This window comes from Novacetimonas pomaceti (genome assembly GCF_003207955.1).
Classification (GTDB): domain Bacteria; phylum Pseudomonadota; class Alphaproteobacteria; order Acetobacterales; family Acetobacteraceae; genus Novacetimonas; species Novacetimonas pomaceti.
In genome coordinates this window covers 1-57671 of the sequence record NZ_NOXG01000013.1, presented here as the reverse complement: position 1 = coordinate 57671, position 57671 = coordinate 1, and the positions used below count along the sequence as shown (strand labels likewise).

44 protein-coding genes (1 of these 44 running past the window's edge) are annotated in these 57671 nt (G+C 62.2%); 18 read left to right on the top strand and 26 right to left on the bottom strand.

Annotated features, from left to right (window positions below; translation table 11 throughout):
* The 11 genes from CFR71_RS10855 to CFR71_RS10805 form a co-directional block, all read right to left on the bottom strand.
* Positions 1–890, bottom strand: the 5' portion of a protein-coding gene (locus tag CFR71_RS10855) for an ABC transporter permease (RefSeq protein WP_110530986.1). The gene continues 127 nt to the left of window position 1, outside the view; only the first 890 of its 1017 coding nucleotides appear in the window; its start codon is at positions 888–890; its stop codon lies beyond the left edge, outside the window.
* The gene (locus tag CFR71_RS10850; protein ID WP_110530984.1) at positions 827–2332 is read right to left on the bottom strand and encodes a sugar ABC transporter ATP-binding protein; all 1506 of its coding nucleotides are present in this window, start codon (positions 2330–2332) and stop codon (positions 827–829) included. The genes CFR71_RS10855 and CFR71_RS10850 overlap by 64 nt, the downstream gene beginning before the upstream one ends.
* 6 nt (positions 2333–2338) lie before the next feature.
* Positions 2339–3304 carry an ABC transporter permease gene (locus tag CFR71_RS10845; RefSeq protein WP_110531022.1) on the bottom strand — a complete coding sequence of 322 codons (966 nt, stop codon included), beginning with the start codon at positions 3302–3304 and terminating at the stop codon, positions 2339–2341.
* An 84-nt stretch (positions 3305–3388) separates the two neighbouring features.
* Complete coding sequence (locus CFR71_RS10840) at positions 3389–4501, bottom strand: sugar ABC transporter substrate-binding protein (RefSeq protein WP_110530982.1); 1113 nt, start codon at positions 4499–4501, stop codon at positions 3389–3391.
* A gap of 202 nt (positions 4502–4703) precedes the next feature.
* A complete protein-coding gene (locus CFR71_RS10835; RefSeq protein ID WP_110530980.1) occupies positions 4704–5792 on the bottom strand; it encodes an aldo/keto reductase in 1089 nt (362 codons plus the stop codon).
* Between the two features lie 180 nt (positions 5793–5972).
* The gene (locus CFR71_RS10830; RefSeq protein WP_110530979.1) at positions 5973–6905 is read right to left on the bottom strand and encodes an electron transfer flavoprotein subunit alpha/FixB family protein; all 933 of its coding nucleotides are present in this window, start codon (positions 6903–6905) and stop codon (positions 5973–5975) included.
* Complete coding sequence (locus tag CFR71_RS10825) at positions 6905–7666, bottom strand: electron transfer flavoprotein subunit beta/FixA family protein (protein WP_110530977.1); 762 nt, start codon at positions 7664–7666, stop codon at positions 6905–6907. The genes CFR71_RS10830 and CFR71_RS10825 overlap by 1 nt, the downstream gene beginning before the upstream one ends.
* Before the next feature lie 30 nt (positions 7667–7696).
* Positions 7697–8554, bottom strand: a complete 858-nt coding sequence (locus CFR71_RS10820; protein WP_110530975.1) for a sugar phosphate isomerase/epimerase family protein — start codon at positions 8552–8554, stop codon at positions 7697–7699.
* Position 8555: 1 nt separating this feature from the next.
* Positions 8556–9704: a dihydrodipicolinate synthase family protein gene (locus CFR71_RS10815; protein WP_110530973.1), complete on the bottom strand. Its 1149-nt coding sequence runs from the start codon at positions 9702–9704 to the stop codon at positions 8556–8558.
* An 8-nt stretch (positions 9705–9712) separates the two neighbouring features.
* A complete protein-coding gene (locus CFR71_RS10810; protein WP_110530971.1) occupies positions 9713–10480 on the bottom strand; it encodes a 3-ketoacyl-ACP reductase in 768 nt (255 codons plus the stop codon).
* Entirely contained in the window at positions 10477–11619 is a 1143-nt protein-coding gene (locus CFR71_RS10805) for an acyl-CoA dehydrogenase family protein (protein ID WP_110530969.1), read from the bottom strand. The genes CFR71_RS10810 and CFR71_RS10805 overlap by 4 nt, the downstream gene beginning before the upstream one ends.
* 716 nt (positions 11620–12335) lie before the next feature.
* On the opposite strand from CFR71_RS10805, the gene CFR71_RS10800 reads away from it, so the two are divergent.
* From CFR71_RS10800 to CFR71_RS10785, 4 genes are all read left to right on the top strand, one after another.
* On the top strand, positions 12336–13835 hold the full coding sequence (locus CFR71_RS10800) for an aldehyde dehydrogenase family protein (RefSeq protein ID WP_110530967.1): 1500 nt from the start codon (positions 12336–12338) through the stop codon (positions 13833–13835).
* The gene (locus tag CFR71_RS10795) at positions 13832–15427 is read left to right on the top strand and encodes a GMC family oxidoreductase (RefSeq protein WP_165829250.1); all 1596 of its coding nucleotides are present in this window, start codon (positions 13832–13834) and stop codon (positions 15425–15427) included. Before CFR71_RS10800 ends, CFR71_RS10795 begins: the two co-directional genes overlap by 4 nt.
* Positions 15428–16076: 649 nt before the next feature.
* On the top strand, positions 16077–17600 hold the full coding sequence (locus tag CFR71_RS10790; protein WP_239020375.1) for a carbohydrate porin: 1524 nt from the start codon (positions 16077–16079) through the stop codon (positions 17598–17600).
* Positions 17601–17686: 86 nt separating this feature from the next.
* On the top strand, positions 17687–18451 hold the full coding sequence (locus CFR71_RS10785; protein WP_110531018.1) for a DUF72 domain-containing protein: 765 nt from the start codon (positions 17687–17689) through the stop codon (positions 18449–18451).
* Between the two features lie 102 nt (positions 18452–18553).
* Here the strand turns inward: CFR71_RS10785 and putA are convergent, their stop codons facing one another.
* Together putA and CFR71_RS10775 are read right to left on the bottom strand one after the other, a co-directional pair.
* Positions 18554–22177 carry a bifunctional proline dehydrogenase/L-glutamate gamma-semialdehyde dehydrogenase PutA gene (gene putA, locus CFR71_RS10780; RefSeq protein ID WP_239020374.1) on the bottom strand — a complete coding sequence of 1208 codons (3624 nt, stop codon included), beginning with the start codon at positions 22175–22177 and terminating at the stop codon, positions 18554–18556.
* Positions 22178–22568: 391 nt separating this feature from the next.
* Complete coding sequence (locus CFR71_RS10775; protein WP_110530963.1) at positions 22569–23261, bottom strand: GntR family transcriptional regulator; 693 nt, start codon at positions 23259–23261, stop codon at positions 22569–22571.
* A 398-nt stretch (positions 23262–23659) separates the two neighbouring features.
* Between CFR71_RS10775 and CFR71_RS10770 the strand changes: the two genes are divergently transcribed.
* The gene (locus CFR71_RS10770; RefSeq protein WP_110531016.1) at positions 23660–25018 is read left to right on the top strand and encodes an amino acid permease; all 1359 of its coding nucleotides are present in this window, start codon (positions 23660–23662) and stop codon (positions 25016–25018) included.
* A gap of 31 nt (positions 25019–25049) precedes the next feature.
* Here the strand turns inward: CFR71_RS10770 and CFR71_RS10765 are convergent, their stop codons facing one another.
* Together CFR71_RS10765 and CFR71_RS10760 are read right to left on the bottom strand one after the other, a co-directional pair.
* Complete coding sequence (locus tag CFR71_RS10765; protein ID WP_408891848.1) at positions 25050–26078, bottom strand: Lnb N-terminal periplasmic domain-containing protein; 1029 nt, start codon at positions 26076–26078, stop codon at positions 25050–25052.
* Positions 26075–27946, bottom strand: coding sequence for an esterase/lipase family protein (locus CFR71_RS10760; RefSeq protein WP_239020373.1), 1872 nt, complete (start codon positions 27944–27946; stop codon positions 26075–26077). Before CFR71_RS10760 ends, CFR71_RS10765 begins: the two co-directional genes overlap by 4 nt.
* 369 nt (positions 27947–28315) lie before the next feature.
* Here CFR71_RS10760 and CFR71_RS10755 point away from each other — a divergent pair, with 369 nt between their 5' ends.
* From CFR71_RS10755 to CFR71_RS10745, 3 genes are read left to right on the top strand one after another with little or no spacing between them, the layout of a single operon-like run.
* Positions 28316–28741, top strand: coding sequence for a PadR family transcriptional regulator (locus CFR71_RS10755; RefSeq protein ID WP_110530962.1), 426 nt, complete (start codon positions 28316–28318; stop codon positions 28739–28741).
* Positions 28738–29313, top strand: a complete 576-nt coding sequence (locus CFR71_RS10750; RefSeq protein WP_110530961.1) for a DUF1700 domain-containing protein — start codon at positions 28738–28740, stop codon at positions 29311–29313. The genes CFR71_RS10755 and CFR71_RS10750 overlap by 4 nt, the downstream gene beginning before the upstream one ends.
* A 12-nt stretch (positions 29314–29325) precedes the next feature.
* Complete coding sequence (locus CFR71_RS10745) at positions 29326–30117, top strand: GIN domain-containing protein (RefSeq protein ID WP_110530959.1); 792 nt, start codon at positions 29326–29328, stop codon at positions 30115–30117.
* Positions 30118–30153: 36 nt separating this feature from the next.
* On the opposite strand, the gene CFR71_RS10740 is transcribed toward CFR71_RS10745, so the two are convergent.
* Positions 30154–30384, bottom strand: a complete 231-nt coding sequence (locus CFR71_RS10740; RefSeq protein ID WP_239020372.1) for a hypothetical protein — start codon at positions 30382–30384, stop codon at positions 30154–30156.
* Between the two features lie 257 nt (positions 30385–30641).
* On the opposite strand from CFR71_RS10740, the gene CFR71_RS10735 reads away from it, so the two are divergent.
* Positions 30642–30893 (top strand): hypothetical protein, encoded by a 252-nt coding sequence (locus tag CFR71_RS10735; RefSeq protein ID WP_110530957.1) that lies wholly within the window; start codon positions 30642–30644, stop codon positions 30891–30893.
* A gap of 383 nt (positions 30894–31276) precedes the next feature.
* A complete protein-coding gene (locus tag CFR71_RS10730; RefSeq protein WP_110530954.1) occupies positions 31277–32206 on the top strand; it encodes a DMT family transporter in 930 nt (309 codons plus the stop codon).
* 3 nt (positions 32207–32209) lie between these two features.
* Here CFR71_RS10730 and CFR71_RS10725 read toward each other — a convergent pair whose 3' ends face one another.
* From CFR71_RS10725 to CFR71_RS10705, 5 genes are read right to left on the bottom strand one after another with little or no spacing between them, the layout of a single operon-like run.
* Positions 32210–32932: a copper homeostasis protein CutC gene (locus tag CFR71_RS10725; RefSeq protein WP_110530952.1), complete on the bottom strand. Its 723-nt coding sequence runs from the start codon at positions 32930–32932 to the stop codon at positions 32210–32212.
* Positions 32919–33908, bottom strand: coding sequence for an ABC transporter ATP-binding protein (locus CFR71_RS10720; protein ID WP_110530950.1), 990 nt, complete (start codon positions 33906–33908; stop codon positions 32919–32921). The genes CFR71_RS10725 and CFR71_RS10720 overlap by 14 nt, the downstream gene beginning before the upstream one ends.
* Positions 33905–34939 carry an ABC transporter ATP-binding protein gene (locus CFR71_RS10715; protein WP_110530948.1) on the bottom strand — a complete coding sequence of 345 codons (1035 nt, stop codon included), beginning with the start codon at positions 34937–34939 and terminating at the stop codon, positions 33905–33907. Before CFR71_RS10715 ends, CFR71_RS10720 begins: the two co-directional genes overlap by 4 nt.
* Positions 34940–34942: 3 nt before the next feature.
* The gene (locus CFR71_RS10710) at positions 34943–36385 is read right to left on the bottom strand and encodes a M81 family metallopeptidase (protein WP_110530946.1); all 1443 of its coding nucleotides are present in this window, start codon (positions 36383–36385) and stop codon (positions 34943–34945) included.
* A 16-nt stretch (positions 36386–36401) separates the two neighbouring features.
* Positions 36402–37523 carry an ROK family transcriptional regulator gene (locus CFR71_RS10705; RefSeq protein ID WP_133251136.1) on the bottom strand — a complete coding sequence of 374 codons (1122 nt, stop codon included), beginning with the start codon at positions 37521–37523 and terminating at the stop codon, positions 36402–36404.
* Between the two features lie 105 nt (positions 37524–37628).
* Here CFR71_RS10705 and CFR71_RS10700 point away from each other — a divergent pair, with 105 nt between their 5' ends.
* Genes CFR71_RS10700 through CFR71_RS10690 form a run of 3 tightly spaced genes read left to right on the top strand, consistent with a single transcriptional unit; the run spans position 37629 to position 41004 of the window.
* On the top strand, positions 37629–39248 hold the full coding sequence (locus tag CFR71_RS10700; RefSeq protein ID WP_110530942.1) for an ABC transporter substrate-binding protein: 1620 nt from the start codon (positions 37629–37631) through the stop codon (positions 39246–39248).
* 11 nt (positions 39249–39259) lie between these two features.
* On the top strand, positions 39260–40165 hold the full coding sequence (locus CFR71_RS10695) for an ABC transporter permease (protein ID WP_239020371.1): 906 nt from the start codon (positions 39260–39262) through the stop codon (positions 40163–40165).
* A 14-nt stretch (positions 40166–40179) separates the two neighbouring features.
* Complete coding sequence (locus CFR71_RS10690; RefSeq protein ID WP_110530938.1) at positions 40180–41004, top strand: ABC transporter permease; 825 nt, start codon at positions 40180–40182, stop codon at positions 41002–41004.
* Positions 41005–41063: 59 nt separating this feature from the next.
* Here the strand turns inward: CFR71_RS10690 and CFR71_RS10685 are convergent, their stop codons facing one another.
* The 3 genes from CFR71_RS10685 to CFR71_RS10675 all read right to left on the bottom strand — a co-directional run bounded on the left by CFR71_RS10685 (position 41064) and on the right by CFR71_RS10675 (position 47786).
* Positions 41064–42929, bottom strand: a complete 1866-nt coding sequence (locus tag CFR71_RS10685) for an alpha-galactosidase (RefSeq protein ID WP_165832094.1) — start codon at positions 42927–42929, stop codon at positions 41064–41066.
* A gap of 128 nt (positions 42930–43057) precedes the next feature.
* On the bottom strand, positions 43058–45310 hold the full coding sequence (locus tag CFR71_RS10680; RefSeq protein WP_110530934.1) for an alpha-N-acetylglucosaminidase: 2253 nt from the start codon (positions 45308–45310) through the stop codon (positions 43058–43060).
* A 4-nt stretch (positions 45311–45314) separates the two neighbouring features.
* Positions 45315–47786, bottom strand: a complete 2472-nt coding sequence (locus tag CFR71_RS10675) for a TonB-dependent receptor (protein ID WP_110530932.1) — start codon at positions 47784–47786, stop codon at positions 45315–45317.
* A 606-nt stretch (positions 47787–48392) separates the two neighbouring features.
* Between CFR71_RS10675 and gluP the strand changes: the two genes are divergently transcribed.
* On the top strand, positions 48393–49712 hold the full coding sequence (gluP, locus tag CFR71_RS10670; RefSeq protein WP_165832093.1) for a glucose/galactose MFS transporter: 1320 nt from the start codon (positions 48393–48395) through the stop codon (positions 49710–49712).
* Positions 49713–49730: 18 nt separating this feature from the next.
* Complete coding sequence (locus CFR71_RS10665) at positions 49731–50888, top strand: Gfo/Idh/MocA family protein (RefSeq protein WP_110530926.1); 1158 nt, start codon at positions 49731–49733, stop codon at positions 50886–50888.
* A 165-nt stretch (positions 50889–51053) separates the two neighbouring features.
* On the opposite strand, the gene CFR71_RS10660 is transcribed toward CFR71_RS10665, so the two are convergent.
* Both CFR71_RS10660 and CFR71_RS10655 read right to left on the bottom strand, forming a co-directional pair.
* On the bottom strand, positions 51054–51839 hold the full coding sequence (locus tag CFR71_RS10660) for a DeoR/GlpR family DNA-binding transcription regulator (RefSeq protein ID WP_239019330.1): 786 nt from the start codon (positions 51837–51839) through the stop codon (positions 51054–51056).
* Between the two features lie 193 nt (positions 51840–52032).
* A complete protein-coding gene (locus tag CFR71_RS10655) occupies positions 52033–54351 on the bottom strand; it encodes a beta-N-acetylhexosaminidase (RefSeq protein WP_110530922.1) in 2319 nt (772 codons plus the stop codon).
* A 495-nt stretch (positions 54352–54846) separates the two neighbouring features.
* Between CFR71_RS10655 and CFR71_RS10650 the strand changes: the two genes are divergently transcribed.
* Genes CFR71_RS10650 through CFR71_RS10640 form a run of 3 tightly spaced genes read left to right on the top strand, consistent with a single transcriptional unit; the run spans position 54847 to position 57619 of the window.
* A complete protein-coding gene (locus CFR71_RS10650) occupies positions 54847–55812 on the top strand; it encodes an N-acetylglucosamine kinase (protein WP_110531010.1) in 966 nt (321 codons plus the stop codon).
* 58 nt (positions 55813–55870) lie between these two features.
* Positions 55871–56824 carry an SIS domain-containing protein gene (locus CFR71_RS10645; RefSeq protein WP_110530920.1) on the top strand — a complete coding sequence of 318 codons (954 nt, stop codon included), beginning with the start codon at positions 55871–55873 and terminating at the stop codon, positions 56822–56824.
* 39 nt (positions 56825–56863) lie between these two features.
* Positions 56864–57619, top strand: a complete 756-nt coding sequence (locus tag CFR71_RS10640) for a class II D-tagatose-bisphosphate aldolase non-catalytic subunit (protein WP_239020370.1) — start codon at positions 56864–56866, stop codon at positions 57617–57619.
* The last annotated feature ends 52 nt before the right edge of the window (positions 57620–57671 follow it).

Sequence of the window (57671 nt, the reverse complement as noted above, 5' to 3'; positions counted from 1 at the left end):
GCGACAATCATGGTGCCGATCAGGGTGTTCAGCACGCCCCCCACGCCGCCCGTCAGTGGCGTTCCCCCCACCAGCACCGCGACAATCGCGGGCAGCAGGAATCCCTCAGCCAAGGTGGGCGAACCACCCGAAAGCCTGACCGAGAACATGAGCCCCGCAAGGGCTGCGAACATGCCGGACAGTGCGAAGGCAAGGATCCGGTATCGTTCCGCACGGATGCCGGATGCAACAACCACGGGCTCACCCGCGCCCAGCGCCTTGAAGATGCGCCCCGGCATCATCCGGGTCTGGATGAACCAGGCCAGTGCAACAATCGCAAGCGCCAGGATCAGGGAAACGGGAACGCCAGCCACCTGCCCCGTCATCCAGCCAAAGGCGTGCTGGCGCTGGGCGGTGTCCATGTGCAGGGCCTGCTGCCCCGAGGCATACTGCCCCACCGACAGCGCGATCCCCCCCACCGCGAGTGTGGAGATGAAGGACGGCACCTTCAGCCGCGTCGTGACCGCGCCCGACACCGTGCCCGCCACAAGCCCCGCGACGATCACAAGGATCCCCGCCCCGACGCCGAACGTCGGTAACGCGATGGTCGCGAGCACGGTGGACATATTGGCGACCGACTGTGACGACAGGTCGATGCCGCCGATATAGATGACGAAGGTCATGCCCACGGCCATGATCAGCAGCGGCACGACATCCGCCGCCAGGTTGATCAGGTTTTCGGGGCTGAGGAAATTGATATCCCGCATCCCCACCAGCAGCAGCACGCTGAGCAGCGTGATCCACGGGAAATGACGCCGCAGCCTTTCGGTCAGGGTCAGGTCGCCACTTACACCATGTACTGGATGAGATCGTAAAGGGAGGGCTTTGCCTTCGGCTGACAGCTGAACCATTTCTTGATTTCCCCGTCCTTGATGACAGCGATGGTGTGACTGAGGCCGATCGCCTCCTCCAGCGTATCGGCGACCAGGATGATCCCCACGCCGTGCGCCGACATGTCACGGATCATTGCGTAAACATCTTCCTTCGCCCCGATATCGAGGCCACGCGTGGGATGGTCGAGCAGGATGATCTCCGACCCGCTGCTGCGCCATTTCGCCAGAACGACCTTCTGCTGGTTCCCACCCGAAAGATTGCCGCAATCGGCATATTCGGATGGCACCTTGATCGACAGTTTTCCGATCCATTCCCGCGCCAGGTCACGTTCGGCCCTGATGTCGAGCACGCCTGCATGCGAATAGTTCCGCATCTGCGGCAGGGTCATGTTCTCGAACACGTTCATGCCGCTTGCGATCCCTTCGACCTTGCGCTCACGCGGCACGTACCCCACGCCGTGGGCGACACTGTGCGCGGGGCTGAAGGCATGCACCGGCTCGCCACGGATGCGCAGCGTGCCCCTGTCGGGGCGCAGCATCCCGAATATCGTACGCAGGATCGGCTCCCGCCCGGAGCCTTCGACACCGACAAGGGCCAGGACTTCGCCCGCGTGAAGCGTAAGGGAAATGTCGTTGCCCTGCCCCGCGATCTCGACATGGTCCAGTTCCAGCAGGACCCTGTCAGGGTCGTAGGGGGCCTGCCTGTCCTCGCGGTAATATTCGCCGTTGATGTCGCGGCCGACCATCTTCTTCTGGATGGCGCTGATATCCGCACCCTTCGCTTCCATGACATCCACCACCACCCCGTCCTTCAGCACGTAGATGCGGTCGGACAGCGCGACGATTTCATCAAGCCGGTGGGAGACGAAGATGAAGGACGCGCGATGGCGCAATGCCCGCACCACGCTGAACAGCAGCTCGATCTCATCACGCGACAGCACGGATGTCGGCTCGTCCAGCAGGATGACGAGCTTGCCCTCCACGCGTTCCTCAAGCGCCAGCACCTTGGCCAGTTCGACAAGCTGGCGCTGCGCAAAGGTCAGCCGCGCGGTAATGGTGCCCGGATCAATATCCAGCCTGACCTTCGCCAGTTGCCTGCGCGCGGCCTCGGCCATCTTTTTCCAGTTGATCGCGCCAAACCGGACAAAGGGTTTTTCAAAGCCGAGAAAGATGTTTTCCATCACCGTCAGGTTGGGGATCAGGGACTGTTCCTGATACACCATGCCCACCCCGCGTTTCATGGCATCGCGCGGGCTGCGGAAACTGACGGGCGCGCCATCCACCAGCAGCGTCCCGGCATCATGCTGGACGGCGCCATAGATCACCTTCATCAGCGTGGACTTGCCCGCGCCGTTTTCCCCCACCAGCCCGACGATTTCCCCATCATCGATGCGGAAATCCACGCCCTTGAGCACATGCACGCCCATATAGCGTTTTTCGACATTCACCAGTTCGAACATGGCACCTTACTTTACAAAGGAAAGGGAACGCCGGTCGGTGGAAAGATAGACCGCGGCAATAACCAGAAGGCCCAGCACGCCGTCCTGGAAATAATCAGCCAGTCCGATCACCACCATTCCGTTACCGATGACATTGACAATCAGCACGCCCACCAGCGTGTTCCACACGCCGCCCTCACCCCCGCGCAACGCGGTGCCCCCCACCACGACGGATGTGATGGACATGAACATGAAATTGCGCCCGGTTTCGGTTTCGGCAATGCCAAGCCGCGCCACGGCGAAAATCGCCCCCAGCGCATAGAACACGCCGGCCAGCACGAAGCCGATGATCCGCAGCCGCCCGACATTCAGCCCCGACGCCCGCGCCAGGTCCTCGCCCCCGCCCACGGCGTAAAAGTTGCGGCCGACCGTGGTGTGGTCCTGGATGAACCATGCCACCAGCAGGCAAGCCAGCGCCGCATAGGCCATGAGGGGAAAGCCCTCCACCCGCACCGTAAGCAGCGAGCGGAAAGGCGGATCGTCAATCAGGATCCGATCCCCCCCGGTAATCAGCAGGGACAGCCCGATCCCCACAAAGCCCAGCGACAGGCTGGCCATGAAGGATGGGATCCTGAGTTTCACATGCACGATGCCGTTGATCGCGCCCAGTGCCGCGCCAACCAGCAGCGCGGCGGGAAGCGCCACCCATCCCCGCCCGGCGATCGTGCCGCCCAGCGCATTGAGGATCAGCGCGAACACCACGGCGCAGACCGCGACGGTTCCCTCCATCGAAAGGTCGATCGACCCCATGAGGATGACAAACGTCACCCCGATGGCGACCATCAGCGCGGGCGAAGACGAAATGGCGATACGCGCGAAATTACGCAATGACAGGAAATTGGGATTGAGCGCCGTAAAAAACAGGCACAACCCCACAAGCACGAGAAGCGGCACCCATTTGCGAAGGGCATCCGTGGCCAGGAACCTGTTCATCGATCCAGCCTCTTTTTTTCCAACAATGAGGAAATCACGCGACAGGAAAATCATTGCGGATATTTCCAGTCGCGACAGTTATTCTTACCCGTACCGGATCTGCCCCCTGGCCAGCGCCCAGAAGTTCTTCCAGTCATATTGCGGGTTGGTATCGATATACCTGGCCTTGAAATCCTGCGCGTCCTTGGTCGTGACCAGTGTGGTGGGGCCATAGAATTCGCGGTGTTCATGTGGTTCCGCCGATGGCTTGAACACACCGCTCGCCGCGTAATAGGCCAGCGACGCCGTAATGCCCCCCGCCCAGTAGGGATTGGTGAAAACCGTCGCGAGGATCTTGCCCTTGGTCACCAGTTCGACCGCCTGCGGATTGCCGTCATAGGACACGACGGGCATGTCCTCGATCCCCTCGGCACGCAGGGCCTCGATCACGCCATAGGCCATGGTGTCGCTGGCGCAATGCACGCCCTTTATGGAATCGCCATACCGGGTCAGAAAGCCGGACATGACCTGATTGGCCTTCTGGGTGTCCCAGTCGGCGGCCTGCACCGCGAGAAGCTGGATGTTGGGGTATGCCTTCAGCGCGTTGCGAAACCCCGCCAGACGTTCGATGGCCGGGTTGTTGGAGGCAATGCCCCCCAGGTGCACGACGCCGCCCTTCCCCCCCATGGCATCGAACAGCACGCGCGCGGTCTGTTCGGACGGGCCGACGTCGGACCATGTCATGTGTGATACGTAATGATCGCCGAAATCCCATGGATGCAGGTCGTCGGTCTTGTTCCAGATGGTGGAAACATATGCGCCCGCCTTGTTCACCGCCTCCACCACGGGGCGGCAGTTGGGCATGTCGTTCGGATCAACCGCAAGGGCGACGCCACTGCCATAACGGGCCAGCAGGGACTGGATGTCCGACAGCGACTTTTCACTGGACCCTTCGTTTATCAGGTTGATCAGCGCGCTCTGCGGCAGGCCGAGGCTCTGGACAAAGGCATTGCCGCCCGAAACAATCGCGTTCCAGTAAGGATTTGTCCGGTCGCGATAGCTCCACGCGATCCTGGGGCCGTTCGGTGCCGCCGCCCGTGCGCGCCCCGGCCGTAGCCCTGCCGTGGCCGCCGCCCCGAACAGCCCATAGGCTGACATCAGGAGCATGGTGCGCCGATTTAATGTCTGCCGCTCTATATAGGTCTTGATGAACGACATATCTGTCTCCGGAAGGTCTGTTTTCGGGTAATGCCGTCATGACACGGCATGTTTCATGGCGTTATCTGTATCGAACCAGATAGTTACCGAATTGCTGGCGACATCCGGGCAGGATCGGGGGCCTTCCCCCGCAAAACCCGCCCCCGCCATGGCCCGAAAGGGCACATGGCACGATGCGATGTCCCATGCCTGCCGTGCGGGGCTATGGCGCGGGGCTGGCGCTGGTGCCACCAGACGCCGCCTGCGACTGAAACATCGCGGGGCCTGCCGTATCGGCAACGGGAACGGGCGCGTCTTCGCGCAATAATCCCCGTTCCTTCAGTTCATGCCAGAACCCGCCGGGAATGGGATGGCGGAACCACCGGAGATTCTGTTCAAGCTGTGCGACGGTGCGCGTGCCGGCGCAGAATGTCGGAATGGCGGGATGCGCCACGACGAACTGCAACGCCGCCGCGGGAAGCGGCACGTCATATGCGTGGCAGATTGCTTCGATCCGCGCGACACGTTCCATGACAGGGGCAGGTGCCGGGGCATAGTTGTATTTTGCGCCCTGCACCGCGCCGGTGGCGAGGATACCGGAATTAAACCCGCCGCCCACCACCACCGCGACGCCCTGTTTTTCGCAAAGCGGCAGGAACCGGTCCAGCGCGTCCTGTTCCAGCAACGTGTAACGCCCGGCCAGCAGGCAGCAGTCGAAATCACGCTGCCGTATGGCATCGTAACAGACTTCCCATTCATTCACCCCGACCCCGATCGCCCTGACCACGCCCTGATCGCGCAGGCGTTCCAGCGCGCGCCAGCATCCATCCATGGCCTGCGCAAAGACCTCGGGCTGCGCATCGCCCTGGGTAAAGCGATCGATATCATGGATGAACAGCATGTCGATCCGTTCCAGCGCGAGACGTTGCAGCGAATCCTCGAACGCGCGCATCGTCCCGTCATAACTGTAGTCGAACGCCATGGTATTGGGGGCCGCGTTGCTCCACGGCGTGAAATCGATATCGGCCCGCCTGGCGGGATGCAGGACGCGCCCCACCTTGGAGGCAAGGACGAAATCATCCCGCCTTTTCCAGCGCAGCGCCTGGCCAAGCCGCAGTTCCGCCAGCCCGTGGCCATACATGGGCGCGGTATCATAAAACCGGATGCCCGCATCCCATGCATGCCCGATCATTTCCTGCGCATCGTCCTCACCGACTTCATGCAGGAAGTTGCCAAGCGGGGCCGTGCCAAAGGCAAAGGCGGTTACCTCAAGGCCAGTGCGGCCGAATTTACGTTTTTCATCAGGGTTCATAGCCTGTCATCCTTGTTCTTGCGCCACATCATCTCTTTCGGATGTGGCTTATTTTTTACGGACGGCTGTCATTCCCATATAAATCCCGGACCCCTGCCTGCGTTTCATCCGGACAGGGGCATGGGTCCTAATTGTTTCGTGTGGTATTCCCCTGCAAGGACATCGTGGGTATCGGCACGGTTACAGCCGGGCCGTCAGTTCGGGAATGATGGTAAAAAGGTCACCCACAAGGGCATAATCGGCAATCCGGAAAATGGGCGCGTCCTCATCCTTGTTGATGGCGACGATGATTTTGGAATCCTTCATCCCCGCGAGGTGCTGGATCGCACCTGAAATGCCGACCGCCACATACAGGTCCGGGGCGACCACCTTGCCCGTCTGGCCCACCTGCCAGTCATTGGGGGCATAGCCAAGGTCAACCGCCGCCCTGCTGGCGCCGACGGCCGCCCCCATCCGGTCCGCAAGCCTGATGATCGTGTCGAACTGTTCCCTGGACCCCACGCCCCGGCCACCGGACACGACCACCCGCGCCGATGCCAGATCCGGCCGTTCGGAAACCGCCACGATATCCTCCACCCACGACGAAAGGCCGGGATCCGGCATGGCCGCAACCGTTTCAACCGGGGCGGCGGCCGTGGCTTTTTCCACGCCCTGGAATACCGAGGTCCTTATGCCCAGCACCTTGATACGGTCGGTCGATGTTACGGTCTGGACGGCATTTCCGGCATAAACCGGACGATCAAAGGTATCCGCGTCATGTATCGACGTGACATCGGAAATCACCATCACATCCAGCAGGGCCGCGACACGGGGCAGGACATTCTTGGAAAATGCCGTGGCTGGTGCTGCGATGTGCGTGTACCGCCCGGCAAGGGAGACGACAAGTGCCGCCGCAGGTTCCGCCAGGCCATGGGCCAGCGTCCCGTCCTGCGCCAGCAGCACCTGACCGACGCCGTCCAGCCACGCGGCTTCCGCCGCTGCATCCGCGCCTTCACCCGCCATGGCCAGCACGTCGATCCTTTCCCCAAGGGGGGACAGGGCGGACAGGGCCCTGGCGACGGCATCGCGCGCCAGGCGCCCGTTATTGACTTCGGCCAGCAGCAGAACAGGCATCACAGGACTCCCGCTTCGTTTTTCAGTTTGTCAATCAGTTCATCGACCGACGCCACGCGCATGCCAGCCGACCGGCGGGAGGGTTCGATCGTGCGCACCACCTTCAGCCGTGGGCTGATATCAACGTCCAGCGCGCCAAGCGGGCATTCTTCCAAGGGTTTTTTCTTGGCCTTCATGATGTTGGGAAGCGAGACGTAACGCGGTTCATTAAGCCGCAGGTCGGCGGTAATCACCGCGGGCAACGCGACACGGATGACCTGCAGGCCCCCATCGACTTCGCGCGTCACGACGGCATGTCCCTGCGCGATCTCGATGCGGGAGGCAAAGGTCGCCTGCCCCCAGCCCAGCAGGCCGGCGAGCATCTGTCCCGTCGCATTCATGTCGTTGTCGATGGCCTGCTTGCCCGCGATGACAAGATCAGGCTTCTCCCGCTCGACAAGGCGCGCAAGGATCCTTGCCACGGCAAGGGGTTCGATGTCGAAGTTCACATCCGCCGTCGCATCGACCAGGATCGCCCGGTCAGCCCCCATCGCCAGGGCCGTGCGCAGGATGTCCCTGGCCTGCGGTGTTCCGATGGATACGGCGATGATTTCAGAAGCAATGCCCTTTTCCTTCAGGCGGACCGCTTCTTCCATCGCGATCTCGTCAAAGGGATTCATGGACATCTTCACGTTCGCCAGGTCAACGCCCGATCCATCGGGGCGAACGCGGACCTTGACGTTGTAATCTATGACGCGCTTTACAGGGACAAGGATTTTCATGGTTTCCCCACAAATTCAGATACGCCGCATTCAGCACACCGTGCGAAAGCGCCCGACCATCACGTCAAGCACCTCCGCCGGATCGCGCTTCCACCAGTTGTTCGCGGAAAAGATTTCAACCTCGCAGAAACCCTGATACCCGGCCTGCTCGACCGCCGCGCGGATGGCGACAAGGTCGGCCACGCCATCGCCCATCATGCCGCGATCAAGCAGCACGTCGGCGGTATGGGCCAGCCAGTCACACAGATGAAACCCGAGGATGCGCCCACCCGCGCGCGCAAGCTGGCGCGGCAGGTCGGTATCCCACCAGACATGATAGACATCGATCGCAACACCCAGGTTATCGGCGCCGATCCGGTCACACAGGTCAAGCGCGTCGCGCGTGGTGACAAGGCAGGACCTGTCGCCACCATAAACCGGGTGCAATGGCTCCAGCGCCAGCCTCACCCCCGCCGACGCGGCACGGGCCGCGGCATCCGCCACGTATTGCCCGACAAGGCCAAGGCTTTCGCCCACGCCCTTCGTGCCCGGCTGCACGCCGCCCACAACGATGGTCAGGATGTCGCCACCCAGTTCGGCGGTCTGGTCAATCGCGCGATAAAAATCGTCGCGCACCTCCGCTTCACTACGAAATGCCAGCGGTCCCACCAGGAACGGCGCGCGGCACAGGCCCACGACCCTGACGCCAGCCGCGCGGGCATAATTACCGATTGCGACAGCCCTTGCCTCGATTTCGCGGCGCCAGAACACGATCCCGCCGATACCGCGCCGGGCGCAGGCATCTATCGTCCGTTCGGGCGACCATCCCCATCCCGCCCCTTCCATGTTATGGCCAAGGGTCGCGGTATTGAGGGCAAGGGCCGACAGGTCATGACGGAAATCACGCATGTCATGCCCCGTACATCGCCAGAAGGGTTTTCATGCGATCAACGGCAAGCGTCGGGTCACGCAGCAGCCCGCAGCCATCCGCCAGCCGGAATATTTCCGTAAAATAGGGCAGCGGCCGCATGGCCTGCGCCCCGTTGAGCATGATGAAGTGATCCTGAAACCCGTTCAGCCATGCCAGGAAGACAACGCCCGTCTTGTAATACTGGGTGGGGGCGCGAAAGATCACGCGCGCCAGCGGCACGGTGGGGTCAAGCACGGCGCGAAAGGCCGCGACATCCCCCTCCCCCAGACGGTTGACCGCATGCACGGCGGCAAGGGCCAGAGGATCGAAAATGCCAAGCAGCGCGTGGCTGAACCCCTGCGCGTCCCCTTCGATGAGTTCGGGATAATTGAAGTCATCGCCGGTATACATCCGAACGCCTGCCGGCAGCCGGCGACGCAGGATGATCTCCTTTTCCCGATCCAGAAGGGAAATCTTGATCCCGTCGATACGCGGCCGGTTTTCCTCGATGATGGTCAGGACGGTTTCCATCGCCTCGCCAAAATCGTCCGTACCCCAGTATCCCTTCAGCGCCGGATCGAACATCTCCCCCAGCCAGTGCAGGATGACGGGCTGGTCGCAACTTTCCAGCACCCTGCGATAGACCCTGCGGTAATCCTGCGCCGTGCGCGCCACCTGCACCAGCGCGCGGCTGGCCATGAGGATGATCCGCCCGCCCACGGCCTGAATGGCTTCGGCCTGCGCAAGATAGGCGCCGGTCACCTGATCGATCGAGGTGGCGTCGCGCGGGTCAAGCTGATCGGTCCCGCAGCCGTTGCCCACCAGCGCATCGGGCAGTTCGGCCTTCGTCCGGCGGATCAGTTCGAGCGAGCGCGACCAGTCAAGGCCCATGCCGCGCTGCGCCGTATCCATCGCCTCGGCGATGCCCAGGCCCAGCCCCGCCAGGTAATGGCGGAAGGCAAGCGTCCTGTCCCAGTCGATCGCGGCCTGTCCCGACGGGTCGGTCGCGGCATAGGGATCGGCCACCACGTGCGCCGCCGAATAGACAACGCGCACCGGATCGGGCGGCAGGACCGCAGGGGAAAGTGGTGTGCCGACCAGAAGGTAATCCACCTTCCGGCCGGTCTGGTCAGGCAGTGCGATTTTCATGGTTCTTCTCAGAAACGGGGCACAAGCATGCCGGCATCCGCCGAAATGACCTGCCCGGTCGTATAGGGAAGTCCGCCGCTGGCAAGGACGGCGATGATATGGCCCATGTCCTCTGGCGTGCCGACGCGCGGCAGCAGGGTCAGGCCGTCGGCGGCGCGCCTGCGGTACGTTTCGATGACCGGGGCGGTCATGTCGGTCGCGACCAGCCCGGGCTGCACGTCATAGACGGCGATGTTTTCAGACCCGAGCCTGACGGCGAACGCCTTCGACACCATGGCCGCCGCTGCCTTGGAGGCACAGTATTCCGCCCGCTGCACGGCCACCGCCATGGCGTTGGAGGACGTGACATTGATAATGGAATGGAACAGGCCGGCATTGCGTTCACGCGCCAGAAGACGGCGCGCGAACGCCTGCGAAAGGAAGAAAAGCGCACGCGCGTTGACCGCAAGGCAGCGATCCCAGCTGGCCTCAGTCACATCCAGCAGGTCACCACGCTGCAGCACCCCCACGCCGGCATTGTTGACCAGCGTCGTCAGCGGTCCCAGCCGCTCCTCTATCAGGGCCAGGTTTGCGGCATGGGAGGCGACATCGCTGACATCGAAGGCCGCCGCCATGACCGGGGCGCCAAGCGCCTGCATCTGGCCGATGGCGCCATGCAGTTCGTCATCTTCCACCGGCCCGTTGATCGCCACCCCGAAACCGGCCTGCGCCAGGGCCTGCGCCGCCGCAAGGCCGATCCCGCGCGAAGAGCCGGTCACCAGCGCCACCTGTCTCATGCGCGCGCGCCTTTTTTCATCAGTTCGCGCGCGATGATCATGCGCTGGATCTGGTTGGTGCCTTCATAGATCTGGGTAATCTTGGCATCGCGGTACAGGCGCTCCACCTCGAAACCGCGAATGTATCCCGACCCGCCAAAGACCTGCACGGCATCGGCCGTCCGGGCCACCGCCATGTCACCGGCAAAGCACTTGGCCATGGAACAGGACCGCGTGGCGTCATGCCCCCTGTCGATCTTGACCGCGGCGGAATGCACCAGCAGCCGCGCGGCCTCGATATCCTTTGCCATGTCCGCCAGCAGCCACTGCACGCCCTGGAACTCGGATATCTGCTTGCCGAACTGCTTGCGCGTGCCGGCATAATCAACGGCTGCCTCCAGCCCCGCCTGGGCGATGCCGACCGCAAGGGCGGCGATGCCGACGCGTCCCTTGTCCAGCACGCTCATCATCATATGGAACCCGCGCCCGACCTCCCCCAGCAGGGCATCGGGGCCAAGGCGCACGTCGGAAAAGGTAAGGCCACCGACCTGGCTGGCGCGCTGTCCCATCTTGTGTTCCTTGGGTCCGCGCTCCACACCGCGGGCATGAAGGTCGACAATGAAGATCGACATGCCCCGGTTGCCCGCTTCCCTGTCCGTGCGGGCAAGGACGAAGCCGGTATCGGCGACCGGCGCGTTGTGGATCCACAACTTGCCGCCATTGATGATCCAGCCATCGCCATCCCTTACCGCAGTGGTGCGGATGCCCGAGACATCCGTGCCGGCCTCCGCCTCGGTAATGCAGTAGGCGACCTTGCGCTGCATGCTTATGACTTCGGGCAGCATCTTCTGCTGGGCAGTCGTGCCATGGCGGACCAGCAATGTGGAAATCAGTTCAACCAGCCCGCACTGATCGGCGACGCTGGCATATCCGCGCGACAGTTCCTCCATCACGACGGCATAGGTCAGCGTGTCGAAACCGGGACCGCCCAGCTCTTCCGGAACGCCGATTCCGAACAGCCCGACCTTGGCCATTTCGTCATATATTTCCAAGGGGAAGCGTTCTTCGCGATCCAGCGCCTCGGCAGCCGGGCGGATGACCTCATCCGCGAAGGCCCGGGCCATGTCGCGCACCTGTTCCTGGGTGTCGTTCAGATACATTCCGGCATTTCCTGCTCTTATATGAACTAACTGGTTACATATATCTTTCACATCCGAAGGGCAAGGACAAAGAATGGCGAATTTCGTGAATGTTCTTTTATTTTACAACGATTATAATCACACGACGGTGTACTTCGCGTGCCCGGGTCTGGGAAAATATTTTCCCCAACCGACCTTTTCCGCCTTCTGCGGGCCATATTCTGGCAGATATGCCGGACCCGCCCGTTCCAAGGGTGGGATTATTTTCCTTATTCCCCCAATATATCACATAAATATGAATTAACCCTGTCGGCACGACGCTCTATCACATACGTAACCAGATGGTGCATCTGGATGATGTCGTCCCAAGAAAAAATACGTGCGGTCGCCCGGATGCGACCAGACACAAATCAAGAATAAAAAATACAGGACATCGACCAATGATCGTTTTTCCCGCTTCACGACAGGCGACATGCAGGCACGAACGCCTTCGTGTAATTCCCGGGGAAAATCCATCGCGCCGCGCCGGCATTCAGGTGTCCGCGCGCGCCTGTTCCTGAAACGGCGTCGTCCCTCCTGCGGCATTACATGAAGCACTTCATGCAACGACTGTATTTCCATTTCGTTCATGCAGTCCGGGCGCTTTTTACCCAACTTCGGGACAGGTTGTTTCAGGTCACGGATCATCCATCCGCCATGAACGGAATGGGCGGATCATAATAACAGAGAGGCCGTCAATGCACGAAACGAGACACGGGACCGCATTACCCAAAACCCCGCGCGAATTCGGTTTCTTCATCAATGGTGAATGGCGTGGGGACCGCGACCTGTTCGAGCGCAATTCCCCCAGCCATGACATACCGGTCACACGCACGTCCCGCTGCACGCCAGAAGATGTCAATGATGCCGTCGCCGCCGCGCGCGAAGCATTCGAAGACCGGCGGTGGGCCGGCCTTGCGGGTGGGGCACGTGCCGCCGTGCTGCTGCGGGCGGCCGAAGGGATACGCCAGCATCGTGAGGAAATCGCCACGTGGGAAGTGCTTGAAAACGGCAAGCCGATTTCCCAGGCACGGGGCGAAATCGACCACTGCATCGCCTGTTTCGAAACGGCGGCGGGGGCCGCGCGGCTTTTGCATGGTGAAAGCTTCAACAATCTTGGCGACAGCCTGTTCGGCATGGTTCTGCGTGAACCGGTCGGGGTCGTGGGACTGATCACGCCGTGGAATTTTCCCTTCCTGATCCTGTGCGAACGGGTGCCGTTCATCCTGGCATCAGGCTGCACGCTGGTGGTCAAGCCCTCGGAAATGACAAGTGCCACGACGCTGATCCTTGCGGACATCCTTGCCGGGGCAGGGCTGCCTGCTGGCGTCTATAACGTGGTGACCGGCACCGGAAGCAGCATCGGCCGGGCGCTGACGGAACATCCGGACGTGGACATGCTGTCATTTACCGGATCCACCGCCGTGGGGCGCTCATGCGTGCGGGCGTCAGCCGACAGCAACCTCAAGAAACTGGGACTGGAACTGGGGGGCAAGAACCCCATCATCGTGTTTGCCGACGCCAATCTTGAGGATGCGGCGGACGGGGTGGCCTTTGGCATCAGTTTCAATACCGGACAATGCTGCGTCTCCTCCAGCCGTCTGATCGTCGAACGTTCGGTTGCGGAAAGGTTCGAGCATCTTCTGGCCGAAAAGATGAAGAAAATCCGCGTCGGCGACCCCTTCGACCCGCAGACGCAGGTCGGCGCCATCACCACGGCCGCACAGAACGACACGATCCTCAACTACATCGCCAGGGGCAAGGCGGAAGGTGCCAGGGTCGTGGTCGGGGGCAGCGCCCTGCAGTGCGGCGGCGGACGCTTTATCGCGCCGACGCTGTTTTCAGGCGTAACACCGTCAATGACCATCGCGCGGGAGGAAATATTCGGTCCGGTCCTGTCATCTTTCCATTTCGACACTGTGGATGAAGCCATCGCGATGGCGAATGACACGGTCTATGGACTGGCGGCCTCGGTCTGGTCGCGCAACATCAATCACGCGTTGGGTGTTACGCGGCGCGTGCGGGCCGGGCGTTTCTGGGTCAACACCATCATGGCAGGTGGACCGGAAACGCCGACAGGTGGCTTCAAGCAGTCGGGCTGGGGCCGGGAAACCGGACTGCTGGGGGTTGAGGAATATACCCAGGCCAAATCCGTCCATATCGATACTGGCGAACGTTCGCACTGGATTTCATCATGATGCAGGGATTTGATTACATCGTCGTGGGGGGCGGATCGGCCGGATGCGTTCTCGCCACCCTTCTGTCCGACAATCCCTGCGCCCGGGTATGCCTGATCGAAGCAGGCCAGCGCGATACCAATCCCCTCATTCACATGCCCATCGGCTTTGCCAAGATGACGACAGGGCCGTTGACATGGGGACTGACGACCGTACCGCAAAAACACGCCAACAATCGCAAGATACCCTACGTGCAGGCCAAGGTTCTGGGGGGTGGATCCTCCATCAATGCCGAGGTCTATACCCGGGGCCATCCTTCCGATTACGACCGCTGGGTGGAGGAAGGCGCGGAAGGCTGGGGGTTCAAGGATGTCCAGAAATACCTGCTGCGTTCCGAAGGAAATACGTTCCTTGCGGGTTCATGGCACGGAACGGACGGGCCGCTTGGCGTTTCCAACCTGTCCACGCCCCATCCGGTCAGCCGCGCCTTCGTGCAGAGCTGCCAGGAAATGGGCATTCCGTACAATCCCGATTTCAACGGCCCGACGCAGGAAGGGGCCGGCATTTACCAGATGACGATCCGCGATAACCGTCGCTGCTCCACGGTGCGGGGGTACCTGCGCCCGGCCCTGAAGCGCAAGAACCTGCATGTCATCACCAATGCCCTGGTGCTTCGCATTCTGTTTACCGGCACCCGCGCCACGGGCGTCGAGTACGCCGTGCGGGGCCGGACGCATACCCTGCTGGCCGAACAGGAAATCATCGTGACATCCGGGGCCATCGGCACGCCCAAGCTGCTGATGCTGTCGGGCGTCGGGCCGGGATCCCACCTGCGGCAGCATAACATACGCGTGGTGCAGGACCTGCCGGGGGTGGGGGAAAACCTGCAGGACCATTTCGGGGTCGATATCATAGCGCAGCTCAAACATAACGACAGTTTCAACAAATATGACAAAAAATACTGGATGCTGTGGGCCGGTCTGCAATATGCCATGTTCAATTCCGGTCCCGTAACATCCAACGTGGTGGAAGCCGGCGCCTTCTGGTACTCGGATCACAGGGCCGCCTGCCCGGACCTGCAATTCCATTTCCTTGCCGGTGCGGGCGCGGAAGCAGGCGTCAGTTCCGTGCCCAAAGGCACGTCGGGCATTACGCTGAACAGCTATACGCTACGTCCGAAATCACGCGGCAGCGTAAAGCTGCGCTCGGCCAATCCGGCCGACAAGCCGGTTGTCGATCCGAACTTCCTTGCCGATCCGGATGACCTGCGTGTTTCATGCGAAGGCATAAAGCTCAGTCTTGATATGTTCAATCAGCATTCCCTTCGTAAATATATTGATAAAATCTGCTTTTTTAATGGAAATACCCCAACCCAGGAAACGTTGCAGGATTATGCGCGTGAACATGGCCGGACATCGTATCACCCGACCTGCACGTGCAAGATGGGGCGGGACACGATTTCCGTCGTTGATCCTGATTTACGCGTTCATGGTCTGGATGGCATCCGTATCTGCGACAGTTCGGTCATGCCCTCCCTTATCGGGTCCAATACAAATGCGCCCACCATCATGATAGCGGAACGGGCGGCGGATCTTATACGTGGGAATGCGTGATATCCTGACAGACCGCTTGAAAACAACCTGTTGATTAAAAAGGTTCTGATTCCGTAATTTTTGAAACGTCCTTTCCACAAAACGCTTTGTTATGTTCATGATGTCTCAAGTTCCATGTTTTCAGACAGCCTGTGAGACCTGCATGTTTTGTGGAAAGTATTGCCGTATTTCAATTTCTTCGTGAAATACGCACGATGCAGTAAAATCCAAATAACCATACTATAAACAGAAAAATTACTTTTTAAATACAGCTACGTTCCAAAAAATTGCAATGCGCGGCTTTCATGTCGTGCATTGCTCTATGCGGTTGCATGTATATGTTCCGTCCCCGTCTCATCAAAGCTGATCCCATATCCCACAGAACAATAATAAAAGTGGAGATAAAATGGCATACCAGAGACACCAGATCTATCAGGAAGAGAAACGGAAATTCCCTTCCCCGCAGTTCCTTTCAGGAACGAAAGCGCGCGTCATTCATGCGCATGCCCCCCTGAATGTTACGGAATATCGATGGATAAACCGTGACTACCTCCCTCCTTCCGGCATGAATGATGCAAAGCGGCCGGATGATGCAAGGACGCAGACATCCTGTCGGCCCAGGGCATCCGCCGGCAGGCGGGCACGGACCGCAGTCCTGATTTCCTCTGTCATGGCAACAGTTCTTTTCCATTCGCCCGACAGTCATGCCCAGGAACATCCCGTTACCGTTTCACAGGTCCAGACGCAGACAAATGCCCCACCTGCGATGACCACGCCGTCTTCATTAAATAACCGTCGCAGATTTTATGCCCCCAACCCGACGAAAACCATCCAGCCCACGCAGTTGCCGGTCGTCAACCTCCATGCGGGCGAGCGGGAGCCGGCCGTTGTGTCCGACACGACGGAAAACAGCCTTTTCCCAGCCAGTTTCCATGACTGGCTGACGCAGGATACCATGACCGGGAACTGGGCCGGCAGGCGGACCTGGCTGATTGACAAAGGCGTCACGATAACCGGGCACTATTTCCAGGATAGTGCTGGAAATCCGATGGGGGGCGCGTCCAAGAATGTCCGTTACGCCCATGAAGTGGGCATCAACGTGGATTTCAACCTCAAAAAGCTGACGGGACTGCAGCTGGGTCTGTTCCATTTCACCGTGACCTCCCGCGCGGGCAAAGGACTTGGCGAGAAACTTCCCGCACTGGACAGCCCGCAGGAAATCTATGGCTCGCCCACCGTGCGTCTGACGCTGCTGGCATGGGAAATGCCCTGGAACCGTTATGTCTCGACAAACGTAGGTGAAATAAATGCCGAGACTGACTTTGAGACATGGTCCATATACTGGGGCATGAACAATTACTGCCAGTTCCAGAGCAATGCGATCTGCGGCATGCCACAGTCGATTGCCTTCAACTCCGGCTACAGTTACTACCCGACGGCCCATCCGGGTGCGTGGGTGAAGTTTTATCCGGCGGGGAACAATCATTATTCCATCCAGTTTGGCGTGTATTCGGTCGATCCGACCATTGCCAATACCCATAATGGCTGGAAAATGAACCTCCATGGTGCAACCGGCACCTTCATCCCCTTCCAGCTTGTCTGGCATCGGGGTGGCAAGGACGATTATTCCGGCCCGCTCCAGACCAATATCAAGATCGGTGGTTACTGGGATACGTCAGAGGTCAAGAATGTCTATTCCCATCTGGGGACCTTCGATATCGCCGCCCGCTACCTTGCCGTCGCGCCCGTCGCCAATGTGCGGGGACGTTTTGGCGGGTGGTTCCAGTTCGACCGGATGCTGGAACGTGACAGCAATGATGCGCGCAGGGGCACATCGTTCTTCGCTTCCTTCACATGGGGCGATCCCCGCACGTCCGTTGCGCCCTATTTCGTGGATGCGGGCATCACCCGGAAGGGAACGTTCCCGGACCGTCCCAACGATACCGTCAGCTTTGGCATGAAAATGCTCTGGGTCAACCGCAAGCTGACAAACTGGGTGCGCGACATACAGGCCACTGGCGCAACCGACATATACAAACCATCCGGCGAACCCGCCATCGAGCTGAACTATGGCTGGCGGCCGACCCCATGGCTCCTGATCCGGCCGGGTGCGCAGTATATCTGGAGCACGGGGGGAACCAACCGCTACCGCAATCCGCTCATCGTTGATCTTGAGACAGGCATTACATTCTGACCGGCATGCGCGCTTTGGGTGAAAATTTGACCGTTCCTTTCGAAAATGGCGTCATTTATCAACATACGTCACAGGAGGAAGCGGTCCTGTCCATTCGCGTCGGCGTTGCCGGCTGGTCGATCCCTTCCGCGCTTGCCGGGCGTTTTCCCACGACCGGCACGCATCTTGAACGTTATGGCGCCCGGTTCCCGGCGGTTGAAATCAACAGCAGCTTTTACCGACCGCACCGGCGCGCCACCTATGAACGCTGGGCCGCAAGCGTGCCGGCCGGGTTCCGCTTTTCCGTCAAGCTGCCAAAGGCAATCACGCATGAACGCCGCCTGATCGATTGCGGCGCGCTCATTGCCCGCTTTGCCGAGGAAACCGATGGCCTGGGTGACAGACGTGGCCCCATCCTCGTCCAGCTCCCGCCAGGCTTTGCCTACCCCGGTGATGTCGCCGAACGTTTCCTTGGTGAACTGAAGGCCGCGATCCCTGGCGCTGTTGTCCTGGAACCACGGCATGCCAGCTGGTTCCAGCCGGCGGTCGATCACATGCTGCAAAGGCAGCAGGTATCGCGGGTGGCGGCAGACCCGGCCAGGCCGCCGCCAGCGGCACAGCCGGGAGGCTGGAGCGGCCTTGCCTATTTCCGGCTGCACGGATCCCCGCGCATGTATGAATCAGCGTATGGGAAGGAAGCCATCGAAGCCCATGCGCAAGTCGTCACTTCGCTTGACGCGCGCGGCGTCGATGTCTGGACGATTTATGACAACACCACCTTTGGCGCCGCCATGCGGAATGCACTTGAACTGATGGATGCGGTCGTCCGGGACAGTTCCGGAAATCAATCGTCCCGTTCCCGGCAACCGTAATCCGGGACAGGCATGGAGGTCGCAATCATCCATGCCCGCCAAAGCATCCTCTCAGAGCATCTTCTCAGGGCATCCTTTTGACCGGATGCCCTGTTTCCTGGCTTACCCGACAGACATCAGGCTGGCATTGCCGCCTGCCGCCGCCGTATTCGTGCTGCAGCACTGCTCTTCCATCAGGAACTCACGCCCCGGCCCGTCATCGTTCATGAGGAAGACAGGGGCAATCGCGCCCGTGCCCTGGGCAAGGCCACGCGTGATTTCCTGAAAATTCCCGTCATCCTGCGTCCCGATCACCACGGCACAGGTCTGCTGGTGGATATCGGGGACATGACGGACCCGCGTTGCGATCTGTGGGGGAAGTGCTGACAGCCATGCCGTCTCCGCCTGCGTTCCCGCAACGAATGCCGTATTGCCACCCGAAAGGGCCAGTGACACTGCCTTCAGCAGCGCCTCGCGCGTTCCGCCCCCCACGCACAGCACGTTGCCACGCGGCATCAGGCGATAGATATTCTCCTCCCCGACCGGGCCGGGAAGTTTCATTTCCGCACCGATCAGGGACGTTTGCATCATGCCAGCGACATGACGGGCGATATCGCCATGCCCCTGCCCCAGAAGCCAGTCATGCCATGTCTGCATGAAGGCGGGCGTTTTACCTGCTTTCATGCCCGGCAGGCTGTCGAAAGCGGGACACCGCGCCACAAGGCGACGCAGGATCAGCGGGCCACCAGCCTTCGGCCCGGTACCCGACAGGCCCCGCCCGCCAAAAGGCTGCACCCCCACCACGGCACCGATCGTATTGCGGTTGACATACAGGTTCCCCGCGTTCAGCCGCCGGGTGACATGCCGGACCGTGGAATCGATGCGGGTATGCAGTCCCCCCGTCAGGCCATAGCCCAGTGCATTGATGTCATCGATCACCCTGTCCAGTGTTTCCCGACGATAGCGCAGCACATGCAGGACGGGGCCGAATACTTCCGGCCCCAGATCCGAAATGGAATCAATCCCGATCAGGGTCGGGGGCACGAAGCTGCCCTGATCGCAGTCCCCCGGCACGGGCACGGAAAAGACCGGTGCCCCCCTGCCCCGCAGGGCGTTGATATGGCTGCGTATTCCATCGGCGGCGTCCGGCGTGATGACCGGACCGATATCGGTGGACAGCATGGCGGGATTGCCCAGCCGCAGTTCCCGCATCGCGCCACGCAGCATGGTCAGCACATGATCGGCACAGTCCTCCTGCACGCACAGGATGCGCAGGGCCGAACATCTCTGCCCCGCGCTGTCGAAGGCGGAAGCGACGACATCGGTGACGACCTGTTCGGCCAGGGCGGAGGAATCGACGATCATGGCGTTCTGGCCGCCCGTTTCGGCAATCAGCGGCACGGGCTGGCCCGCAGGGCCACGACGTCCGCAAAGCTGGCGGTTGATCGACTGCGCCACCATTGTCGAGCCGGTGAACATCACGCCCGCGACCTGCGCCGCCCCGACCAGCGCCGCCCCCACGTCGCCATCGCCGGGCAGCAGTTGCAGCACATCGACGGGCACGCCCGCCTCATGCATGATGGCGACGGCCTGTGCTGCGATCAGGGGCGTTTCCTCCGCCGGTTTGGCGATGACGCTGTTCCCGGCGGCAAGGGCCGCGGCCACCTGCCCGATGAAGATCGCCAGCGGGAAGTTCCACGGGCTGATACACGCGACCACCCCCAGCGGTACATGCGTGGCGCCGTCGAAACCATCGCGGATCTGCGCCGCGTAATAACGCAGGAAATCGACGGCCTCCCGAATTTCGGCAATCGCGTTGGGAAAGGATTTCCCCGCTTCACGCACGATCAGGCCAAGCAGCGCGTCGCGTCGCGCCTCCATCAGGTCGGCTGCCCGTTCCAGCATCTCGGCGCGCGCGGCCGCGGACCGGGCCGCCCACGTCGCAGCCCCCCTTGACGCGCTGTCCACGACGGCGGGAATGACGGCCGGGTCGGCGGGCGTCCATGTGCCCACCCTGTCACGCCGGTCGGCCGGATTGCGGATGTCGCGTGCCTGTCCCGCCGGGACCGGCACGGCAAGCATCGGCCCACACGTCCATTGCGCGGCCGACGCCGCCAGCCCCGTGCCCAGCGCCGCGAGGCTGTTTTCGTCATTGAGGTCCAGCCCGGCGGAATTGCGCCGGGCTGGCGCGAACATGTCCGGGGGGGCGGCAATCGCGGGATTGGGGCTGCCATACGGGACGATGGCGTGGGCAATCACCACCGGGTCCGCCACCAGCGTGGAGACGGGAACCCGTTCATCCCCGATCTGGTTGACAAAGGAAGAATTCGCCCCGTTTTCCAGCAGGCGCCGCACCAGGTAGGCCAGCAACGTTTCATGGGTCCCGACAGGAGCGTAGATGCGGGCGGGACGGTTCAGATGCTCCGGCCCCACGACCTCCCCATACAGGGGTTCGCCCATGCCGTGCAGGCACTGGAATTCATAGGAACCGACCTGGAATTCCTTGCCTGCCAATGTGTAAATGGTGGCAAGGGTGCGGGCATTATGGGTGGCGAACTGTGGAAAGATCACGTCGCGCGCATCCAGCAACCTGCGCGCGCACGCGACATAGCTGATGTCGGTATGCACCTTGCGGGTATAGACCGGAAAGTCCTTCACGCCGTCGATCTGGGCTTTCTTGATCTCGCTGTCCCAGTAAGCGCCCTTCACAAGGCGCACCATCAGGCGATGTCCGGTGCGGCGCGCCAGGTCGATTATGAAATCCAGCACCATTGGCGCGCGCCGGCCATAGGCCTGCACCACGAAACCGATACCGTTCCAGCCCTGCAGCGCCGGTTCCCGACACAGCCCCTCCAGCAGGTCGAGCGACAGTTCCAGACGTTCGCTTTCCTCCGCATCGATATTGAGGCCGATGTCATACTGCCGTGCCAGCACGGTCAGTTCGATCACCACGGGCAGGAGCTCCGTCATCACGCGCTCCCGCTGGGCGCGGCTGTACCGTGGGTGCAGCGCCGACAGCTTGATGGAGATGCCGGGACGTTCATAAACATTCGCCCCGCGCGCGTTCCGGCCGATGGCATGGATGGCGGTCACGTAATCCTGCCGGTAACGTTCGGCGTCGCGCGCCGTCAGCGCCGCCTCCCCCAGCATGTCATAGGAATAGCGGAAACCCCTGGCTTCCAGCTTCTCGCTGGCCTTCAGGGCGGCCCCGATCGTCTCGCCCACGACGAACTGTTCGCCCATCATCCGCATCGCCACGTCCACGGCCCTGCGGATGATGGGTTCCGCGCCACGCGCCACCAGCGCCCCGAGCGTATCCGCAAGGCCGGCGGGATCATGCCCGGCGGCCTGCGTCAGGCGCCCCGTCACCAGCATGCCCCATGCGGCGGCATTGGCGAACAGGGGACGGTCGCGCGAAATGTGCGCCATCCAGTCGCCCGACCCGATCTTGTCACGGATCAGCGCATCCCGCGTGGCGTTGTCCGGAATGCGCAGCAGCGCCTCCGCCAGACACATGAGCGCCACGCCTTCGGCCGAGGAAAGGGAGAATTCCTGCACCAGCGCCTCGACCCCGCCCGGACGGCGGTTGCGGCGCAGCCCTTCGGTCAGGCGCGTCGCAAGGGCCGTGACCTGCGTGGCTTCGTCCGGGGCCAGTGTCGCGGCCGGGGTCAGTGCGGCGATACATTCGCCTTCGGGGCGGCGAAGTGCATCGGTTATCCGTTGCCGCAGAGGGGACGCAGGCTCCACTGGGCCAGAAAAATCTTTAAAAAACAGCACGATAAAGATTCCAGACAGATGATGGGGGCAGGAATGGCGCCCGAATGATATAAGAATGTCAGGATATTATATGATTTGAAAATTCATAGCATATTTTTCGCCCCCATCATCGCGACCAGCAGATGAAAGCAGCCGGCGGATGTGAAAGGTTTTTCGATTCAGGTCTTTGATAATAATAAATATTTTCGGGGACGGCCTTCCTGCGCGACGGCGACAGTCCCTGAAGCTTTTTGCAAAAAGCTTCACCAAAAACTTCTTTACCGGATACGCAGGATGTCTGGTGAAGGTTTCGTGCGAAAACCCGATCGTGGTTTTACCGGGACGAAACGGGCATCGTTCCGTCAGGACATCCGGGAATCCTTCAGCCCTGCGCCCGTTCGCGGATGACCTTCACCGAAATATCGGCAGCCTCAAGGATATGCTGGCGCGTCAGGCGGGCGACCTCCTCAGCATCGCGCCGGCGACAGGCCTGCATGATCCCTTCATGCTCCCTGTCGGTGACGAGCTTTCGCCCCTCAAGCTCAAGGTGACTGCGGATGTAGCGATTGAGCCTTACATGCAGGTCATCAATCATCTCAAGCAGCCGCGGGCGTCGCGCCGCGACATAGATGGCGTTGTGAAAGGCCCGGTTCAGGTCGCCTGAATCATGCCTGCTGGTTGCGTTGGCCGCCCCTTCGACAAAGGCGTCATATGCGTCCTCCACCCGGGCTAGGTCCATGCGCGACATGTGGCTGACGGCATGACGCGCCGCCATTTCCTCCAGCGAGGCGCGTATTTCGGAATATTCGACGATATCCTGTTCGCTCATCCCGGTGACCATCGCACCCCGGTTGGGCATGAAGGCCACCAGTCCCTCGGCCTCCAGCCGTTTCAGCGCCTCCCTTACCGGAATGATGCTGGTGCCAAATCCACCCGCCAGTTCGGATTGCGGCAATGCCTGGCCCGCTGGCAGCTGGCCCGTCAGGATGGCGTTACGCAGCGCCTCCCCCACCACCAGGGACGCGGCGCCACGTTTCTGGTCGGTTTCCACATCAAAGATGCAGGATGGCAGCATATGCTCTTTCCCCGGCAGGCGCTGTGCCGATCATGAACCGACGCCAGCCCCGTGCCGCAAAACCCGCCGGAATCAGGGTTGGGCCGGGTTATGATGGCTGTCCAGCACGCGCACGGCACGACATCTGGGCATGGCGTATAAAATCGTGCGGATCATATTATACATCGCCACGCAGGGTCAAAGAATTTGCCACGCACGCAAGGCCCCGCACGCGACAGCGTCGCCATGCGGAAACATCAGTCGTCATCAGGGGAATTACGTTACGGTTTTGGACAGATGCCACGCAAGCTGATAGCGTTCCCGTAACGAGGACATGACACGACGCCCCTTTGCGCCATCGCGGGCGGGAAAAGGCGTGGGTCGCCTGTCATCGTCGCGTGACCCACGAAGGATGCCTGATGACGCGCGATACCGTTTCCGGCCATACGCTGAAAAACCGCCATATCGCCATGATCGCCCTGGGGGGCGTGGTCGGGGCCGGCCTGTTTGTCGGCAGCAGTTCCGCCATCGCCATCGCGGGGCCGGCCGTCCTGCTGGCCTATGTCCTGTGTGGCGGCCTTGTCATGGTGGTCATGCGGATGCTGGGCGAAATGGTGATGCGCCAGCCGGGACGGGGATCGTTCGTCGAATATATCCGCGCGGCATACGGCAACAGGTGGGGATTTGTCGCGGGCTGGATGTACTGGTTTTTCTGGGTCGTGGCGATGGGGAGCGAGGCGATTGCCGGCGGCCTGCTTGTGCAGGACTGGACCGGACTGCCGCCATACATGCTCGCCATCGGGATCATCCTCGGGCTGGTGGCGATCAACCTGTGTGCCGTCGATGTGTTCGGGGAGTGTGAATTCTGGCTTTCCCTGACGAAGGTCGCCAGCATCCTCCTGTTTGTCATACTGGGCATGGGATTTGTGCTGCACCTGTTCGGCCCGCGTCTGGCGGTCGGGGCGAACTATCTGGGGCATGGGGGGCTGGCCCCCAACGGCATTGCCGTCGTGCTGGCGGTGATCCCGACAATCATGTTCAGCATGATCGGGTCGGAGGTGGCGACGGTCGCGGCGGCGGAATCCGCGAACCCGCAGGCAGGCGTCGCCCGCGTGACGCGCAGCATCGGCGTCAGGGTCACCATCTTCTATCTGGCGTCCGTCATGCTGGTGCTCGCCATTGTGCCATGGGACCATGTGGTGCCGGGAAAATCGCCCTTCGTGGCCGCCATGACGGTCATGGGCGTGCCGGGGGCCGCCACGATCATGCAACTGGTGGTCTTCAGCGCGATCCTGTCGTGCCTCAATTCCAGCCTCTACATCACGTCGCGCATCCTTTCGGAACTGGCGCGTGGCGGGAACGCGCCCGCCGTGCTGGCCCTGCGCTCCCGGCAGGGCGCGCCACGGCTTGCCCTTGGTGCCAGCGCGCTTGCCGGACTGGTTGTGGCACTGTGTTCGGTCCTGTCGCCCAACCTGCTTTTTTCCTTCCTGCTGAGCTGTAGCGGCGGGGTAATCCTGCTGGTGTACATGATGATCGCGTTCAGCTACCTCCTGCTGATGCGCGGGGAGGATGCCGCCGGTCGCAACTGGCAGGGGTATCTGAGCATCGGCGGCATCGGCATCGTTTTCGTGGCGATGCTGCTTGACCCGACGGAGCGCATGACCGCCCTGGCAAGCCTCATGACCGGCGTGTTCTTCGTATGCCTGTTCGATGGGTGGCGGATGGTGATGCGCCGCCAGCAGCGGGCACGGGCGGGCACGCAGGCGGGATGCCTGTAACGGGGACATCTCTTCCCCGCCCCGCCCTGCGTCAGGGCTGTGCCGGACCTTCGGGGGGTGGAAGGTGCGCCCTGATGTCACGTGAATAATCCGGCCCCAGCGTGGCATCTGGCGGACGGATGATCCTGCTGGCCGCATGCAGGGCACTGAAATCGGGAAGGCGGGCGCGGTCATAAGGCCCCAGAAGGTCCATGTCATACGCCATCGCGGCGGTATGTCCGCTCAGGATCACGCGCCAGTCCAGCCGATAGCGCAGGCGCGCCCCGGCGCGGGCAAGGATGCCGGTGGTACAGTTATCCGTCAGGGTATTGTACCATTGCGGATGGCCGATCAGGTCATGGATCGCGTTTACATAGCTCAGGAACAGATGTTCCCTCACCTCCGGCGACAGGTTCAGCCGGTAGAGATAGACGCGTTCATGCCGGATATCGGTCCGCACCCCGATCAGGTCGCGCTCGTCCGCCGTGACGTAGAACAGTTCGTAATGATGGAAAAACCCGGCGATCGTGGAATAGGCAAAGCGTGCCTGACGCCGCGTTTCGATGGAAATCGCCAGATGCCGCCCATCCGAAAAGCCGAAGCTGAGGAATACGTGCGCGATCGCGTCCCCCGCCCAGTACGAGGTGACAAGATCGACGCTCTGCAACCCGTCCAGCCGATAGGTGGCGTCATACCATGCGGGGATATAGCTGGTGGGGGTATGATAGCGGAAATTGCGCACATGCCGCACATGGATGTCATTCCCCTCCCGCCAGGCATCGGCGGGGATGGCATATTCCTGCGCCCATATGCGGTCATTGCGCGGCGGGTCCGTCACGTACCATCCCGTAAGCCCAAGGACGAGGACCGCCCTGAAGGCATGTCCCCACCGGGCGGGCCGCACCCATGCCGCCGCGCACATCAGCAGCGGGAATGCGACAGACAACCCCAGCCTGAGCATATCGGGCTGGAGCGTGGAATAATACAGCGCCGCCGCCCCAAGCAGGCCAAGCATTCCCCATGCCACACGCCCGCACCATATGCCCGCCCGCCGCCAGCGCATCGCGCGCAAGCCGGTCATCGCGTGGCCATGACAGGTCGTGCCGGAGCAGGCCGGGCGACGGCAGGCCGGGCCGGGCCGGTATCCATCGGGTTTTGCGCCAGCTGGAGCAGGAGGATGCGCTGCACCTCCGCGATCGTGAAGGGATTGGATTGCGTGGAATGTTCCGAATGACGGACCACAAGTTCGGAATCCACCCCCGGAATGTGGGCGCTGGCATAGGAGACCACCCCGTCATCGGCGCGCGACAGCGGATTTCCCGTGCCACAGACCGGGATGATGGAATGGGTATGCACGCCCGGCACGATGGGAATGGTGGGCAGCGTGCGCATGAACGGGCTGCGCGGGGACATGGCATATACACTGCCCAGTCGCGGCACCCGGTTGTCGGGATGCGTGCTGTCCCCGGCGCCGGTTACGATTTCACGCGCCGTTTCGCTGACCCGCAGGGGCAGGCTCGCCATTCCCCCGACCATCTGCGCCAGCGACATTCCGGCAAGATAGCTGCCGTGCTGGGGCGTCGCGATAAAGACCACGCGCTGGATTTCCGGCATGGGTTTGGGGAACATCGTTTCCTCAATCAGCTGCCGGGTGCGCCCGTCCAGCCGGAAGGTTGAAAGGGGGCGCCCCGCCGTGCCATCCCACAGCCTGTCGCCGGGATTGATGACCAGCATGCGCGCCAGCAGGCCGCCCTGGCTATGTCCCACCAGCGTGATGTGTCCCAGCGCCGGATCCGCCCTGACCCCGCCCAAGCTGTCGACCGCCTGTGTAATCGCCCGGCGCAGTTGCCATGCCGAATACGGGATGGGATTGCTGGTGGCATAGGAAAAGAACCAGAAATCGAAGTGATCGCGGATTTTCGGGTTTTCCAGCAGGTCATTGACCATGCCGGCCCAGCGGTACGGGCTGGACGCCGTGCCGTGGATGAACACCACCGGCATGTTCCCCGGCCGGTGCGGCGTCATGGCCACCAGCCGCGGCTGCGTCCCGTCATAGGTGGTGCCGTCGAAAAAACCGCGATATTCCTTGGTCCATAACGCCGTCTCCCGCAGGCTCAGGGCACGCGCGGCGGTCTGGTCATACGCGGCGGGGGCAAGGACGCCATCCACGGTGCTGTCATCCATGACACGCAGCAGCAGCCGTCCCTGCAGATGACCGGTCAGCACCTGCCCGCGCGGGTCGTCCATTTCCAGCAGCATGCTGGCGGGAACGCGCATGCGGCTGGAAACATCGAACAGGTGGCTGCCTTCTTTCGCATCGGGCGCGCCGCCTTCGGGACGCCCGCGCGCCGTCAGGGCCTCGCCAAGTCCGGGGGTGCGATAGACATTGCCGATGCCATGGACGGCCAGCGTGGCCGTGGGACGGAACCCCTCCAGCACGCGGCCATGCCAGCGCAGCTGCGTCGGATCGGCGGTCAGCGCGATATCCCCGAACGGCAGGGCGCGGCTTTGCGTGGCAATGGCGACAGGCGCGGGAAAAGCCGCCGTCAGCCCGAGGTTGTAGAGGTCGGCGGCCTGCCGGAAGCGTGGATCATACGCGCTGGGCCCATCCCCCTGCCCCGGCTGGAGAAAGGCATAGGCGTAAATCGCGGCGGCAAGGAAATCTTCCGCCCTGTGGTGACGCAGCCCCTGCCGGTAGCTGAGTTCCGACAGCGCGAACAATATGTCGGCCAGTTCATCATCCGCCCGCGCCTGCGCACGCAGGGCGGCAATGGCGCGATCGGGGTGGTCCGTCGTCAGGCCATGCCGACGCAGGACGATCCGCGTATCGTTGCTCAGCCCATGGCCCAGCAGCGCGCTGCGCGACGTGTCGCGATAGCTTTGCACGAGAGAGACCTGCCGCACGCTGACAGGCCCGGCGCATGCCGCCAGGCCGGCCAGCATCAGCATAGGGACGCTCATTCCTGCCCTGCGCAGGCGGCGAATGGAGGAACAACCTTTGGGAACCGGTTTCATCACCGCAGATTAAGCATCTGCCCGCCCCATGGGAAAGCCCCGCATGCATCCCATGTCATGGCGCGGTGCCCTGAAGGATCAATCACGGAGCAGCCCCATCAGGGAATGGAATCGGGGTCGAACATGAATTCCGCAAAAATACCATTTTATTTCAACGAGTTGATCTGAAGGCATAAAGTTTAAAACAGCTACCTTGCAATGCATTGTTCCTATGGTTATAAGGTAGCTGTCTATGGATGCTTATGAACCGGAATCGGATACCCCTGAAAAGGGTGTGCGAACGGTCTGAAAACTGGAAAGGCCGTGGAACCAAACCTTGTCCAATTCAAGAAAGGCGTGCTGGAGCTGTGCGTGCTGGCCCTGCTGTCGCAGGCCGATTCCTACGGCTACGACATCGCAAGCCGACTGTCCGAGGCGATAGAGATGGGCGAAGGCACCATCTATCCCCTTATGCGGCGGATGCAGAAAGATGGACTTGTTTCCACGTATTTTGTGGAATCATCGTCCGGCCCGCCGCGAAAATACTATGCCCTGACGGAAAAGGGGCATGACAGCCTGCGCGCGCAGCGCACGGCATGGACCACCTTTACCCGCGCGGTGTCCGCCATCCTTGACGCGCCAACCGCATCCGGCACGACCACTGAACCGTCTTCTTCTTCTTCACCCGCAGACACGAGTGGGGCCACCTCGCTCACCGTGCAGAAAAACACCGGGAACATACGGCCATGAACAGCAGACAGATGTTCCTTGACCAGTTGCGCGCCGGCCTGAAGGGCCTGCCGCGCCATGTGGCTGATGATATTCTTTCTGAGTACGAAGCACATTTTGACGAAGGACAGGCACAGGGCCGCTCCGACAGCGACATTGCCGCCGGCCTGGGCGACCCGGTGCGACTGGCCCGTGAATTGCGGGCCGAAACGGGGCTGCGCCGATGGGAGGACGAGCGAAGCCTGACGAACGCGCTGGGCGCTATCGTGGGGGTATTCGGCCTGGCCGCCCTCGACCTTCTGATCGTGCTGCCGGTCCTGCTGGCGCTGGCCGCGCTGGACCTGGCATTCTTCCTTGTCGGGATTGCCTGCTGCCTGGTTGGCAGCCTTCTCCTGCCGCTGGCAATCATCAACATCGCCCCCTTTGGCGGCGACTGGCTCCAGAGCATGCTGGTCAGCCTGGGGACGGCAAGTGGCGGCGCGTCGCTCATGGCGATGTGTGTTCTCTTCACCATTGGGGTGGTCAATCTCCTCGTCCGCTACGGTCGCGCGCACTACCGACTGATAGCCCCCTCCCTTCCTGCCAGATCGTAAGGAATTACAGTCATGATCCGCGGTATTACAATGATCGCAGTGGGCGGGGCCGCCCTTTCACTTGCATGTTTCGGTGTCGCATCGTCCCGCGCGCCGACGGGTTTCCCGTTCCTGACGTTTGACGCGGCGGACGACGATACCACCCCGCCCGCCGCGACCCGCGTCCTGCCGTGGCAGGGCGGGCATGTGCTGGAGATCGACCTGCCGGCGCGCGTGGTCTATCAGCAGGGACCGCTCAGCAGCATCACCGTCGCGGGATCGGAACGCATGGTGCGTGCCGTCACGCTGGATGGGGACAGCCTGGGCATCAACAACAGTCTGGCCCATAATATCAATTTCGGCTGGCACAACAGGAAACTGACCGTTACCGTCACGGCGCCGGAACTCGATACCCTGAAATTCAATGGTTTTGGATCGCTTTATTTACGCGATTACCATCAGCCCACCCTTACGCTGGAGGTCAATGGCGCCGCCAGCGTCAAGGGGAACGGACGGGCCGACAATGTCAAGCTGTCACTGGATGGCGCGGGTTCCATTGACCTTACGGCCATGGAGATGACGGATCTGGATGCCTCCATCGATGGCGCGGGATCGGTCAAGGCAGGCCCGACAGGCCATGCCAGCGTTTCGATCGACGGGGCGGGTTCGGTCAAGCTGACGCGGGCGCCGGCATCGCTGAGCAAGCAGATTGACGGCATCGGTTCCGTTTCCGTCCCGCCCGCCGGCAAGCCCGCGCATGTCGACACGTCGCGTCCCCTCCCCCCACCATCCGATCAGGAAGATGACGAGAAAATCTCCATGTAGCGTGGCATCAGGCTGTTACCGGGAAATCAGGTGCCTTCATGATTTCCCGGGCGGCCTGCCTGTCGCGATCCACAGGACAAGGCACGGGACAAAGAAATACGCGACCACGCCAGCCAGCAGCCATGGCATCAGATAGGTCATGTCGGTATGCAGCACGAAACGGCAGAACAGGTTTCCCAACCCCATCATGACAATCACGCAGAAGCACACCCCGACATTCACCATCAGTGAACGATCGTCGTTGATCTGCTGGAGTTTCTGTAACACTGCATCGCCTCGTCTGTCTGCGGATCCTGACCCCGCCGTTTCTAGCGGGTTCGTCCCCTGTTATCCAGACCGTATCGCGCCTTTTCCCCATGCGGGCCACCCGGTCGCGTCCGGACCGGGGGAAAAATCCGGTCGCATCGACAGGCCATGACCGGGTGCGGGCTTCTTGAAATCCTGTCAGGGAGGACCAATATCGGAAATGACGCCCGATAAATCCACGGGCGAACCGAACGAGCAAGAACAGGATCAACTGGACCATGAGCGCTGCTGAAAACCTACGGAAACTGAGCCCGGAAGACCTTCAGGACATCACGAAGCACCTGGAAAAATCCCTCCATCAGCATAAGGCCGACCTGCACAAGCAGATTTCGGAACACCTTGCCGGACTGAAGGGCGAAGTCACGCTTCATGAAAACAAGATCCCGACGTCGTGCAAGGTTTACGGGCTGCTGATACTGGCGGCGGCCTCGGTGGCGAGTTACATTTTCGGTCGCAAGTCCGCGGACTGACCTGTCGTCAGGATATGGCCTGTCATGCCCCTGCCATCCTTTCGCGGATGGCAGGGGTTATTATTATCAGCATCCATATATCCTGATTGTCTTGAAGAGCATTTCAGAAATCGCGCACGAAATCTCCCGCGATCATGATGCGGTTTCCACTGAAGCTTTTTGAAAAAAGCCCCAAGACGCGCCGCCTTTTTGGAAACCGGCGATGGATTGGATGTTTTATTCTTTTTTATCAATATGTTGTTTGGGGAATGTTTCCCCCGGAAATCCGAAAACGGCGGATGACGTGAGGCCCCTTCCTGCATGGCAGGGATTGCATGACAGCACTGGTTCTGGAGTATGCTTCCCCGTAATTCCCGTCTGGGAATATTACGTGGGTGAAGCAGATGAAAATGGCCTTCCTCTCTTCGGGTATGATGCTGGCTTTCGCGGCATATTCGTCATTTTCAGTCAGCGATGCCTATTCAAAGCTGCTGGCCGGCCAGCTTGATCCCTTTGAGGTCGCATTTTCCGGTGGCGTCTTCGGTTTCCTGATCATTCCCTTCATTCGCAAGAAGAATGAGTCCTATCTGGACATATTCTCCCCCCAGCGTCCGGCCATGTGGCTGGTGCGGGCAATCGCCACGTTCGTCGCGACGGCCGCCAGCGTGGAGGCCTTCATGCTCCTGCCCATGCCCGAAGCCCTGTCGCTGATGTTCCTCATGCCGCTTTTTGTAACCATCCTGTCGGTCAGCCTGTTGAAGGAGAAGGTTTCGTCATGGGCATGGGCGTCGGTCATCCTGGGTTTCATCGGGGTCCTGATTGTCCTGCGCCCGGGCATGCGCGCGCTTCACCTTGGACATCTGTGCGCCCTGGTCGCGGCGGTGGCGAACGCGGTGGGGGTGATCGCCTACCGGCTGGCGGGAACGAACACCCCGCGCCTTTCCCTGTTCGGGTCCAGCCTTTTCGGCCCCCTGGTGGGCGACGGGCTGCTGATGCTGGGCCATGCCCACTGGCCCCACGGGCTGAAAACATGGTTCTTTCTGTTCGGTTACGGGTTCCTGGCGGCGCTGGGGCAGCTTCTGATGATGATGGCGACCGCGCGCGCGCCCGCCAACCGCGTCGCGCTTCCACAGTACAGCCAGATGCTGTGGGCCGTGGCCTTCAGCTATTTCCTGTTCCACCAGTCCCTTGATGGCTGGACCTTCGTGGGCATCACGGTCGTGACCTTTTCCGGCATGCTGAACTGGATGCGTCAGCGTATCAAATACGAGGAACTGGCCCTGAGGGAACGCCACGCGGCCAGATACCGCATGCAGGGCACGTCTTCGCCATAGTCTTCAGCCCCCATGCGCTGCGTTCCGCGCCGCCGCCAGCAGGGCGCGAATGGCATCGATGTCCGTTTCGGCGGGCATCGCCCCAAAACCGAAAGCATCATTGCCTGAGCGCGACCGGGGTTTCCTGCATGACGCATGCACTTCCCTTACCCCCGTTCGGCTGACAAGCTGGCGGACATTGCCCGCGTTGATCCCGCTGCCGGCCATGATGACGATGCGCCCCCCGGCCTGCCGGCGGAGGCGGGCAAGGCATTTCTCCCCCTCCGGCGCGCCGGGTTGCTGTCCGGAGGTCAGGATGCGCGTAAAACCCGCCGCGATCGCAAATTCCAGTTCCGCAAGGGGATCTTTCACCAGATCGAAAACCCGGTGCAGGGTGCGTTCCATCCCCGCGCAATGATCGGACAGACGCAACAGCAGGTCGCGGTCAAGCCCCCCGTCGGGCCGCATCGCCCCCAGCACCACCCCCGACAGGCCGGCTTCGCGTGCCGCGCGGATATCATCGACCATCACGGCGGCTTCATCATGATCGAACATGAACGTTCCCCCACGGGGACGGATCATGGCCATTGCCGGGCCCCCTCCCCGCGCGGCGCATCGCATCAGCCCAGGGCTGGGCGTCAGTCCCCCGACGTCGAGGGAGGCGCACAGTTCGATCCTGTCCGCCCCGGCGGCGTTGGCGGCGGCTATGCCCTGCGGGGTTTCGACACAGATTTCAACACGGATCATGAAATATCTCCGGCCGCAGGCACGCGACCTGACGTGTCGGCGTGACCTGACGCAAGGGTGGGGTGACAACCGCGCAGTCCGCCACCGCATATGGGCAGCGATTGCGAAAGGCGCATCCCTCGTGATGGGATTGCGTGACGGGGGTGATCGTGGGCGGATGCCGCGTGGCGGGAGAATACCTTCGCCCCAGGCCGGGAACCAGCGACATCAGGGAACGTGAATAGGGATGACAGGGCTGTTCGCGGAATTCCCGCACCGGCGCGATTTCCATGACCCGGCCAAGATACATGATGACAAGCCGGTCGCACAGGAACATGACGGTCGGCAGGTCATGCGACACGAACGCCATCGCCAGTTCCATCCGCGCGCGCAATTCGCGTAACAGGTTGATAACCTTTGCCTGAACCGAGACATCAAGCGCTGAAACAGGTTCATCCGCGACAATCAGCCGTGGCCTGAGCGCCATGGCGCGGGCGATGCCGATGCGCTGCCTCTGGCCGCCGGAAAACTCATGGGCGAACCGCGTCAGGGCATCCTCGCCCAGCCCCACCGCCGCCAGCAGTTCGACCACGGTTTTACGCCGGCTGTCGCGATTACCGATCCGGTGGATTTCCAGCCCTTCGGCGACAATATCCACGACCCGCAGGCGCGGGTTCAGGCTGGCGGCGGGATCCTGAAAGATCATCTGCACCTGCCTGCGGTACCAGTTCAGGTCCGCCCCGCTCAGGCCATGGATATCACGCCCTTCGAATTCGACCCTTCCCCCGGTCGAGCGTTGCAGGCGCACCATGCATCGCCCGATCGTGGTCTTTCCCGATCCTGACTCCCCCACGATCCCCACGATCTCGCCCGCATGGATATCGAACGACACTTTGCTCAATGCGTGAACATTGGGGGCAGGACGGCCGAACAGGGGGCGACGGGCACCAAACTCGACGCTCAGGTCCCGCACGGACATCAGGGGCACCCTGTTCATGACGCCACCACCCCCGCCATGTCGCGCCATGCGATGCAGCGCGTGACATGGTCCATCCCTTCGTCCGCCGGCTGCAGGGCGGGATGTCCGGCGCGGCACGCATCACGGGCCATGTCGCAACGTGGGGCAAAGGCACAGCCGGCGCGGGGGTGCGCCAGATCGGGCGGATGTCCCCGGATTGTCGGCAGCATCGGGGAAGGTCCGTCACCCAGCGTCGCCAGATGCCGCACCGGCAGGCAGTCCAGCAGGGCGCGGGTATAGGGATGGCGCGGCCGTCCCGTCACATCCGCCACGCGGCCATGTTCCACCACCTGTCCCGCGTACATCACCATGATCCGGTCGGCAAAGCCCTCCAGCAGCGACAGGTTGTGGGTAATGAACAGCACGGCCATCCCGGTATCGCGCCGCAACTGCCCAAGGATATCCAGAATCTGCGCCTGCGTCGCGACATCGAGGGCGGTCGTCGGTTCGTCCGCGATCAGCAGCGCGGGGCGGCAGGCGATGGCCATGGCAATCATCACGCGCTGACGCATGCCGCCCGACATCTGGTGGGGATAGCTGCCGATACGTTGCTTCGGCGCGGCGATCCCCACGGCGTCCAGCAGGTCCGCCGCGCGGGCCAGCGCCGCCCCGGCCGTCATGCCGGCATGCAGCACGAGGGCTTCGGCAATCTGCGCGCCCACCGTCATGGCGGGATTGAGGGAGGTCATGGGTTCCTGAAACACCATCCCGATCCCGCCACCGCGTATCTGGCGCAGCGTTTTTTCCGACGCCCCCGCCAGATCGACCGGCGGCTGGTCCGCTGGCCCGAACAGGATGCGGCCCCGGGTGATGCGGCCGATCCGTGGCAGCAGCCCCATGACCGACAGGCTGGTCACGCTTTTCCCCGAACCCGATTCCCCCACCAGCGCCACGATTTCACCGGGCTGGATGTCAAAGGTCACGTCATCCACCGCATGGATGACGCCGCGTCGCGCATGGAAATGGATGTGCAGCCCCTCGACAGACAGGACGGGACGGCCGGGCGTCACTGCCTAACGCCCGTTCCAGCGGGCCGAGGGATAGACAACGGGCGACCATGTGAATGACGTATCGAAAGGAAAGGTCGGCCGGACCTTGCGCAGGCGTGGCAGACGCGTGACATGCTGGTCCACCGCGCCCGGCGACAGCACCATCAGCGCCGGACTGGCGATCGGGGCCAGTTCAGGCGACAGATAGCCGGATTTGACCACGACAATGCGTGTCCGGCGTGGATCAAGGCCCAGCAGCGTGAAATCGGCGATGTTGTGATAGGGCCTGCGTCGCGCCGCCACGACGACAAGGATCCCCCCCACCGCGATGACCGCCTGACGTTCGCGTTCCTGCGCATGGTCCAGCAGGAAGCGTACCTCCCCCGAAACCCGGACCGGCTTCGTCCCGGCCGGGTCCAGCGCGCCACCGATGTCCACGGTGACCTGCCCCCCCGTTCCGGCCGCATATGCCGCGCGGGTGGCCTGCGGGTCGGCAATTCCCGCCACGATGACATCACGCGCGTCACGCTGGATCAGGGCATGCAGCACGTCGATACGATCCCCCACACCGCCGCCCGTGGGATTGTCGCCTGAATCCGCAACGATGACCGGCCCCGCCCCGCTGCCCATCGCGCGGTCGAGCGTCCGGGCAATCGTGCCGGTCCAGCATCCGAATTCAAAATGGGCGCGCGCGTCCCAGTATGCGACGGCCATTTCCCGGGCCGCGTGGCGCAGGGCGTCGATATCGGTTCCGGTCATGACCGACGCGGCCGTTGCCCGCGGTTCATCCGCCCAGACATATCCCACCATCAGGGAGGCATCCCAGATCCCCTCCCGCCCGTCGATTTCAGGCAGGCGCGCGTACAGCCCGCGCGCGGGTTCGTCCTGCGTGCTGGTCCGCTCGCCCGGCAGCACGACGGGAACCGGCGCCCATGCGACAAAAGGACGGATCCCGTGCGCAAGCGACCTGACCAGCATCGTCACCGCGCGGCGCATCGTCTGTTCCACGTCGATATGCGGCGCCGTGCGATAGGTGGAGAACATGTCGATGGCGTCGATGATGCGCTGCGTCACGTTCCCATGCAGGTCATAGCTGACGGAAATCGGCACGTCCGCGCCCACCACCGCGCGCGTGGCACCGATCCAGTCGCCTTCGGCGTCTTCCATCCCTTCGACGAACATCGCGCCATGCATCGACAGGTACACGCCATCGAGCGGTCCCGCCGCGCGCAACCTGCTGAGGAAATCGTCACGCAGTGCGCGATAGGTATCCGCCGCGACAGGGCCGCCGGGAATGGCGCGGGCATGCAGCGTCGGGATGAATTGCGCCGGAAAATCGGACAGGAATGCGAAATACGGGGCCTGCGAGAGCGCATCGCCACGCAGGACGCGAAAATCCTCCATCCGGGTCGGAACCGGGTTATAAGTGCTGCATTCGATGTGAATGCCGCCCACGGCAATACGCATGACCAGTCTTCCCTTGCTAGAATTCCCGGAACAGTGAACGGTCGGCGGCGACGCTGACCGCGCCGAACGCCCATGCGTCGGCCGTGACATCGCAGGTGATGATTTCAGGACGCGGCGCAAGCTGCGGCAGGAAATTGCCCTCTGCCGCCTGTCGCATGGCGCGTCCGTAAACCCCCGCCAGTTCCCCACCCTGCCGCGTGACAAGCACGTGGCGGGGGTCCATGATCTGGACCATCGCGGCGATCATCAGGCCCAGCGCGCTGCCGGCCCGGTGCAGCAGTTCCACCGCCCGCAGGTCGCCCCGCGCCGCGATGCGCTCCAGTTCGTCCAGATCGCCCGGCAGCCCGGCGCGGGCGGCCAGATGCGCGATGGCCGTCAGTGACGCCACGGTATCGAGGCACCCTTTTTTCCCACACTGGCACGGCAGGCCACCGGGTTCGGCCGTAGCGTGCGCGATTTCACCCGCGCCCCCGCGAAACCCGCGAAACAGCTCCCCGCCGACCATATGGCCGCACCCGATGCCACGCCCGAGCGAGACAAGGCTGAAGGACGCGGTTTCGCGCATCGGGCCGAACCGGTATTGCGCCACGGTCAGCGCATTGGCGTCATTTTCCACATAGGCCTGCACCCCGCAGGCCCGCGTAACCAGGGGACCAAGCGGGACATTTTCCCACCCCGTCAGGGTGGAGCGCACGCAGACCCCCGCCCCGTCATCCACCAGCCCCGATACCGCCAGCCCGATGCCGCGCATGCGCCGCGCGGACACGCTTCCCCCCGGCGCGACCCGCGCCATCAGGTCCCGGACGTAAGGGCCGATATCCTCCACGCGATCAGGCAGGGTGATGTCATGACGTTCCAGTATCGTGCCATGCAGGTCGCCCAGCACCATGACCGGACGGTCCGCCAGCGAAATGCCAAGGAAAAATGCACTGTCGGCGGCAATGCCCAGACGGACCGAGGGACGACCGCCGCCATGGACGGTATCGCGGTTTTCAATCAGCCCGCGCGCCATCAGGTCGGCCGTCACCATGGAAACCGCGCCCTTGCTCAGCCCCGAAATGCGGATAAGGTCCGCGCGGCTTAACGGGCCGAACTGGTTGATCAGGCGCAGAAGCTGCACATGCGACCGGCAGGACACGGATGTCCCTCCATTCCGGTTAAGGATCAATTTATATCATTGATTGATCTTTTGTTCGTCAAGTAAGTTTTTCATGTGATATAAGTCAGAACAGATCGAAACGAGATGGTAACACGTGGCCGCACGATGAAACGCCAGTCCCGCCTGCCACCGCTGCATGCCGCCCTTGTCGCGGGACTGGGCTGGCTGGCGTGCGGTCCGGTCCGCGCACAGGACGTCACGGCCCCGGATATCCATGAACTGCGCATCATGCAGCCTGAACCGCCACGCAGCATGGACCCGGCCGACCAGCTTGCGACCGATACATCCTCCGTGCTTGGCCCGATGTACGAAGGGTTGGTCAGCGTCGATGCACGACGCAATATCCAGCCCCTTCTCGCGACATCATGGACCCACGACCCGCAGGGCATCACATGGGATTTTGTCCTGCGCCGCAATGTCAGGTTCCATGACGGACACGCAATGACGACGGACGCCGTCGTCCGCAGTTTCCGCCGTCTGCTGGATGACGGCGCGCCACTGGCGGGGACCAGCCGTTTCCGTACGGTGATTGAATCAGTGACGGCGACCGGCGACGACATGACGGTCCGCTTTCGCCTGCGTCGGCCCTATCCCGATTTCCTGCTCCTGCTGTCATTCAGCCAGGCTTATGTCACCTCTCCGTCCGGGCGGGACATGCTGTCGCGACAGGCGGACGGCACGGGTCCATTCCGTTTCGGGGAATGGAAAAGTTCCGAATATGTCATGCAGTACCGCAACCCGGATTACTGGGGCACGCCGCCGCACATTGCAAACGTGCGGTGGACATGGTCGGCGGAGCCGTCGGTCATGGACATGTCCCTTCATGCCGGCGACAGCGACATCATCAGCAGCCTGCCGCCGCTTTACGCCCGGCAGACGGCTTCGGACCCGCGTTTTGTCGTCCATGACGATCCGAACGGCCCGCTTTACTGGATTGCAATCAACATGGGCCGGCCGGCCGGCGCCGACCCGCGTATCCGACAGGCGCTTGGCTACGCAACCGACCGGCGCGCGCTTGTCCATGCCCTGCTGCGCGATCAGGGGCAGGCCGCCCGTTCGCCCCTGCCGCCAACATCGCCCTATTTCATCGACTGCGCCCCCGATCCGCAATACGACCTGCAACGCGCGCGCGCCCTGCTGGCGCAGGCGGGAATACGCGATGGGATGTCCTTCAGCCTTGCGGTACAGGACATGGACGAACCGATTGCCGAAGCCCTGCAGGACATGTGGAAAAAAGCAGGCATCCATCTGGAGATTTCCCGGCTGGAGGGCGGCGTCTATGCCGCGGAGGCATTTGCCGGCCCCGCGCGGAAGCAGGCGCTGCGCCTTGATGGCGTGCTGGCGTCATGGGCATCGGGCCTCATTCCCGACATGCAGCTGCGTCCCCTCTTTCATGGGGCGTCCGCCGCGCCGGCGGGTGCCAACCTCGGCTTTTTTCATGATCCGGCGGTCGATCGCCTGATTGATGAAGGCGCGCTGGAAATGTCCGATGAAAAACGCCACGTCATCTACGCGGCGGCGCAACAGGCGATCATGAAGGATGCGCCAGCCGTGCTGATCTATACCCGCGATACGCTGATCGGCATGCGCGCCGGCCTGTCGGGGGTGATGCTGCGTCCCGACGGGGCGCTGGATATCACGCATGTGACGCAGTTGCCCCCGATGCCGCCGCAGCATGATGCCGCCGGGCCCGTACATCCATGAATGCCCGCATCATGCACAGGCTGCTGATGCTGCCGGTTGTCATGCTGGTGGTGTCCTTTTGCGTCTTTGTCGCCGTGCGCCATCTGCCCGGCGATCCGGCGCGCATGCTGGCGGGCCCCGCCGCGACACAGGACGCGGTGGATGCGATCCATCACCGGCTGGGGCTGGATCGCCCTGTCCTGCGCCAGTATGGCGGTTTCATCCATGATGCGCTGGGGGGTGATCTGGGGCAGTCGATTGAATCGCGACAGCCCGTCGCCCGCGAAATCGCCCGTCACTTTCCCTATACGCTGCTGCTGGGGCTGAGTGCCTATACGCTGGCGCTGGGCGTTGGCATTCCCGGGGGCCTTGCCGCCGCCATGTTCGTGGATGGCACATGGGACCGGATATTCATGGGGGCCACGATCGTGCTGGCCTCGATCCCGAATTTCTGGTTCGCGCTGCTGCTGATGGAATGTTTTTCCGTCAGGTGGGGACTGCTGCCGCTGATGGGCGCGCATTCATGGCCCAGCCTTGTCATGCCCTCCCTCACGCTTGCCCTGATGCCCATGGCGCTGATCGGCCGGATGACGCGGGCCAGCATGATCGCGGTGCTGTCACGCGATTACATCCGCACGGCACGCGCCAAGGGGGTCGGCCTCCTGCGGCTGTGCCTGCGCCACGCGCTGCCCAATGCGCTGCCCCCCGTGATTACGGTCATCGCGATGAACCTGGGCAGCGTCATTGGCGGGGCCGTGGTCACTGAAACCGTGTTCGGCTGGCCCGGCCTGGGGCACCTGATGATCGAGGCCGTGCGCTGGCGTGATTACCCGGTGATCGAGGGGATCACCCTGGTTGCCGTCCTGTCGGTCATCATGGTCAACCTTGGCGCGGAGATCCTTGTTTCGCGCATTGATCCCAAAAGGCGGCATGGCTGAAGGATGACCCCGTCATGATCGCATCCCCGCGCGTCCGGCTGGCGCATCTTCCGCTTTCGCTGCTGGTGGGCATGGCCCTGACGGCGATCCTTGTGCTGACGGCCCTGCTGGCGCCGCTCATCAGCCCGTCCGATCCCCTGTCGCAGGACCTGTATGACACGCTTCAGCCCATGTCATGGCGGCATCCGTTCGGCACGGACGCATTCGGGCGCGATGTTTTCAGCCGCATCGTCCATGGCGCCCGCTACTCCCTGGCGGAGGTATGCATCAGCGTTTTCGTCTCCTGCGTTGCGGGCACGCTGGCGGGCATGCTCGCAGCCCTGGCGGGTGGTGCCGTGGAACAGGCCATCATGTGGGTGGTCGATATCATGTTCGCCTTTCCCGGCATCGTGCTGGCCCTGCTGATACTCAGCCTGCTGGGGCCGGGGTTCCTTAACATGCTGCTGGCGATTTCGCTGTTTTCCATCCCCGTCTATGCCCGTCTGGCGCAGAACCTGACGCATACGCTGCAACGCACGGAATATGTGGAGGCCGCGCGCACGCTGGGGGCCGGGATGTGGCGGATCCTGTCTGTCCACATCCTGCGCAACGCGGCGGCACCGATACTGGTACAGGCCACCCTGACGGCCGGGACGGTGATCCTCAGCGCCTCCAGCCTGTCCTTCCTCGGGCTGGGGGTGGCGCCCGCCACGCCGGAATGGGGCGCGATGATGAGCGATGGCCGCAATTATCTGGGGATCGACATCCTTCCCTCCCTTTTCCCCGGACTGGCGATCACCATCGCGGTTCTGGGATTCAACCTCCTTGGGGAAGGCATGCGCAAGGTGATGGAGAGATAAGGGAACCGCCCATCCCACGGGGGCGCGCCTGATGACGACGCCCCCCTCCTTGGTCGTGTCTATTCGGCGGGGCTGGCGTGATGGGGGGCCGAAAAGATTTCCGACACGCGCCATGCGATGCATTTCGCGGTCATGATCCGTTCGCCCGGGAAATTCACGGCCGCGCCCGCGACATCAAGGCAGGATCCGGCGGCACTCAGCGTGCCATTGAGGTGATAGCGGAACGTCTGCGTTGCCGTACCCGAATGGCATGCCGCCATGCGGACCTGTCCCGTTTCGGTATCGAGTTCAAGGCATTTGTCCGCGAACGCCGCGTTGTGGATCGGCCCTTCGGCGCGGGTATCCGGCAGCACCCACTGCTGCGCGGGGCTGGCGGAGCATGCGGCCGTCATGACGTGATTCCCCCTGCCGGCGTCCAGGCACAGGGGCGGGCGGCCGAACGCCGCCTGCACGGTCGTGATCTGCCCGCTGGGCCTAAGCGACATGCAGGCCGCGGGCGCGACGCGGTACATGGCGTTGTCATGCGGCTCCATGCGCAGTGACAGGGTCCCGCTGGCCGCGACATGCGTGACCTTGCCGGTCCACACATCCGTCAGGGCCAGAGGACACTGTCCCCCCTCGACACCCAGGCGCGACATCGGCAGGTCATATGTGGCCGCCTGCGGGTTCTTGTTGAGGACCAGGAAGGCAAACCCGCCATCCGCCAGCGGCTTGAGCGCGATGTCGGTCCCCGCATCATCGGATGGATTGTCACGCAGGATGCGATATCCCCCGGCGCCGAGCGTATCCTGATCGATCGCGATGGCGCGGGGATTTCCCAGAATGGCCAGCGACTGTTTCAGGTGCGGGTCATCCGGCGCGCGGGCCATCTGCCTTACATCCGCGCTGAGCACCAGCGGCGCCCCCATGATGGACCACAGGCCCATCTGGCTGCGTTCCTCCGCCGTGGTCAGGCCATTGTCGCCGGGCAGCAGCTGGTCCGCGTCGTTCCAGTTTCCCGGCCCGACATAACGCGACAGCGCAACCGTATCGGTAAAGGCCTGATACACCCCGTCAAGGCCGGCACGCGCCGGATCGTGCACCACCCACGGGTCATCCATGGGATGGCCCTGCGCATCAGGGCGGGTGGTGGCGATATCGGGGGCCACGCGCCACATCTGCCCCAGTCCGCGCACCCACTGCATGGACTGGTATTTCAGGGGATCCGTCGGTCCGAATTCGGCAGGGGCGGATTCATCGAACAGGATTTTGCGATCCGAATGCGCCGTCGCCGCGCCAAGGGCATGCCCCATCTGCCCGAACAGGCCCTCCAGGCTGGTTTCAGGCGCGCCGCAATTATCCAGCTTCAGGAAATCCACGCCCCAGCCGGAGAATTTCCGTGCATCGTCGTTCTGGTGCCCGGCCTCCCCCGACGGGACGCGTTCGCACGTCAGCGCGCCGGACGTGTTATAGACCCCGGCAAGCAGCCCCATGCGATGCAGGTCCGCGACATAGGGTGTCAGGTCCCGCGCAAAGCCGGGCTGGGTGCTGTTGCCATGCCGCGGCGATGACCAGTGAGATGCGCCGTAAAGCTGCCCGTCGCCGTCACGCTGCATCCAGCAGTCATCCACCACGACCGTTTTGTACCCCACCCGCGCAAGCCCGGTGGAGACAAGGCCGCGCCCCTGGTCGGTCATGAAATCCTGAAAGCTGTATTTCTGCGGGTTGCGTCCGTCGAGCGGCGCCTGCGGAACGCACATGAACCGGGCCCAGTTGTTGAATCCCATGGGCGGGCTGAGGGCAAGCGGCACCGGCGTATTGGCGGCCACCGGATCGGCCGAGGCCCCGCCGGGGGCGAATGCGCCCATCACGCAGGACAGAAGCACAATGCCCGGCAGTCCCCCGCCATATCGATGTCGCGGCACCTTTGAACCATATTGCTGCATATCGCGGGCTTTCCTTTCCCTTTCGCCCTGCCGATATTGCGCGGACGGCGCCGGACAGGGGCCATTCCCATTCATGTTGCCGCGCCATGACCGTGACGGACCACGATCATGGCGCGATGGCCGATCCGTCAGTGTGTCCCGGCCGTGCTGTCGGTCGCAAGAAAGGTGTGGATTTCCTGCGCGATGGCGTAACTGTCGCCTTCGGGCGTTGCGGAATAGGCGCGACCGTTACGGCACCAGTCCTCCCCGACCTTGTACCAGTCGATTTCCCTCGGCGGACGCCCGGTGGCAAGCGAGGTCTCGAGACTGCTGAAGAAAAGCTGCCAGCGGGTGCGGTAATAATCCTTTGTCAGGCCGGCCCAGTCCTTGTTGGCGTAATCGCGCAGGTGCCCCACCTGGCTTGCCGTCCTGCCGCCCCAGTTCGTCAGGATGACGCGCGCGTCATAATCCATCAGGCTGCGTTCGGCGGGATCGCTGCTCCACGACCGGGTCCATGACAGCCATGTGCCCACGCGGAAAAAAGCATTGGTGGACAAAAGGGCATCCTGCCGGTCCATCAGTTCCAGCCAGCGCGTCGTCAGGGCATGCAGCCCTGCCCGGTCCTTTGCCGCGAAGGCATCGGATATCCGTGGCAGGAGGGCGCGCGCCTGATTGGCGACAACCTGCCGGGTGACATCGACCAGATCATACCGATAGGCCGCCGTCGCCCGCGCGGCGTCGGACGCCTGCAGCAGTTCATCCAGCGCGGACTGGAGCATGCGGGGATCATAGGGCAGGACCTTCATCCCGTTCCACGCGGCAGAATGCGTATCAAGCGAGGGCTGGGCATTGAACAGGGAGTCCGGGGCGGCGCTGATTTCCCCGTAATCCTGGATCCCGGTGGCACGATAGGAAAATGCACTGCGCAGCAGCAGGTCCCATGCCCTGCGCGCGTGGACATCGCCGGGCTGCCCATAACGCCGGTCGGCGTAATCCTGTGTCCAGCGCGTGGTATCCACGCCGGCGCGCCGCCATGCGGCCTCGGTAAACAGGTCGAATATATAGGGATTGTTATCCATCCCTTCGGGGAAGACGGCGGTCCCGATCATGTTTTTCTGCGTCTGCCACAATCCGGGCAGGCGCACCCCGTAATCATACGACGATCCGCCCAGCGATGTCCGTCCCCCGAAATCCCACAGGCCGCCGTACAGGAAAGGAGCGCCCTGGAAATCCCTGTTCCGGTCCTCACGCACGCGGGTGTTCTGTTCAAGATCGACAATGAACAGGCGCTTGCGATCCACGCCCGCCAGCATCCGGGCGTCGGGTTCCTCATACCATGCCATCAGCATCCACATCGCGCCGGGATGGGCGGTATCGAGCGCCTTCTGGATCCCCTGCCCCGCAGCGGCCAGCGGCACGTCGCCGGGGCTTCCGCCCTCCTGAAATGGCTGGATGTCATAGACGGGTGCGTCACCGAACAGCTTTTTCTGTTCGTCATAATAAATGGCGGCAACCTTGGCGAACATCGGATCGCGCGGGTCGAGCCAGCCGGGACGGCGGAAGCGGTTCCACTCCCCCTGGTCCACGACATGCGCATCGGGGAAACGCTTGCCGAAATCATCGGGCACCATGCCATAAAAACCGGGCAGGACGGGCTGTATCCCCAGTTCGTGCAGGCGGTCGATGATCTGCCGGGCGGATTGCGCGCGTTTTTCGATAAGGTCACGCGGCACCGGCCCGCCGTAACAGCACATGTTGGCCATCAGCTGCCAGTTGATATGCGCGGGCATGCTGAGCCACGCGCGTATCTGTTCATCCCTGTACCCCAGCCGCATGAACGTGCGGTACAGGACCGCGTCCGTCCCCCGTTCGATCAGCAGCGTGTTGAGGCCGTTCATCGCATAGATGTCGATTTCGTGCTGCCATCGTTCCCAGTTCCAGTACGGGGAGGTATATCCATCCGTATTTTCATTCAGGGCATAGCGGAACGGGAACGTGGCGCTGCCTTCGATCGGGTGGTCCGGGGCAGGAAGCTTCTCCATGGTCGGCGGCGTCACCTCGTTTGGCGAAATCCCGGCATGGACGACATATTTCAGATACCAGTTCAGGCCGAACAGGATAGCGCTGTCGCTTGACCCCGTAACGTGGATGTGCCCCTTGCGCCCCGATACGCGATACCGTTCCGCCTTACCCGACGCGGGCGCCAGGTCCAGCGTGATCTGCCCGGCATGCGCGGGCAGCAGCCGCGCCACCACGTCGCGCGCCGCCTGAATATCGTCGGCGCGCGCGCTGCCGGTGGCAATCCCGCCGGCCAGCAGAAGGGCGCTGGCCCCGTTCAGCCATTTCCGGCAGCCGGCCCTGCGGGAATGACGTGGGAAAGATACGGAGTTCCTGTTTTTCATCAGATCAGAACCCCGTCGTGACAGAACAGATGACCGCAGGCGTCGCGCCGACGAAATAGGTCGGGGCACTTCCGTTGACCGTTGTCCCACCGACATTCACGGAGCGCGCATTGGCCGTATATCCATAAACCCCCGACAGGTAGTGCGCATTGGCGAAGTTGGTGACGTTGACCTGGATCTGGGGATGTTTCAGGTAGGAAAAATTGCCGAAACGGTAACCGGCGGTGATGTTGCCCACGGCATAGGCCGGAAGGGACTGGTCATTCATGAAGGTCGAATACTGCCTGCCGGCCCAGCTGACGAACAGGTTGCCGAAAAAGTGGCCGTTATCGTAATTGATGCCGGCCGAGCCACTTTCGGTCGGGCTCATGACCATGGTCTTGCCAGCGGTCGGAAGATAGACATTCCCTTCCTTGAAGTTGCTGTCGATGGTCGTATGCAGGTACTGAAAGGCGATATACGGGCTGAAATGATGCCACGGACGCAGCCCGATTTCCGCCTGGAAGCCACGGATGGTCTCGCCCCCCATGTCGATCGGCTGCGTGACGAGTTCGGTGCCGATATAGTTGGACGAATTGACCTGGTGATGGACAAGGTTGTAATTGAACGCGGCGAGCGAGAAATTGACAAAACCCTTGTGCCGGTAACCAACTTCTTCACCGATCGCGAATTCCGACTTGGGATTGGCCTGACGCTGCATGGTCGGCACGCCGCCACCGTTGGGATCCCACAGGTCGACATAGATTTCTTCGGACCCCGGCGCGCGGAACGAGGTCGTGCCATTTACATAGATCTGGTCATGCGGGGTGATGAAGTAGGTGGCGGAAACCTCCGGCAGAGGTTCGGCGTAGTTTCCGCCATTGAGGTATGGCCCGCCACTCTGGTCCTGCATGTTTTCGCCGGGGATGTCGTTGGTGGCGATACGGCTGATCATGACTTCGCGGAAGCCGGCTTCAAGTATCAGCTTCCCATGCAGCGCGGCATAACGGTCATTGATGAACAGGGCATTCGTCTGCTGCTTGAAATTGATGTTGTATCCCGTCAGGATCTGCCCATTGACCTTGATCGCGTCATTGCCGAAAGAATTGCTGACGCCCCCGGTGTAATCCGCCGGCGTGAAGGATTCGAGTTCGGAATGCTGGAGATAGGCATACCAGTCGCCAACGCTGAGGGTATTGTTACCTTTTTTCCATGACAGCTGTGTCGTGATGCCGCCTGTCGACTCAAATTCATGGTCAAAGCTCATCGCGGTGGTGACGCCATTGGTCGCATAGGGCAGGTCAAGCGTGCCCAGCGGCTGGCTGCCCTGATAACTGCCGGTGGCGCTGAGGTTTTCGCCACCGTTATACATGCCCGCGTCCGCGATGTAGTAAGGCGTCACATCCAGCGTCAGCCCGTGATGCAGGTTCAGGTGAAGCTGGAGGCTGCCCAGCGTATCGACACGCTGCGTCGTATGGAACTTGTGATAGCTGGTATCGCCGGGCGTATAGTTTGTATCCCAGTTATAGTTGTTTCCGAATTCCTGATACTGCGCCATCGTGGGATAACGCAGCGACTGGGCCGTCTGGTGGTTCCATCCGAAATTGGCGGTGATGCTGTTGCCATCGCCCCATTCCTTGATGGCCTTGAAATCGATATGGCTGCGATCCACCCCGCCCGGACCACGCCACTGGTCATAATGGTTGTTCGAATACGAAACATAGGCGCGAATGCCCGTATGGCCGATTTCACCGGAATCCAGGCGGATGAATTCGCGACGCATGTTGTTGTTGCCGTAACTCAGGTCCACCAGGCCGCCAAAGCGCGAGCTTGGGGTTATGGTATCCATCTTTACCTGGCCGCCGACGGCGCTGTAGAACGGCGCGGAGATGTCACTGCTTCCCTGCGTCAGGGTCACGGCGGACAGGTTTTCGTTATCAACCATGTCCGCGCTGAAGATATTGGGATTTACCGGATCGCCCAGCGGTATGCCCTGCATGACAAAACCGATTTCACCCTGCGTCAGGCCACGCACCGTAAGCCCGTCATGCGTTGATCCGCCATACGGGTCCGACGCACCGCCAACCACGCCCGGCATCGCCGACAGCATCACGCCGGGGGCGACGGCGGGGCTCTGCTTTGCGATGTAATCGCGCGTCATGCCGCTTTGCGAACGCGCCGCCGTCTGCACGGCCATCAGTCCCCCGCCCGGCGTCGTGTTCGTAACGCCCGTGGCGGAACTGATGCCGTTTGCATGAACGGTCAGTACCTCCGCCTTGCCATCGGCCTGCACGCCGGCGGGCGTGGCGGCGGTTTTCGCCGTTTTCGCGGTCGTGCCCTTTTTCGGCGTGCCCTGCGATGTGGCTGTCCTGTCATGGCGCGCATCATGCGGCGGCGTGGTCTGCGCCAGCGCCCTGGACAGCAGAGCCCCCGTATCAAGGGCAATGAAGGTTGTGCAACATAGGATCAGGGTCTTCCTGCTTGGGTTCAGCACCATCTTCTCCACCGTTTCTTCTGGGACGAGGACTTTTGAATCTGTGGCCGGATCACGACGGGTCACGATGGCAGTCGCGATTTCGTTCCGATCTCAGAAAGATTTGTGGCGTCATAAACGCGCACATTTCAAGACATATTTTAATCGAAACGATCATTTTTTCGGATGTGGGTCTTTTCAGGCCCAGAAACATGCCATGTGTGACTTTTCCCACACTCCTTGATGTAACATCAGGAGTAATCGGAATCAGTAGAATATTTATCTGTATTTGATAGGAACATATATTTATATCATATACTTAGTCGTGGATACCAAATGGTGTGCAATCATGCCGCCGCGCGCACATCGCCATACACAACGTGATTCGATCATTTTTATGATCGAATCCGACGCATCGCAAAATCCGGAAAAATCCATGCCCCACGATGCCAATGAAACAACCCTCTTATTCCGCCCTGAAGGCAGATCATGTCGACAATATGACGAAACCGATCATTTTCGTGCTTGCATGTGACAATATGCGCGGCCCATGATGACGACGTGGGAATGCCGCAGGGAAGTTCATGCATGACTTTCGCACCATCCAGACCGTCGCCCATGCCTCTGACGATGCCACATCGCCCTGTACCGGTCCCTGCCGGGCTGGTGGCCCTGATGGGTTTCCTGTTCTTTATCATCGGGGTCATGACATGGCTCAACGGCCCGCTGATCGCTTTCGCACGTCTTTCATTTTCCCTTGATGACAACACTACCTTTCTTATTCCAACCGTTTTTTATTCCGCCCATCTGCTGGGGGCCTTTCCCAGTGCGTGGGTAACGGGGCGGGTTGGCGCGAAAGCCGGCATGATGCTGGCGCTGCTGGGAATGGCGGGCGGATGCGTGGGCTTTGCGGCCTGTTCCGCCGCGCGGTTTTACCCGGGGGGACTGGCCGCGCTGTTCGTGACCGGATGTGGCGTCACCCTGCTGGGTATCACCATCAACCCGTATGTTACGGGCATGGGGCCATTCCATACGGCCGCGCGACGCATCGCGATCATGGGACTGTGCAACAAGGGGGCGGGCATCATCGCGCCCGTCATTTTCGGCAAAACGACATTACGGACGCTTGGCAGCACGACCCGCGCCCTTGGCGTGACCACGGATCCGGGACAAAGGGCCGTGCTGATAAGCCATTTTGCCCACCAGATCGTCATTCCCTACCTTGTTCTGGCGGCCGGCCTTGCGATAACGGCATTATCCATCCGCTTCATTTCCCTGCCACCGCTGCATTTCCATGTGGACGAACCACAACAGGATGCCTCCCTTCCGGCGACGGACCTGCCACGCAGCTGGCGGCCGCAGCTATGGCTGGGGGCGGCATGCCTGTTCCTTTACGTGGGGGTGGAGGCCATCGCGGGGGACGCCATCGGCACCTATGGCGATCATCTGGGCCTTGATATCGACAATACCAAGTTTTTTACGTCCCTGACCTTCTGCATGATGATCGTGGGATACGCGTGTGGCCTGGCCATGATCCCCCGTGTCATGTCACAGCTGTCCTATCTGGCGTTTGCCGCGGCGGTCGGGGTGATCCTGTCGGGGGGCGCCGTCCTGACAACGGGCATGACGTCGGTGCTGTGCATGGCGGCACTGGGCTTTTCCGACGCCATGATGTGGCCTTCCCTTTATCCCGTCGCCATCAGGGGGCTGGGACGTCGCACCCTGCATGGCACCGCCATTACCGTCATGGCCGTCAGCGGTGGCGCGGTCCTGCCCAAACTGTTTGTCTGGCTGGCCACGACCTACGATTTCACGATCGCCTTTGGCGGCATCCTCATACCTTCCTACCTGTTCATCCTTTCCTATTCCCTGTGGGCGGCGCGCCGGGATGCGCCCGCCACAAGGGAAAAGCTGTCTGGAAATCCCGTAACGCAAACCCCTGCCCTGTAAGATGGAGCATTGAAAAGAATGAAAGTTGGCATCGTTGGACTTGGCTACAGGCTTGGCTATCTGGCCCATGTCTTCACGCAGGTCCGCCCGGATTTCCAGATCGTGGGATATGTCGATCCCGACCCCGCCGGACTGCCATCCATGCTGGAACGGGGCATCGGGGCGGGGCGGCATTTTTCCACGCTGGAGGACATGCTGGAGGCGGAGAAACTCGACCTCCTGATGGTCGGATCCCCGAATTTCTGCCACCTTGAACATATCCGCCTTGGCCTTGAACACGGTGTAAAGATTTTCAGTGAAAAGCCGGTTGTCACGGACCTGGAGCAGACGCTGGAACTGGCACGCCTGCTGTCACGCTTTCCTGCGGACCAGCTGATGGTCGGCCTGGTCATGCGCTATGCCCCGCTTTACACCGAACTGCGCCGCGCGCAGGCCGAAGGGATCCTGGGCAACATCGCCTCCATCGAGGCGGCGGAACATATCGCGCCATTCCATGGGGCGTTCTTCATGCGGGACTGGCGCCGTTACGACAGATATTCAGGCGGCTTCCTTATGGAAAAATGCTGTCACGACCTTGATCTTTACAACAGCATCGTTGGTGCCCGCCCCATGCGGGTCGCAAGTTTTGGCGGACGTCGCAGCTTTACCCCTGAAAACATGCCGACAAACTGGGGCGCCAATGACACCGAGGTCTATTTCCGCAAGCCAAGCGGCTGGATGGGCACGGACAGGGTTTTCGACAGCGATGCCGACATCGTCGACAGCCAGACCGCGCTGATCGAATACGCCAATGGCGCGTCCCTCGCCTTTCACGCCAACAGCAACGTCGCGGACCAGTTCCGTCGTTTCTGCATCATCGGGGCGAAAGGAATGGCGGAGGGCGACTTCATCCGCGGGTTCCTCAGGATACATGACGCACGCACCAGCGAATGCGTCATCGACCGGGAATTCCCCCGCAGCACCGCCCTGTCGGTGCATTATGGCGCGGATGAACAGATGGCGGCCGATGTTTACGACCATGTCACGAAGGGACGCCCCCTGCCGGTATCCGCCATTGACGCGCTGGAGGCCGGCCTGCTGATTTTCATGATCGAACAGGCGCGCCGGACGAAAACCGTGGTCGAACTTGCCGACAGCTGGACACGCTTTGACGCGGCACTTGCCGGCGAGGGATAATTTCCGTCAACATTGCGCCGCCTTTTGAAAAGGCGGCGTTTATGAAAAGCTTTCGTCACCCCCCGCCACGACATGCAATCCGGATCAAAGACAGGCTTTTGAAACCGTCTTTCATGTTGCGCCAGACAGATGGGGGATGAACAATGGTAACAGGCGCGGCCCAGATCAGGCCACGTCTTCGATCATCGCTTCGGGCTGCGTCAGGGGAATGTTAAGCTGCTGCATGCGGGCGACCCATTCCTCGCCCAGGTTGGCGTCGGTAAAGATCTGCGTGATCTGGTCAAGGCGCCCCACGCGATAGGTGGAGTGACGGCCGAATTTGCCGCTATCGACCAGAAGGTAGCGTTCACTTGCATGTTTGAGCATCGCGGCGTTCAGACTTGCCTCATCGCTGTCTGGGGTTGCGATGGTATTGTCGGGCTGTACCGCGCTGGCCCCCAGATATAGCTGGTCGAACCACAGGCCCTCGATCACCTGTTCCGACAGCGCGCCGACAACGCTGCGGTTGCTCTGCCGCACGCGACCGCCCAGCAGGATGATCTGGATGCAGTCGATCCCCATCAACGCTTCCGCCACGCAGATATTGTTGGAAAACACCGTCAGCGGCATGGGGTCCAGCCGCAACCGCCGCGCCAGTTGCAGAACCGTGGTCCCGGCATCCAGAAAGACCGCCGTATTGGGGCGCAGCATGGCAAAGGCGGCATCCGCGATGGCGCGCTTATCCTCCAGATTCTGGTTTTCGCGGGCTTCGAACGCGATTTCCAGCCCCACGGAATCAGCAATCGTCGCGCCGCCATGCGTCCGGATGATAACGCCCTGTTCCTCCAGCCGCTGCAGGTCGCGCCGGATCGTCGCCAGCGACGCATCCACCTTTTCCGCCAGTTCATGAACACCTGTCGCGCCGTTCAGGTAAAGATAGCGGCGGATTTGCGTCAGACGATCGGGCGCCACATTGATTCTCCCAAAACAGAAAAGCCCCCTGCCCGGCACTCTCGCGGGCGGCACGACAGTAACGCGGAACCGCGAAAAACTAGACACTGGGACAGGCAGGGTCAATGCCGTGCCCGCCCCGTGAACCGCAATCCGGCCGCCGGGTGGATGTCGTTCCCAAAGAGACTCCGGACAACCTCATGAAAACCCGGATCTATTTATTATGTTCCGCGTTTTCCTGTCCTGTCAGCGACAATGTCTGGAACGCGTAATATAGCGGTTCCTTTTCATCAGGTACCGCGATGCACAGGTCATGCGCGCCCTGCGCTGTAACCGGCAGCGATATGTCTACGGGAACGCCCGGCCTGGGATGGCGCGGAAGCTGGGTGCTCGCCATGGGTTTTCCGGTGCATCGGTTCGGCCACACGCTGATTGCATGTCGCGGCGCATCCAGCTTCATCACGGGTACATGCGCCCCGTCATCCAGTGGCGTGTTAAAGAAATGCGTGACAGGCACCACCCTGATCGCAAGGGTGCCGGCGCCCTGCGGCGGGGGCGCGCCATACATGACGCAATCGCGTGTCCGGTCGATCGTCAGGTACGGCGCGGCGGCCGTCGCGTCCGGCGTCGCGGGGATCCGCAGGGACAGCCGTCCCCCCTCGCAGGCCGCAAGCTGCGTGCCACTGCGCGTGGCGATCCCCCCGGCGCTGATGACGCGGGTGGCAGGCGGCGCCAGCGGCAGGCCGCCCCGGTCAAAGGCGGCGGCGCGGATCGTAGCCCCCTCGCCAACCGTCAACGGATGGACATAGGCCGGGGCCTGTGCATCGGGTGCCGTGCCATCGAGCGTATAATGCAGCGTTCCCTGCGCGATCTGGTTTGACAGCGTCACCTCGTAATGCCCCGCCAGATCGGGAATGGCCGAAATACTTATGGCATAGGCTGTCTGGTCCACCGGCACGCCTTGGGAAAGCTGTCGCGCCACCTCGTCCTTCAGGCGGGTGCGAAAGCTGTCCCAGTCCTGCCGGTCGTGCGGGGTCCATGCGATTTCCGCCATGGCGTCCAGACGTGGAAATGCCGCCAGCATCGTGGCCCTGCCAGAGGTCAGGTATTCCGTCCATATCCCGCCTTCCACACCCAGAAGGTGCTGCTGCACGGATGGCGGCGTGCCGGGGGGAAGCGGATCAAAATGATACACGGTGGACAGGGATTCCACTGGATAGCGTCCCCCCGTCGGTTCGTCATCGCGATCGGTCTGCATGTAATCGAAATACAGCCTGTCCGAAGGCGCCATGACCGCGTCATGACCTGCCTGCGCCGCCGTGACGGCCCCAGCCGTTCCATGCCAGGACATGACGGACGCCGAAGCCGGCAGCCCGCCCTTGAGGATTTCATCCCACCCGATCAGGCGTCGCCCATGGGCCGACAGGTATTTTCCCAGACGTTCGATGAACCAGCTCTGCAATGCCTCCTCGTCATGAATGCCCAGTTCGCGCATGCGCGCCTGCACCGCAGGGGAATGCTGCCATTGGGTTTTGACGGCCTCGTCCCCGCCGATATGGATGAAGCGCGATGGAAACAGTTCCATCACTTCGTCAAGGATGTGATCGATGAAGGCAAAGGTCTCTTCATTCACATTGTAAAGATAGGGATGCACGCCCATCGTGGTCGAAACCCGCGTCGGCGTCCCGCCCGAACCGACCTTCGGATAAGCGGCGATGGCGGCCTGCGCATGTCCGGGCATATCCAGTTCGGGCACGATCGTGATCTGTCGCGCGGCGGCATAGGCCACGATGTCGCGTATCTCCGCCTGGGTATAGAACCCGCCATAGGACGCGCCATCGCCATTGGGCCCGGAATCCGGGGCGCGCCGCCATGCCCCCACCCGCGTCAGTTCGGGATAGCGCCGGATTTCCAGCCGCCATCCCTGATCGTCCGTCAGGTGCCAGTGCAGGACATTGAGTTTCAGTTCCGCCATGGCGTCAATCAGCGAACGCACTTCCGCGAGCGTCTGGAAATGTCGCGACGAATCGAGCATGACCCCACGCCATTGCAGGCGCGGCCAGTCGCGCACATGCATCGCCGGCAACCGCGCCCGTCCCGCGCCCAGAAGCTGCGACACGCTGACCGCGCCGTAGAAAAGGCCGGCCCGGTCATGGGCTATCACCACGATGCCGTCATGCCCGACCGTAAGCTCGTACCCTTCCGCAGGCGCCGAGGCCGCCGGGGCAAGCAGCCGCATCCTGATCGCGGCATGCGCGGATGCCGCGCCACTGTCACGCAGCGTCAGGACCGGCCCGTGCGGCGCGCGCATCGTATCGCGCAGGCGCGTGGCCATGGGGGCATCCACGCCCTCGACTGCAACATCAAGGGATGCGGGCAGGGAAAAAAATCCCGGCTGTGTCGACATGATCGCGGGACGGGGCAGCAGCGGAAGATCGGCGGTCGCGGAAGACGCCCAGCCGGCATGGGACAACGCGGGCAGCAACCCCAGCGTCAGGACGAAGGCCGCGCGATGGCCGGAGATATCTGTCATACTCGGTCCCTTGATTCCGATCTGCGTGAATTGAGGCGGTTCCAGATCAATCCTACAGCGGAACAATCCAATGCAATCTTTTTTTTGATCGAATACGCCATTCAGGCACAAATCAGTTCATACCCGGATCCGCGAAAACCCGACCGTCCGGCCTGCTCACCGGGACCGGTATTACAGGAGAATATTCCTGAATATGTTGGGGATTTCTGTATCTTCCCGATTTCGCCCGTTGCCGGGACAGGGTACGCTCAGCCCCTTCATAAAAGATCAAAAACAATCATACATTTGACTTGACATGAATGACTGAAAGGCAAAACATGAGCCGCAGGACCATGGCGCGTCCATTGGACGAGCGTTTGCGTCACATGTAACCGGCTTCCATCCTTTCGGCCCTGCCTTGTTGGACGGACAATGGGGATTTCTACGATCTTGACCACGGCTTATTGCCATTTCCAGCTTCGCGGGCGGTAACGGATCGTGAAAGGGCTGACGCATATGACAGGTGCCTCCCCCTGCATTCTGGCGCTGGACAGCGGGGGGACCAAGACCCTGCTTCTTGTGGTGGATCGCAACGCCAATATCGTATCCGCGCGCCGGGGAACGGGCTCCAACCCGTTCGATCAGCCACGATGGCGGGAGGTTCTGGCCGAACTTCTGGCCGATGTCCCCGCCCATGTCGCGGGGGCCGCGTTCGGACTGGCGGGATATGGCGAAAGCGTCACGATCACGGCCCGGCAGGACGCTGCCGTGCATGAAATCCTGGGACTTCCCACGGATCGCTACATTGTCCGCAATGACGTGGAAATGGCCTGCACCGGGGCATTCGCCGGCGCGCCGGGCGTCCTGATCCTGTCAGGGACGGGATCGATGGCATGGGCGATGGATGAAACCGGGCGGAACCTGCGCGTGGGCGGCTGGGGTCCCCTGTTCGGGGATGAAGGAAGCGCGTTCTGGATCGGGCGCGAGGCCCTTTCCCTCCTGACACAGGCGCTTGACGGGCGCGACGGGGACGCGCACCCGTTCATCGCGCCCATGTGCCGGTCCATGAACCTGCCGACCTCTCCCGCTGCGGCCGGGGCGGCGCTGCTCGAATGGTATGGCGGGCTGTCGCATGAACGCTCCGCCGTCGCCGCACTGGCCCATGGCGTCTGCGAAATGGCGATGAACGGCAATGAACAGGCATGCCGTATCCTTGATCGGGCGGCGCGTCATCTGGCCCACCATGTCACCGTGGCGCGCAGGGGGCTGTCGCGTCCCGAACTGCCATGGAGCCATACCGGCGGGACATTCAACAACCCGTACCTGCGTCAGGCCATGACGCGCCTGTGCGGACAGCCGCAGCCCCCCCGCCTGCCCCCCATCGGCGGGGGAATATTGCGCGCAGCCCGGCAGGCGGGATGGGCGACGGACGCGCCATGGACCGACCATCTGGCTTCCGCCCTGAAGGACATGAAGCTGTAATCCCCCCTCTTTCCCACGAACATGTTTCAAGACACCCCTGTCAGGCAAAGGACCCGTCATGAATGCAACGGAACGCGGCATCCGCGAGCAGTTTCCACTCTGGGACCAGGTCATTAACGAACCGGTTCCCCCCCGCGTGGATGCGGTCCATGCCGTCGTGGGATGCGGCACGTCCGTCCATATCGCGGATTCCATCGCAACGACCCTGAATGAACATGGCGTCATGGCACGCGCCGTACCGGGCAACGAATGGACCTGTCGCCGTGGGTCCTATATCCCGCTGCGCATCGCAGCCCACGTGCTGGCGCTTTCGCGCAGCGGGGAGTCCACCGAAACCGTCGCCGCGGCAAAGGCCAGCCGGGCCGCCGGGCTGCAGATCACGGCCTTTACCTGCGCGCCGGGCAGCGCACTGTGCGCGCAGGGCGACAGGGTCATGGTGGCCGAAACCCATCCGGAGGAAGGGATCGTCATGACGGCGTCAGCCAGCCTGATGCTGCTGATGGGCCTGCGTTACGCCGGGGTGGAGGTGGATGCCACAACCACGCAGGCGGCCCGGACCCTTCTGGATGCGGCGGACCCGCACCTTGGCGAACTGATTTCCGGCCGGTCGCATTTCGTATTCCTCGGCAGCGGGGCACTGTATGGCGTCGCGCGCGAAGGGGCGCTGAAGCTTCAGGAAATGAGCCTCAGCCAGACCGAAGCCCATCATCCCCTTGAATACCGCCATGGCCCGATCAGCCTTATCGACGAAAAATCGCTGGTCATCTTCCTCTATCACCCTGACACGGCGCAGGAAGAGGCGCTGCTTGCCAGGGAACTGATGGACAAGGGCGCGCGCGTTCTGGGCCTGGGCGGTCCGGGGACGGTGGAACTGCCGATCGCGTCGCCTGCCGCCGTGCGTCCGCTGATCTGCCTTCCGGTCCTGCAGCTTCTGGGGGAATACGTGGCACGGATGCGCGGGCTGGATACGCTTGCGCCGCGCCACCTGACAAAAGTGGTCAGGATTGCCTGACGGACCCTGCTTCCCGCCATCCCCAATCAGGACAGCCCCATGACCACAGCCGCGACGCCGCTCCTCATGCTGGCACGCCAGATCCATGACCAGACGGTCCCGGCCCGCCGTCGCCGGGGGATAACATCGGTCTGTTCGGCCCATCCACTGGTGCTGGAGGCCGCGCTGTCGCGCGCGGCGCGGACCCGTCATCCGGTCCTGATCGAGGCCACCTGCAACCAGGTGAATCAGGAGGGCGGCTATACCGGCATGACCCCGGCCGCCTTTCGTGACATGGTTTACGATATCGCCCGGCGCGTTGACTGCCCGCGTGAGCGGATCCTGCTCGGGGGCGATCATCTGGGACCCAACCCGTGGAAATCCCTGCCCGCGGAGGAGGCGATGGAGCGCGCGCAGGCCATGATCGCGGCCTATGCGGAAGCCGGGTTCGTCAAGCTGCATCTGGATGCAAGCATGGGATGCCGGGGCGAGGCGGCGGCCCTGCCTGACGCCGTGGTGGCCCGGCGCGCCTGCACGCTGGCGGCCCGGGCCGAGGCCGCGCGCCCCGGACAGGCGGCCTATGTCATCGGGACGGAGGTGCCGGTCCCCGGCGGGGTCGCGGACTCCCTTGACCATCTGTGCCCCACCTCTCCCACCGCTGCGCTGCAGACGCTGCGCATCCATGAGGAGATATTCACCACCACGCTGGGGCAGGATGTCTGGGAACGCGTCATTGCCCTGGTGGTGCAACCGGGCGTGGAATTCGGCGTCGACGCGGATTTCTCACACTTGAGGCAATTTCGGGTCATTTTGTAGAATTCAGTCATCCCACAGGAGCCCGATCTGGAATATTGACGATATTCTGCTT

Excerpts from the sequence above, each read along its gene's own strand:
- CFR71_RS10745 (WP_110530959.1), top strand. The coding sequence starts at position 29,326 with ATGATCCGCGGTATTACAATGATCGCAGTGGGCGGGGCCGCCCTTTCA.
- CFR71_RS10750 (WP_110530961.1), top strand. The coding sequence starts at position 28,738 with ATGAACAGCAGACAGATGTTCCTTGACCAGTTGCGCGCCGGCCTGAAG.
- CFR71_RS10770 (WP_110531016.1), top strand. The coding sequence starts at position 23,660 with ATGACGCGCGATACCGTTTCCGGCCATACGCTGAAAAACCGCCATATC.
- CFR71_RS10830 (WP_110530979.1), bottom strand. The coding sequence starts at position 6,905 with ATGCCTGTTCTGCTGCTGGCCGAAGTCAATAACGGGCGCCTGGCGCGC.
- CFR71_RS10675 (WP_110530932.1), bottom strand. The coding sequence starts at position 47,786 with ATGGTGCTGAACCCAAGCAGGAAGACCCTGATCCTATGTTGCACAACC.
- CFR71_RS10735 (WP_110530957.1), top strand. The coding sequence starts at position 30,642 with ATGAGCGCTGCTGAAAACCTACGGAAACTGAGCCCGGAAGACCTTCAG.
- CFR71_RS10805 (WP_110530969.1), bottom strand. The coding sequence starts at position 11,619 with ATGTATCTGAACGACACCCAGGAACAGGTGCGCGACATGGCCCGGGCC.
- CFR71_RS10775 (WP_110530963.1), bottom strand. The coding sequence starts at position 23,261 with ATGCTGCCATCCTGCATCTTTGATGTGGAAACCGACCAGAAACGTGGC.
- CFR71_RS10840 (WP_110530982.1), bottom strand. The coding sequence starts at position 4,501 with ATGTCGTTCATCAAGACCTATATAGAGCGGCAGACATTAAATCGGCGC.
- CFR71_RS10800 (WP_110530967.1), top strand. The coding sequence starts at position 12,336 with ATGCACGAAACGAGACACGGGACCGCATTACCCAAAACCCCGCGCGAA.
- CFR71_RS10685 (WP_165832094.1), bottom strand. The coding sequence starts at position 42,929 with ATGCAGCAATATGGTTCAAAGGTGCCGCGACATCGATATGGCGGGGGA.
- CFR71_RS10710 (WP_110530946.1), bottom strand. The coding sequence starts at position 36,385 with ATGCGTATTGCCGTGGGCGGCATTCACATCGAATGCAGCACTTATAAC.
- CFR71_RS10835 (WP_110530980.1), bottom strand. The coding sequence starts at position 5,792 with ATGAACCCTGATGAAAAACGTAAATTCGGCCGCACTGGCCTTGAGGTA.
- CFR71_RS10720 (WP_110530950.1), bottom strand. The coding sequence starts at position 33,908 with ATGAACAGGGTGCCCCTGATGTCCGTGCGGGACCTGAGCGTCGAGTTT.
- CFR71_RS10815 (WP_110530973.1), bottom strand. The coding sequence starts at position 9,704 with ATGAAAATCGCACTGCCTGACCAGACCGGCCGGAAGGTGGATTACCTT.
- CFR71_RS10640 (WP_239020370.1), top strand. The coding sequence starts at position 56,864 with ATGACCACAGCCGCGACGCCGCTCCTCATGCTGGCACGCCAGATCCAT.
- CFR71_RS10665 (WP_110530926.1), top strand. The coding sequence starts at position 49,731 with ATGAAAGTTGGCATCGTTGGACTTGGCTACAGGCTTGGCTATCTGGCC.
- CFR71_RS10730 (WP_110530954.1), top strand. The coding sequence starts at position 31,277 with ATGAAAATGGCCTTCCTCTCTTCGGGTATGATGCTGGCTTTCGCGGCA.
- CFR71_RS10765 (WP_408891848.1), bottom strand. The coding sequence starts at position 26,078 with ATGACCGGCTTGCGCGCGATGCGCTGGCGGCGGGCGGGCATATGGTGC.
- CFR71_RS10845 (WP_110531022.1), bottom strand. The coding sequence starts at position 3,304 with ATGAACAGGTTCCTGGCCACGGATGCCCTTCGCAAATGGGTGCCGCTT.
- CFR71_RS10650 (WP_110531010.1), top strand. The coding sequence starts at position 54,847 with ATGACAGGTGCCTCCCCCTGCATTCTGGCGCTGGACAGCGGGGGGACC.
- CFR71_RS10760 (WP_239020373.1), bottom strand. The coding sequence starts at position 27,946 with ATGCTGATGCTGGCCGGCCTGGCGGCATGCGCCGGGCCTGTCAGCGTG.
- CFR71_RS10695 (WP_239020371.1), top strand. The coding sequence starts at position 39,260 with ATGCACAGGCTGCTGATGCTGCCGGTTGTCATGCTGGTGGTGTCCTTT.
- CFR71_RS10700 (WP_110530942.1), top strand. The coding sequence starts at position 37,629 with ATGGTAACACGTGGCCGCACGATGAAACGCCAGTCCCGCCTGCCACCG.
- CFR71_RS10820 (WP_110530975.1), bottom strand. The coding sequence starts at position 8,554 with ATGCGTGATTTCCGTCATGACCTGTCGGCCCTTGCCCTCAATACCGCG.
- CFR71_RS10795 (WP_165829250.1), top strand. The coding sequence starts at position 13,832 with ATGATGCAGGGATTTGATTACATCGTCGTGGGGGGCGGATCGGCCGGA.
- CFR71_RS10645 (WP_110530920.1), top strand. The coding sequence starts at position 55,871 with ATGAATGCAACGGAACGCGGCATCCGCGAGCAGTTTCCACTCTGGGAC.
- CFR71_RS10680 (WP_110530934.1), bottom strand. The coding sequence starts at position 45,310 with ATGAAAAACAGGAACTCCGTATCTTTCCCACGTCATTCCCGCAGGGCC.
- CFR71_RS10655 (WP_110530922.1), bottom strand. The coding sequence starts at position 54,351 with ATGACAGATATCTCCGGCCATCGCGCGGCCTTCGTCCTGACGCTGGGG.
- CFR71_RS10810 (WP_110530971.1), bottom strand. The coding sequence starts at position 10,480 with ATGAGACAGGTGGCGCTGGTGACCGGCTCTTCGCGCGGGATCGGCCTT.
- gluP (WP_165832093.1), top strand. The coding sequence starts at position 48,393 with ATGCCACATCGCCCTGTACCGGTCCCTGCCGGGCTGGTGGCCCTGATG.
- CFR71_RS10725 (WP_110530952.1), bottom strand. The coding sequence starts at position 32,932 with ATGATCCGTGTTGAAATCTGTGTCGAAACCCCGCAGGGCATAGCCGCC.
- CFR71_RS10850 (WP_110530984.1), bottom strand. The coding sequence starts at position 2,332 with ATGTTCGAACTGGTGAATGTCGAAAAACGCTATATGGGCGTGCATGTG.
- CFR71_RS10690 (WP_110530938.1), top strand. The coding sequence starts at position 40,180 with ATGATCGCATCCCCGCGCGTCCGGCTGGCGCATCTTCCGCTTTCGCTG.
- CFR71_RS10825 (WP_110530977.1), bottom strand. The coding sequence starts at position 7,666 with ATGAAAATCCTTGTCCCTGTAAAGCGCGTCATAGATTACAACGTCAAG.
- CFR71_RS10790 (WP_239020375.1), top strand. The coding sequence starts at position 16,077 with ATGGCAACAGTTCTTTTCCATTCGCCCGACAGTCATGCCCAGGAACAT.